This is a genomic window from Curvibacter sp. CHRR-16 (assembly GCF_018474005.1).
Taxonomy (GTDB): domain Bacteria; phylum Pseudomonadota; class Gammaproteobacteria; order Burkholderiales; family Burkholderiaceae_C; genus Allorhodoferax.
This window is the reverse complement of record NZ_JAHCSH010000001.1, coordinates 1-55,235: the sequence shown is the minus strand read 5'-3', so window position 1 is coordinate 55,235 and position 55,235 is coordinate 1. Positions and strand designations below refer to the sequence as shown.

Annotated in this window: 59 protein-coding genes, 1 other RNA gene and 2 pseudogenes (1 of these 62 running past the window's edge); 21 read left to right on the top strand and 41 right to left on the bottom strand. The window is 59.0% G+C overall.

What is annotated here, in order from left to right; all coding sequences use genetic code 11:
- The 14 genes from KIK84_RS00305 to dnaX form a co-directional block, all read right to left on the bottom strand.
- On the bottom strand, positions 1–80 hold the beginning of the coding sequence (locus KIK84_RS00305; RefSeq protein WP_214120992.1) for an acyl-CoA thioesterase. Its footprint begins 346 nt before the window's first position; only the first 80 of its 426 coding nucleotides appear in the window; the start codon lies at positions 78–80; its stop codon lies off the left edge, out of view.
- Positions 77–1,051: a lysophospholipid acyltransferase family protein gene (locus KIK84_RS16880; RefSeq protein WP_349815884.1), complete on the bottom strand. Its 975-nt coding sequence runs from the start codon at positions 1,049–1,051 to the stop codon at positions 77–79. The genes KIK84_RS00305 and KIK84_RS16880 overlap by 4 nt, the downstream gene beginning before the upstream one ends.
- The gene (locus KIK84_RS16875; RefSeq protein ID WP_349815883.1) at positions 1,048–1,812 is read right to left on the bottom strand and encodes a glycosyltransferase family 2 protein; all 765 of its coding nucleotides are present in this window, start codon (positions 1,810–1,812) and stop codon (positions 1,048–1,050) included. The genes KIK84_RS16880 and KIK84_RS16875 overlap by 4 nt, the downstream gene beginning before the upstream one ends.
- A complete protein-coding gene (locus KIK84_RS00295; protein WP_214120991.1) occupies positions 1,809–2,189 on the bottom strand; it encodes a 3-hydroxyacyl-ACP dehydratase FabZ family protein in 381 nt (126 codons plus the stop codon). Before KIK84_RS00295 ends, KIK84_RS16875 begins: the two co-directional genes overlap by 4 nt.
- On the bottom strand, positions 2,179–3,573 hold the full coding sequence (locus tag KIK84_RS00290) for an AMP-binding protein (RefSeq protein WP_214120990.1): 1,395 nt from the start codon (positions 3,571–3,573) through the stop codon (positions 2,179–2,181). The genes KIK84_RS00295 and KIK84_RS00290 overlap by 11 nt, the downstream gene beginning before the upstream one ends.
- Positions 3,570–4,157 carry a COG4648 family protein gene (locus tag KIK84_RS00285; RefSeq protein WP_214120989.1) on the bottom strand — a complete coding sequence of 196 codons (588 nt, stop codon included), beginning with the start codon at positions 4,155–4,157 and terminating at the stop codon, positions 3,570–3,572. The genes KIK84_RS00290 and KIK84_RS00285 overlap by 4 nt, the downstream gene beginning before the upstream one ends.
- 10 nt (positions 4,158–4,167) lie before the next feature.
- Positions 4,168–4,413 carry an acyl carrier protein gene (locus KIK84_RS00280; RefSeq protein WP_214120988.1) on the bottom strand — a complete coding sequence of 82 codons (246 nt, stop codon included), beginning with the start codon at positions 4,411–4,413 and terminating at the stop codon, positions 4,168–4,170.
- A 22-nt stretch (positions 4,414–4,435) separates the two neighbouring features.
- Entirely contained in the window at positions 4,436–4,711 is a 276-nt protein-coding gene (locus KIK84_RS00275) for a phosphopantetheine-binding protein (RefSeq protein ID WP_214120987.1), read from the bottom strand.
- Entirely contained in the window at positions 4,699–5,490 is a 792-nt protein-coding gene (locus KIK84_RS00270; RefSeq protein WP_349815882.1) for a lysophospholipid acyltransferase family protein, read from the bottom strand. Before KIK84_RS00270 ends, KIK84_RS00275 begins: the two co-directional genes overlap by 13 nt.
- Positions 5,487–6,218 carry a beta-ketoacyl synthase chain length factor gene (locus KIK84_RS00265; protein ID WP_214120986.1) on the bottom strand — a complete coding sequence of 244 codons (732 nt, stop codon included), beginning with the start codon at positions 6,216–6,218 and terminating at the stop codon, positions 5,487–5,489. The genes KIK84_RS00270 and KIK84_RS00265 overlap by 4 nt, the downstream gene beginning before the upstream one ends.
- A 3-nt stretch (positions 6,219–6,221) precedes the next feature.
- Positions 6,222–6,611 carry an MAPEG family protein gene (locus KIK84_RS00260; protein ID WP_214120985.1) on the bottom strand — a complete coding sequence of 130 codons (390 nt, stop codon included), beginning with the start codon at positions 6,609–6,611 and terminating at the stop codon, positions 6,222–6,224.
- Between the two features lie 47 nt (positions 6,612–6,658).
- Positions 6,659–7,249 (bottom strand): recombination mediator RecR, encoded by a 591-nt coding sequence (recR, locus tag KIK84_RS00255; RefSeq protein ID WP_214120984.1) that lies wholly within the window; start codon positions 7,247–7,249, stop codon positions 6,659–6,661.
- A 35-nt stretch (positions 7,250–7,284) separates the two neighbouring features.
- Entirely contained in the window at positions 7,285–7,614 is a 330-nt protein-coding gene (locus KIK84_RS00250; RefSeq protein ID WP_214120983.1) for a YbaB/EbfC family nucleoid-associated protein, read from the bottom strand.
- A 68-nt stretch (positions 7,615–7,682) separates the two neighbouring features.
- Positions 7,683–9,710, bottom strand: coding sequence for a DNA polymerase III subunit gamma/tau (dnaX, locus tag KIK84_RS00245; protein ID WP_214120982.1), 2,028 nt, complete (start codon positions 9,708–9,710; stop codon positions 7,683–7,685).
- Between the two features lie 33 nt (positions 9,711–9,743).
- Between dnaX and ffs the strand changes: the two genes are divergently transcribed.
- The 3 genes from ffs to KIK84_RS00230 all read left to right on the top strand — a co-directional run bounded on the left by ffs (position 9,744) and on the right by KIK84_RS00230 (position 11,648).
- Positions 9,744–9,840, top strand: an RNA gene (ffs, locus tag KIK84_RS00240) — signal recognition particle sRNA small type.
- 24 nt (positions 9,841–9,864) lie between these two features.
- Entirely contained in the window at positions 9,865–10,080 is a 216-nt protein-coding gene (locus tag KIK84_RS00235) for a hypothetical protein (RefSeq protein WP_214120981.1), read from the top strand.
- Between the two features lie 404 nt (positions 10,081–10,484).
- Positions 10,485–11,648 (top strand): hypothetical protein, encoded by a 1,164-nt coding sequence (locus KIK84_RS00230; protein ID WP_214120980.1) that lies wholly within the window; start codon positions 10,485–10,487, stop codon positions 11,646–11,648.
- Positions 11,649–11,689: 41 nt separating this feature from the next.
- Here KIK84_RS00230 and KIK84_RS00225 read toward each other — a convergent pair whose 3' ends face one another.
- From KIK84_RS00225 to KIK84_RS00215, 3 genes are read right to left on the bottom strand one after another with little or no spacing between them, the layout of a single operon-like run.
- Entirely contained in the window at positions 11,690–12,559 is an 870-nt protein-coding gene (locus KIK84_RS00225) for an EamA family transporter (protein WP_214120979.1), read from the bottom strand.
- Positions 12,560–12,587: 28 nt separating this feature from the next.
- On the bottom strand, positions 12,588–12,836 hold the full coding sequence (locus KIK84_RS00220) for a hypothetical protein (protein WP_214120978.1): 249 nt from the start codon (positions 12,834–12,836) through the stop codon (positions 12,588–12,590).
- 38 nt (positions 12,837–12,874) lie between these two features.
- Positions 12,875–14,218: a TIGR03862 family flavoprotein gene (locus KIK84_RS00215; protein ID WP_214120977.1), complete on the bottom strand. Its 1,344-nt coding sequence runs from the start codon at positions 14,216–14,218 to the stop codon at positions 12,875–12,877.
- A 183-nt stretch (positions 14,219–14,401) separates the two neighbouring features.
- Here KIK84_RS00215 and KIK84_RS00210 point away from each other — a divergent pair, with 183 nt between their 5' ends.
- A complete protein-coding gene (locus tag KIK84_RS00210) occupies positions 14,402–15,427 on the top strand; it encodes a TraB/GumN family protein (protein WP_214120976.1) in 1,026 nt (341 codons plus the stop codon).
- Between the two features lie 5 nt (positions 15,428–15,432).
- Positions 15,433–16,491, top strand: coding sequence for a TraB/GumN family protein (locus KIK84_RS00205; protein ID WP_214120975.1), 1,059 nt, complete (start codon positions 15,433–15,435; stop codon positions 16,489–16,491).
- 24 nt (positions 16,492–16,515) lie between these two features.
- Here the strand turns inward: KIK84_RS00205 and KIK84_RS00200 are convergent, their stop codons facing one another.
- Both KIK84_RS00200 and KIK84_RS16870 read right to left on the bottom strand, forming a co-directional pair.
- Positions 16,516–20,067, bottom strand: a complete 3,552-nt coding sequence (locus KIK84_RS00200; RefSeq protein ID WP_214120974.1) for a UvrD-helicase domain-containing protein — start codon at positions 20,065–20,067, stop codon at positions 16,516–16,518.
- Positions 20,064–22,979, bottom strand: a complete 2,916-nt coding sequence (locus KIK84_RS16870; RefSeq protein ID WP_214120973.1) for a PD-(D/E)XK nuclease family protein — start codon at positions 22,977–22,979, stop codon at positions 20,064–20,066. Before KIK84_RS16870 ends, KIK84_RS00200 begins: the two co-directional genes overlap by 4 nt.
- Before the next feature lie 47 nt (positions 22,980–23,026).
- Between KIK84_RS16870 and trxA the strand changes: the two genes are divergently transcribed.
- From trxA to KIK84_RS00175, 4 genes are all read left to right on the top strand, one after another.
- On the top strand, positions 23,027–23,362 hold the full coding sequence (trxA, locus tag KIK84_RS00190) for a thioredoxin TrxA (RefSeq protein ID WP_214120972.1): 336 nt from the start codon (positions 23,027–23,029) through the stop codon (positions 23,360–23,362).
- Positions 23,363–23,576: 214 nt separating this feature from the next.
- Entirely contained in the window at positions 23,577–24,839 is a 1,263-nt protein-coding gene (gene rho, locus KIK84_RS00185) for a transcription termination factor Rho (protein WP_214120971.1), read from the top strand.
- A 74-nt stretch (positions 24,840–24,913) separates the two neighbouring features.
- On the top strand, positions 24,914–25,168 hold the full coding sequence (locus tag KIK84_RS00180; RefSeq protein ID WP_214120969.1) for a type B 50S ribosomal protein L31: 255 nt from the start codon (positions 24,914–24,916) through the stop codon (positions 25,166–25,168).
- Positions 25,169–25,267: 99 nt separating this feature from the next.
- Positions 25,268–26,953, top strand: a complete 1,686-nt coding sequence (locus tag KIK84_RS00175) for a hypothetical protein (protein ID WP_214120967.1) — start codon at positions 25,268–25,270, stop codon at positions 26,951–26,953.
- On the opposite strand, the gene phoR is transcribed toward KIK84_RS00175, so the two are convergent.
- Genes phoR through pstS form a run of 7 tightly spaced genes read right to left on the bottom strand, consistent with a single transcriptional unit; the run spans position 26,933 to position 33,448 of the window.
- Complete coding sequence (gene phoR, locus KIK84_RS00170) at positions 26,933–28,324, bottom strand: phosphate regulon sensor histidine kinase PhoR (RefSeq protein WP_214120965.1); 1,392 nt, start codon at positions 28,322–28,324, stop codon at positions 26,933–26,935. The genes KIK84_RS00175 and phoR overlap by 21 nt on opposite strands.
- Complete coding sequence (gene phoB / locus KIK84_RS00165; RefSeq protein ID WP_214120963.1) at positions 28,321–29,037, bottom strand: phosphate regulon transcriptional regulator PhoB; 717 nt, start codon at positions 29,035–29,037, stop codon at positions 28,321–28,323. Before phoB ends, phoR begins: the two co-directional genes overlap by 4 nt.
- Positions 29,034–29,735: a phosphate signaling complex protein PhoU gene (gene phoU, locus KIK84_RS00160; protein ID WP_214120961.1), complete on the bottom strand. Its 702-nt coding sequence runs from the start codon at positions 29,733–29,735 to the stop codon at positions 29,034–29,036. The genes phoB and phoU overlap by 4 nt, the downstream gene beginning before the upstream one ends.
- Before the next feature lie 18 nt (positions 29,736–29,753).
- Entirely contained in the window at positions 29,754–30,536 is a 783-nt protein-coding gene (pstB, locus tag KIK84_RS00155; protein WP_214120959.1) for a phosphate ABC transporter ATP-binding protein PstB, read from the bottom strand.
- A gap of 12 nt (positions 30,537–30,548) precedes the next feature.
- Positions 30,549–31,412, bottom strand: coding sequence for a phosphate ABC transporter permease PstA (gene pstA, locus KIK84_RS00150; RefSeq protein ID WP_502757533.1), 864 nt, complete (start codon positions 31,410–31,412; stop codon positions 30,549–30,551).
- 29 nt (positions 31,413–31,441) lie between these two features.
- Positions 31,442–32,410 carry a phosphate ABC transporter permease subunit PstC gene (gene pstC / locus KIK84_RS00145; RefSeq protein WP_214120955.1) on the bottom strand — a complete coding sequence of 323 codons (969 nt, stop codon included), beginning with the start codon at positions 32,408–32,410 and terminating at the stop codon, positions 31,442–31,444.
- A 3-nt stretch (positions 32,411–32,413) separates the two neighbouring features.
- Complete coding sequence (gene pstS, locus KIK84_RS00140; RefSeq protein ID WP_214120953.1) at positions 32,414–33,448, bottom strand: phosphate ABC transporter substrate-binding protein PstS; 1,035 nt, start codon at positions 33,446–33,448, stop codon at positions 32,414–32,416.
- 137 nt (positions 33,449–33,585) lie between these two features.
- Between pstS and KIK84_RS00135 the strand changes: the two genes are divergently transcribed.
- From KIK84_RS00135 to KIK84_RS00110, 6 genes are all read left to right on the top strand, one after another.
- Positions 33,586–34,710, top strand: a complete 1,125-nt coding sequence (locus KIK84_RS00135; protein ID WP_214120951.1) for an ABC transporter substrate-binding protein — start codon at positions 33,586–33,588, stop codon at positions 34,708–34,710.
- A gap of 37 nt (positions 34,711–34,747) precedes the next feature.
- Positions 34,748–36,250, top strand: a complete 1,503-nt coding sequence (locus KIK84_RS00130; RefSeq protein ID WP_214120949.1) for a Ppx/GppA phosphatase family protein — start codon at positions 34,748–34,750, stop codon at positions 36,248–36,250.
- Positions 36,251–36,385: 135 nt separating this feature from the next.
- Positions 36,386–37,363 (top strand): GMP reductase, encoded by a 978-nt coding sequence (locus tag KIK84_RS00125; protein WP_214120947.1) that lies wholly within the window; start codon positions 36,386–36,388, stop codon positions 37,361–37,363.
- 14 nt (positions 37,364–37,377) lie between these two features.
- Positions 37,378–38,247 (top strand): NAD(P)-dependent oxidoreductase, encoded by an 870-nt coding sequence (locus KIK84_RS00120; protein ID WP_214120945.1) that lies wholly within the window; start codon positions 37,378–37,380, stop codon positions 38,245–38,247.
- Positions 38,248–38,379: 132 nt separating this feature from the next.
- Positions 38,380–38,808 carry a hypothetical protein gene (locus tag KIK84_RS00115; protein WP_214120943.1) on the top strand — a complete coding sequence of 143 codons (429 nt, stop codon included), beginning with the start codon at positions 38,380–38,382 and terminating at the stop codon, positions 38,806–38,808.
- A gap of 89 nt (positions 38,809–38,897) precedes the next feature.
- Positions 38,898–39,491, top strand: coding sequence for a hypothetical protein (locus KIK84_RS00110; protein WP_214120941.1), 594 nt, complete (start codon positions 38,898–38,900; stop codon positions 39,489–39,491).
- A 254-nt stretch (positions 39,492–39,745) separates the two neighbouring features.
- Here KIK84_RS00110 and KIK84_RS00105 read toward each other — a convergent pair whose 3' ends face one another.
- The 3 genes and pseudogenes from KIK84_RS00105 to KIK84_RS00095 form a co-directional block, all read right to left on the bottom strand.
- Positions 39,746–40,000 (bottom strand): Txe/YoeB family addiction module toxin, encoded by a 255-nt coding sequence (locus KIK84_RS00105; RefSeq protein WP_214120939.1) that lies wholly within the window; start codon positions 39,998–40,000, stop codon positions 39,746–39,748.
- Entirely contained in the window at positions 39,997–40,248 is a 252-nt protein-coding gene (locus KIK84_RS00100; RefSeq protein WP_214120937.1) for a type II toxin-antitoxin system Phd/YefM family antitoxin, read from the bottom strand. Before KIK84_RS00100 ends, KIK84_RS00105 begins: the two co-directional genes overlap by 4 nt.
- A gap of 123 nt (positions 40,249–40,371) precedes the next feature.
- A pseudogene (locus tag KIK84_RS00095) lies at positions 40,372–40,491 on the bottom strand (VapC toxin family PIN domain ribonuclease); the annotation flags it as partial.
- 78 nt (positions 40,492–40,569) lie between these two features.
- Between KIK84_RS00095 and KIK84_RS00090 the strand changes: the two are divergent.
- Entirely contained in the window at positions 40,570–41,451 is an 882-nt protein-coding gene (locus KIK84_RS00090; protein ID WP_214120935.1) for an MBL fold metallo-hydrolase, read from the top strand.
- 7 nt (positions 41,452–41,458) lie between these two features.
- On the top strand, positions 41,459–43,177 hold the full coding sequence (locus KIK84_RS00085) for a SulP family inorganic anion transporter (protein WP_214120933.1): 1,719 nt from the start codon (positions 41,459–41,461) through the stop codon (positions 43,175–43,177).
- 35 nt (positions 43,178–43,212) lie between these two features.
- On the opposite strand, the gene KIK84_RS00080 is transcribed toward KIK84_RS00085, so the two are convergent.
- Together KIK84_RS00080 and orn are read right to left on the bottom strand one after the other, a co-directional pair.
- A complete protein-coding gene (locus KIK84_RS00080) occupies positions 43,213–44,970 on the bottom strand; it encodes a DEAD/DEAH box helicase (protein ID WP_214120931.1) in 1,758 nt (585 codons plus the stop codon).
- Positions 44,971–45,240: 270 nt separating this feature from the next.
- Positions 45,241–45,858, bottom strand: a complete 618-nt coding sequence (gene orn, locus KIK84_RS00075; protein WP_214120930.1) for an oligoribonuclease — start codon at positions 45,856–45,858, stop codon at positions 45,241–45,243.
- A 43-nt stretch (positions 45,859–45,901) separates the two neighbouring features.
- Here orn and KIK84_RS00070 point away from each other — a divergent pair, with 43 nt between their 5' ends.
- The gene (locus KIK84_RS00070; protein WP_214120928.1) at positions 45,902–47,215 is read left to right on the top strand and encodes a M48 family metallopeptidase; all 1,314 of its coding nucleotides are present in this window, start codon (positions 45,902–45,904) and stop codon (positions 47,213–47,215) included.
- Entirely contained in the window at positions 47,212–48,222 is a 1,011-nt protein-coding gene (gene rsgA / locus KIK84_RS00065) for a ribosome small subunit-dependent GTPase A (protein WP_214120926.1), read from the top strand. The genes KIK84_RS00070 and rsgA overlap by 4 nt, the downstream gene beginning before the upstream one ends.
- A gap of 6 nt (positions 48,223–48,228) precedes the next feature.
- Here rsgA and KIK84_RS00060 read toward each other — a convergent pair whose 3' ends face one another.
- From KIK84_RS00060 to rpsP, 6 genes are all read right to left on the bottom strand, one after another.
- The gene (locus KIK84_RS00060; protein ID WP_214120924.1) at positions 48,229–49,155 is read right to left on the bottom strand and encodes a CobD/CbiB family protein; all 927 of its coding nucleotides are present in this window, start codon (positions 49,153–49,155) and stop codon (positions 48,229–48,231) included.
- A 7-nt stretch (positions 49,156–49,162) separates the two neighbouring features.
- Positions 49,163–49,855, bottom strand: coding sequence for a CoA pyrophosphatase (locus KIK84_RS00055; RefSeq protein ID WP_214120922.1), 693 nt, complete (start codon positions 49,853–49,855; stop codon positions 49,163–49,165).
- Between the two features lie 106 nt (positions 49,856–49,961).
- Positions 49,962–50,336 carry a 50S ribosomal protein L19 gene (rplS, locus tag KIK84_RS00050; RefSeq protein ID WP_214120920.1) on the bottom strand — a complete coding sequence of 125 codons (375 nt, stop codon included), beginning with the start codon at positions 50,334–50,336 and terminating at the stop codon, positions 49,962–49,964.
- Between the two features lie 83 nt (positions 50,337–50,419).
- On the bottom strand, positions 50,420–51,187 hold the full coding sequence (gene trmD, locus KIK84_RS00045) for a tRNA (guanosine(37)-N1)-methyltransferase TrmD (protein WP_214120918.1): 768 nt from the start codon (positions 51,185–51,187) through the stop codon (positions 50,420–50,422).
- A 24-nt stretch (positions 51,188–51,211) separates the two neighbouring features.
- Positions 51,212–51,778 carry a ribosome maturation factor RimM gene (gene rimM / locus KIK84_RS00040; RefSeq protein ID WP_214120916.1) on the bottom strand — a complete coding sequence of 189 codons (567 nt, stop codon included), beginning with the start codon at positions 51,776–51,778 and terminating at the stop codon, positions 51,212–51,214.
- A gap of 70 nt (positions 51,779–51,848) precedes the next feature.
- On the bottom strand, positions 51,849–52,100 hold the full coding sequence (rpsP, locus tag KIK84_RS00035) for a 30S ribosomal protein S16 (RefSeq protein WP_214120914.1): 252 nt from the start codon (positions 52,098–52,100) through the stop codon (positions 51,849–51,851).
- A gap of 110 nt (positions 52,101–52,210) precedes the next feature.
- On the opposite strand from rpsP, the gene KIK84_RS00030 reads away from it, so the two are divergent.
- Positions 52,211–52,729 (top strand): GNAT family N-acetyltransferase, encoded by a 519-nt coding sequence (locus KIK84_RS00030; RefSeq protein ID WP_214120912.1) that lies wholly within the window; start codon positions 52,211–52,213, stop codon positions 52,727–52,729.
- A gap of 12 nt (positions 52,730–52,741) precedes the next feature.
- Here the strand turns inward: KIK84_RS00030 and KIK84_RS00025 are convergent, their stop codons facing one another.
- The 4 genes and pseudogenes from KIK84_RS00025 to KIK84_RS16960 all read right to left on the bottom strand — a co-directional run.
- Positions 52,742–53,752, bottom strand: coding sequence for an inorganic phosphate transporter (locus KIK84_RS00025; protein WP_214120910.1), 1,011 nt, complete (start codon positions 53,750–53,752; stop codon positions 52,742–52,744).
- A 23-nt stretch (positions 53,753–53,775) separates the two neighbouring features.
- Positions 53,776–54,423 carry a DUF47 domain-containing protein gene (locus tag KIK84_RS00020; protein ID WP_214120908.1) on the bottom strand — a complete coding sequence of 216 codons (648 nt, stop codon included), beginning with the start codon at positions 54,421–54,423 and terminating at the stop codon, positions 53,776–53,778.
- Positions 54,424–54,470: 47 nt separating this feature from the next.
- A complete protein-coding gene (locus KIK84_RS00015; protein ID WP_214120907.1) occupies positions 54,471–54,839 on the bottom strand; it encodes a DMT family protein in 369 nt (122 codons plus the stop codon).
- Positions 54,840–54,959: 120 nt separating this feature from the next.
- Positions 54,960–55,046: pseudogene (locus KIK84_RS16960) on the bottom strand (hypothetical protein); the annotation flags it as partial.
- A 17-nt stretch (positions 55,047–55,063) separates the two neighbouring features.
- On the opposite strand from KIK84_RS16960, the gene KIK84_RS00005 reads away from it, so the two are divergent.
- Positions 55,064–55,235 (top strand): transposase (locus tag KIK84_RS00005; protein ID WP_214121548.1); only part of this gene is annotated, 172 nt, incomplete at its 3' end.

The following is a 55,235-nucleotide window of genomic DNA, read 5'->3' as shown; positions in this document are numbered from 1 at the left end:
TGGCCATGCCAGACCACGTCCATCACGTCGATGTCGTGAAACGGTACTTCCAGCTCTACCTCGGCAAACAGTTGCGTCATGGGGTCCGCCAAAAATCAAAAAAGTTGAACCATTGCTGGGGGTACTGCAAGGCGTAGTGGCCCAGCCTATCGGCATAGCGCTGCACCCACTGCGCCAGCGCCTGATCGCGGCCAGCACGCGGCAACTGCACCTGCTGGGCAAAAGGCTCCAGCACCACGCGCACGCTGGCCCCTTCGCGCAAGCCAAAGAACAAATACACCGGGCACTCCAGCAAATGGGCCAGCACCATAGGCCCTTGGGCAAAGGCGGCAGTCTGGCCCAAAAACTGGGCTTTCACCACACGGCCGTTGTCAAACGGTGGGGTGCGGTCACCCACAATGACTACCAGCTCGCCCTGTTCTATTTTTTGCCGCAACAAGATGGCTGTGTCTGCGCCCATGGAGCGCACTTGCAGCAGGTTCAGGGCAAAGCCCTCGTGGGCACCCTCCAGCATGGCGTTAAAGCGCACCGCGTGCTCGGTGAACACCACGGCGTTGACCACTACCTTGTGCTCGCGCGTGGCTATAGCCCGCAGCATTTCCAAGTTGCCCAAGTGTGCGCCGATCAGCAGCGCGCCTTGGCCCTGCGCTGTCTGCGCCAGCAGGCGCTGCCAGAGTGCCGGATCGGCCAGCACCACTTCGCTGGCTGGCACTCCGTCGCGCCAGGCGCGCAGCTTGTCCACGCCACTGCGGGCAAAGGCCAGCATGTGCTGGTAGCTGCGCCAGCCAGCACGGCAGCGCGCGGCCCAGCCCCGTTGCACGGTATGGCCTTGCATGGCATCCACCCGTTGCCAAAACTGCAGCGACGCTTGGCGTGGCACGCGGGCCGTGCACCAAAAGTACAGCACCACCGGGTAGAGCACCGCCATGGTGGCGCGCACACCCAGCATACGTTGGCACAGCATCAGCAGGCGCAGACCCAGCGCACTGCCGCGCTCGGCCATGCGAGCCCAGTGCGGGCTGCTGGGGCTGTGGTCAGCGGCAGGCTTCATGCTCCCACGGCCCCTTTGCTGCATTTACGCCAAAGCAATAGCGGCAGGCGCAGCAGCATGCCCGCTACCAAACGGGTGTGCATGCAGCTAATGCGCCAGTTGTCTTGCAGCATGCGAAAGTGCGACACACCATCGGGCGGATACGTCACCCGTGTGAGCAGGTTGCGCACAGGCAAACCGCGCCATGCCAAGCGCACCACGATGGCGGTATCAAAGTCCATGCGCGTGGGAATGCGCTGCTTGGCCAGCAGCGCGCAGGTAGGCATCAGTGGGTAGAGGCGGTAGCCGCACATGGAGTCGGCAATGGCGAAAGACAGCGTTTCCACCCAGACCCAAAAATGCGTGATGTAGCGCCCATACAAGCGGCCTTTGGGAATGGATTGGTCGTAAATCGGCTGGCCGCACACCACCGCCTGCGGTTCGGCCTGCGAAGTAGCGACAAAGCGTGGCACATCGGCGCAGTCGTGCTGGCCGTCCGCATCGATCTGCAGCGCATGCGTAAAGCCTGCCGCAAATGCGTGCTGCATGCCATGCATGACCGCTGCGCCCTTGCCTTGGTTGTGCGGCAGGTGCAGCACGGTGAGTTGGGCGCTCTGGGCATGCTGGGCTTGCAAGCCCTCCAGCACCGCGCAGGTGGCCGCGTTGCTGCCATCGTTGACGATGATGATGGGCAAGCCATGCACCAGCAAACGCTGCACCGTGCCGCCTATGCTGGCACCGTGGTTGTAGATGGGGATGACGATACAGCCACGCCAGCTCATGCAACACCCCACAACAAACGCCCGCTGGAGTACACCTTGTCGGCGCTGCTGTAGGCAAAGGCCAGTTTGTGCTGGGCTGCGTGCCAGTCCAAGCGCAGCTCCAACACCATGGGAGGCAGTACAGGGCTGAGAAATTTGATGCTGTCCATGCTGCGAAAGTGTTTGGTAGGCAAGTTCCAAAAATGGCGCGCCAAACGCACAGCCCAATCGATCTGCACTACCCCCGGCAACACCGGAAAGCCCGGAAAGTGGCCACGAAAATGCTCCAGCGACGGATCCACCGGCACCGACAGACGCACCGCCACCAGCGCGCCATCGGGTTGTTCTATGCGCTCGGTCAGCGTCCATTGGGGCAAGAGCAAGGTTTCAGGATTCATGGTCAAACAAGGCCAGTAAGGCTGCAGGGGGGATTTTGCCGCGCTCGTTGTACGGTAGCTGGTCTACAAAACGCCAACGACGAGGCAGCAGAACGCGGTCAAAGTACTGGTCCAAATAGGCGCGCAAGGCTTGGCGCAAGACCAGCGTTGCCAAGGTGGGGGACTCCCACTGCAGGACGGCCCCCAGCACCGGGCGTGTACCGGCCGTGGCAGGGAGTAAAACCACTGCAGCAGCCCGTACACCGGGGTATTGCGCCAGTTTGGCTTCCATATCGGGCAAGGACAGTCGCTTCTCCTCTAACTTGATGGTGCGATCCAAGCGCCCTTTGAGCACAAACCGCTGGTCGGGCAGCAACTCCACCGCATCGTCCATGCGGTAAGGGTGTGGGCCTTCTACCAAGGGGGAATGGAGCAGCAAAGCACCCTCGGCATCGACCTGCACCTGCATGCCCGGCAGGGGGTTCCACGCTTGGGGATGGTGGGCGTCATTGACATCCTGCAGGGCTTGGCGGCGCCAAGCAATGGCCCCAGTTTCGCTGCTGCCATACACCTCCAGTGGTGCTTGACCCCAGCCTTGGGCAAGGGTGGCAGCCACAGATGCTGGCAATGCCCCACCCGCAGAGAGCACATGGGTCAGCAACGGCTGCAAGGCGGCAATGGGCATCAAGTCTGGCCAGCGCGAGAGCTGGGCTGGGCTGGAGATGAGCACGCTAGGCCCCCACACCGCTAGGCGCTGCAGCAGCATTTGCGGGTCGGTGCAAGTCACGCCATCGGTGGGTACGCCCGCGGCCAAGGGCCATAGCACGCGAAAGCTCAAACCATACAAATGCTGGTGCGGGGCCGTGCCCACCACCGATTTGCCAAGCAGGCCTCCACTGAGCGTGTCCGTTGGCCCATCGCCCCACAAGGCATGGAATATGCCCACCTCCGTGCTGAGCTGGGCCAAGGTTTTGACGATGGCTTTGGGGCTGCCTGTGCTGCCCGATGTGTAGAGCGTGACGGACAACTGCTCTGCACCCAGCGGCTGCCACGCAGGAATAGGCGCGTGCACATCCGCGGCCCATGCCTCTGCTGAAGGGTCTAACGGACTAAGGGCATCAAACTGCCCTGCCAGCGACTGCACTGTGCCAGGCAAGGCATTGGGGGGTATGAGCACCTGTTTGCCTGCGTGCAACAAGGCCATGAACTGGGCACTAAAAGGCAGCAAACGGGGCTCTACCAGCAACCAACGTTGTGCAGGACTCTGTGTGTACACGGCATACCAATAGGCCACATGGGCTTGCCAATCACGCCAGCACCAGTAGCGCTGGCCATCGTGCCCCACCACAGCATCGGGGTCGCGGCCTTGCGCCAGCAAAGCCTGCAAAGGGATGTATGCACTCACGCCCGCTCCTTGAGCTCAGCGCGTGCAATGTATCGGCGGCGGTACAACCACTCGCCCGCAAAGAGCAGGCCCATCAGCACATAGGAAATACCACCGTTGTAAATAGCCCAAATGGCGCGATCCGCCTGCAACGCCGTCCACAACGAAACCGCCGCATTGCACGCCATGAAACCGCACCACACCCGTGTCACCGCACGGGTGTAGGCAATGGCTTGGGTTGGCAGATCAGGCTCAGACAGGCGAGCGATGCGCTCGACCATGCTTTGCGGCGTATACAACGAGCGGGCAAACACCGCCAACAAGCTCAGCGTGACAGCACAGGGGTATAGGCGCACCCACAACTCGCTGCCGCTCCAGCTGGCCCACAGGGCGTGCGCCACCAAGGCAGCAAACACCACCTTGTCCACCACCCCCAGGGTGCGCAGCAAGTGCATGGTGTTGGCCCAGCGCCGCAAAAGCAGCATGCCCAGCAACAGCAAAGCCACCATGCGGGGTGAACCCCAGTAGAGGCCGCCCAAAATCACCAAGGGGTAGGCCAAGGTGAGCAGTCCGTTGAAAAAGACGCGCACCGTTTGAATGGGCATGCGCAAAGGCTTACGCTACCAGCAAACCTTGCACGGTTTGCACTACATCGGCCACCGTGCGAACGGTTTTGAAATCTTCGGGCTTGATGCGCTTGCCCGTCAGTTCTTGCACCTTGATAGCCAAGTCAATGGCATCGATGCTGTCCAGATCCAATTCCTCGAACAAGTGGGTTTTCAACTCCACCCGCTCAGGGGCGATCTCGAAAGTCTGGAACAGGATGTCGCGCAGCTTGCTCAGAATTTCATCTTTTGTCATGGGTATCCCTGCTCTATCCAACTTATTTTTGTGCCTGCTGCTTTACAACCAAATCCGCTAAAGTCGACACGTTTTGAAAATATTGCCGATTATCGGCGCTATTGGCCTCCAATTGGATACCGTACTTCTTGCGCAAGGCCACCCCAAGCTCCAAGGCATCGATGGAGTCCAGCTGCAGCCCCTCGGCGCCGAACAAAGCAGCGTCGTCGGCTATGTCATCGACAGAAAAGTCTTCCAAATGAAGGGCATCGATGATGAGCTGCTTGATTTCTTGCTTGAGTGTGTCTACAGATTGCATACGTGGTGGAGTTTTTCGGTGAACATTTTTTCCATCGCTTGCGTCAAATGGCGCGCTTGTAAGGTGGGGGCTTCATCGGGGGAAAAATGCCCACGCAGATCCCATGGATCGAGCACCTCCAAACGCAGATGGAAGCGTTTGGGCGGAATCTTGTACCACTTCTGCCCCTTGGTCAAAGTAGAAGGCTGGCAGGTAATCAGCACCGGGATAAGCGGTTTGTTGTGCTTGATGGCCACATAGGCTGCCCCGCGCTGAAAGTGCAAGGCTTGCCCCGGCTTGCTGCGAGTACCTTCGGGAAAGAGCACCACCGGATGGGGTTGCTGCAGTTGTTGCACACAGTCATCAATCAATTGAGCGGTATCGGCATTGCTGATGTAGTCAGCAGCCCGCACCACGCCTCCCATAAAGGGGTTATCCCACAGGGCTTTTTTAACCACGCAGCCAGCATCGGGAATGAGTGATATGAGGGCTACCACATCCAGCAAGGAGGGATGGTTGGCCACCACCAAATAAGAACCCACCTGCTGCAAACGCTCGCCATGGATGATTTCTAGGCGCATCAAGCCCAAGGCCTGCATCAGCCGCAAGAAACGTCCAAAGGTCACGCTGACCCACCAGCGCACCCGCGCTTTGCGCACACTGGCATTGCGGGTACTGAGGCTTACCACGGGAAACACCAGCACACTCAAAACCAAAGCCCCCAGACCAAACACCACAAAACCCAGCCCGGTGGCCAACAAACGCCACCAGTAATAGTCCTCACGCACAGAATCGCTCACACCCGCTCCCAAGACCAACCGCAAGGGTGTTGCCCAGTGACAGTCCCGTTGTGCAAAGCAGCAGCCCACGCAAACGATGCCGGCTCACAGGAAACGGCTGCACAGCCCGGATCGCCGCCGCTGCCGTCCCAATAGCTGCGCCAGTTGATCCCCCCCTCTTGTGGCTGGGCATGCAGCAAAGCGGCCACAGCATGCAGAACAGGTGGATCAGCCAGCGTGCCATAGACAGACGGCACCGGTTCGTCGGCATACACAAACAGCACCGGACACTGCGCTTGTTGCGCTTGCAATGATGCTTCTAGCCAGCCCATAGCCCAAGTGTGCATACCTGCCGACACCGCGCTGATGGGCAACTGCACATTGCGCGCAATGGAATACAAGCCCGCCGTAGCGTTGAGCACGGCCAAGCTAAACCCCGTGGGAGAAACCTGTTCGCCCACGCTCATTTGGTTGAGCAGTTCGGTGGTTCGTGTGAGTTCGCCATGGCGCGAGGCGTACACGATGTGCAACTGGGTGCACGCCTGTGCACACGCATGCATGACATGCAAGCTGGCTTTGGCCAGTGGGCTCAAACGCCGCCGCTGCAGTGGCTCCACAAAATCGAGCACCCAGGGTACATCGTGCCCCGGCACACTGGGTATCCCCCAAGACGCCCAGCGACTGATATAGCTAGTCCACGTGCACGCGCTGCGTGCGCTCTGCTCAACTGGCAGCGTCTGCAAGCCCATGGTTTAACGGTAGCCGATGAACAAAATCGCGATATTGGTGAAAAAACCCAAAGCCCAAATGGCCGAGCGCACCGTGCCCATACCACCCACATAGGCCATGATGTAGAGCACTCGCAAGAAGATGTAGACAAAAGCCAACACGTCGATGCGCGATTGCACCGCATCGAGCTGGTGCGCAATGACCACCGCGCCGATGAAGAATGGCAAGCTCTCAAAACTATTGGCCTGCGCTCCGTTGGCACGGGCGCGCCAGTCGGTCAAGCTGCCCAAAAAAGCACGCGGGTTGTTGTTGTCGTAAGTACCGCCGGACTTGGCCAAGACCGCACACACAATGGGCAAAATTGCCGCGATCAGCACGCACCAGTAAGCCAAGGTGAAATGGACTGTATTCATGGAATGCTCTCTTTCTTGCCCAACGAGGAAGGGGGGTGATAAAAAAATTAACGCCTATCGACCAGCGCATGGGCAATGGTACCCAGATCGACATACTCCAGCTCACTGCCTATGGGCACACCCCGGGCCAAGCGTGTGGGGGTCATACCACGGGCCTTGAGGGCTTGGGCAATCACGTGCGCCGTCACTTCGCCTTCGGCGGTGAAATTGGTCGCCAAAATCACTTCTTTCACCACCCCATCGGTGGCACGCTCCAAGAGGCGTTGCAAACCCAAATCGTTGGGCCCCACTCCATCGAGTGGGCTGATCTTGCCCATGAGCACAAAGTACAGACCCCGATAGGCCCCCGTGCGCTCCATGGCCAACTGGTCGGCTGGGGTTTCCACCACACAGAGCTGGCTGTGGTTGCGGCTTTCATCCAAACAGGTCGGACACACCGGATCTTGCGTGAAGGTGTAGCAGCGCTCGCAGTGGCGCACTTCATCACAGGCTTGGGTCAGCGCCTGCGCCAGCAGCTGGGCACCACTGCGGTCATGTTGCAGCAAGTGAAAAGCCATGCGCTGGGCCGACTTGGCTCCCACGCCGGGCAAGCGGCGCAGGGCTTGTATGAGCGCATCCAGCGCGTGGTGTTGGCTCACCGGTGTCCCTGCCGTTGCACAGTGCTCAGCAATGCTTAGAAAGGAAACTTCATGCCACCGGGCAGGGGCATGCCAGCGGTGATCTTGGCCATTTTTTCGCTCGAAGTTTCTTCGGCTTTGCGCACAGCCGCGTTGAAGGCCGCGGCCACCAAGTCTTCCAGCATGTCTTTGTCATCGGCAAACAAACTGGGGTCGATGGTGATGCGCTTGACATCGTGCTTGCAGGTCATGACCACCTTGACCAAGCCCGCGCCCGATTCACCAGTCACTTCGATGTTGCCCAGCTCGTCTTGGGCCTTTTTCATGTTCTCTTGCATCGCCTGGGCTTGCTTCATCAGGCCTGCGAGTTGTCCTTTGTTAAACATGGTGTTCCTTGTTGGCTAAAAGCCCTGCCGTAGCAAGGCGGGTTGTTGGGGGAGACGGTTTGGGCAAACTACTGCGACAGCGGCTTGAGCGTACCGGGCACAACCCGCGCTCCGAACTGCTGCACCATGGTTTGCACAAACGGATGGTCGTGGATTATCCGCTCTGCCGCCTGTTGTTTTTCGGCCGAAGCAGCGTTCATGCGGCGCTGGGGGCAATCGGTCACACGGCCCACTTCCACCACCAAGCGCACAGCATGGCCTGCAGCAGTCAAGATAGTGGCCAAACGCTCACGTGCATTGGCGTTGTCCAACGACTGGTTCTCGACACGCAACTGCCATTGGCCTTCGTCGCGCGCAACCAACTGGGCACCAATGGCCAACTGGCGTGTGAAGGCGGTAATGCTTTGCTCGGCGTCCAACTTGCTCACGACATCAAACCAGAAGTCGCCTTCCGGCGTGGGCGTGAAGCTGGTGTTGGCGTGCGCAGGTTTGTCCAAATGCCCCGCTGCATCGGCCAGTTCGCGCACTGGCATTGCTACAATTTTTGTAGCTGCAACAGCTTGCTGCATGGGCTCTACAGGCCGATTGACCACTAAATTCGGCACATCATCAGCCAACTCCGCTTCGTCTGCATCGGGCACATAGGGAGCGTCGTAGCTCTCGTTTTCAGCATCGGGGTAGAGGTCTGTCGGCTCATCCTCCCACGGCAGTGGGGATTTGGCGGCAGGCGGTGGGGCGGCATCGCGCACGGGCAATCGCTGGCCAGGCGGGTTGTCCACAGGCACGGGGGCCGCCACTGGAGCTGCAGGTAGCACCGTCCGCACGGGAGATGCGGACGCAGCACTAGGCGTTGTGGGTTGGACAGGTGCCACCTGCAACACGGGCGCAACTGGCACCGCCACTGGGGTTGGACTTGGTGTTGGCGCTGCTGCAACAGGGGGCTTGGCTACAGCGCGCTCTGTGCGTTCAGTGCGCGTTGGAGTTTTTTTTTCAGCCCCGGGTTTGAACGTCAAGAACCGCAGCATCACCATGGAGAGCGCCGCGTACTCGTCGGGGGCCAGCCCTAGGTCGGCACGGCCATGCAGGCACATGCTGTAGAGCAACTGGGTTTCGTCTGGCGGCAGCATCTCGGCCAAGCGGGCTATCTCGGCGCTGTCAGGGTCGCTGTCGTCTTGCGGCATGTCGGGCACGGCTTGCAACACGGCCATGCGCTGCAGGCAGTTGGCCATGTCTTCCAGCGTAGAGGCCGCGCTCAAGCCCTGCTCGCGCAGGGTGGTGCAGGTGTCCACGGCCGTTTTGCCATCGTTCTCGGCCAGCGCTTGCAGCAGGCGAAACACGTAACCACGATCCACGCTGCCCAGCATTTGGCGCACATTGGCTTCTTGCAACAGGCCACCACCGAAGGCGATGGCTTGGTCGGTCAGCGACAGCGCATCGCGCATGGAGCCGCGTGCGGCACGCGACAGCAAGCGCAAAGCAGGTGCGTCAGCCTCGATGGCCTCCACCTCCAGCACGCGCTGCAAGTGGGAGTAGACCGTTTCGGGCGCCATGGGGCGCAGATTGAACTGCAGGCAGCGGCTCAGCACCGTCACGGGCACTTTTTGCGGGTCGGTCGTGGCCAGCACAAACTTGAGGTATTCGGGCGGCTCTTCCAGCGTCTTGAGCATGGCGTTGAACGCCGTGTTGGTCAGCATGTGCACTTCGTCGATCATGAAGACCTTGAAGCGCCCCTGCACTGGCTTGTACACCGCCTGCTCCAGCAGGGTTTGCACTTCGTCCACGCCGCGGTTGGAAGCGGCATCCAGCTCGGTGTAGTCCACAAAACGACCGCTGTCGATGTCGCGGCAGGCCTGGCACACGCCACAGGGCTCGGCGGTGATGCCGCCCTGCCCGTCTGCACCTTGGCAGTTGAGCGACTTGGCCAAGATGCGCGATACCGTGGTCTTGCCCACACCGCGCGTACCAGTGAACAAGTAGGCATGGTGCAGGCGCTGGCTGGTCAGCGCATTGCTCAGGGCTTGCACCACATGCTCTTGCCCCACCATTTCAGTGAAGTTGCGCGGACGGTATTTGCGGGCCAGAACCAGATAAGACATGGGGCGCGATTCTACGCGGCTACAATAGCGGCTGACGGGCCTTCCCGCATGGTGAAGCGGCCAACCGGGTCAGGTGGGGAACCAAGCAGCCCTAACTGTGGAGTCAGTGCCGGGGTCAAGGCTCGTCAACCTCTTCTACTTCCCCCTTCTTTCTATGAAACAAGCCCTCCCCCAGCGGCTTGTGAAGCCGCGCAACCCTTTTGTTGCGGCTGCCTTGCAGCGCAAAGCCGGCTCTCACACCAAGCCCCACAAATCGCAACGCCAGCACGACAAAGTGCAACTGAAAAAACTGCAAGGGCACGACCCTTTTCAGAGTGCATGGATCAACAGCCACAATGACAAAACGGCTTTTGCTCCATGCGCTTTGTAAAATTAACGTTATCACTCGTTAGAGTGATGTAATTACCTTTCATAAAAATAACAATTCTCACAGGTTGTTAGCAAACAATCTTTGGGGAATGTCATCTTCTAGAAAGGGACTCTATGCGCAACATAACGTTAAAAAGAAGTGAAAAAACGATTCTTTCAAGAATCCGTTTTACTTCCATCGCGTCTTATTGGGCTATCGGACTGGCATTGACTTCCGCCTGCACAACCGCCAATGCGGCACAGCCACTATGCCCTATCGTTGGTTGGGCAGAGGGTCTGCACCAGTACCAAAACTCCGGGGCGCAAGTCCCCACACAAGAGCCCCAAACTGACTGCCAGTTTCACCAATGGTCGTGGGAGGCCTTTGTATGGGCCACCGCCAAAGTGGGCGATAACCTGCGCTTCATGACACTTCCTACGCTGAGCGACTTGCTCAAACCACAAGGCTACACAGAGGGCGTTCGCGCCTTGGTGCTTGGCACGCGCGGGGTGATGGCGCATGGGGCAGGCAGCAAGGACGAAGAAAGCGCTGGTGCCATCGTGCAGGCCGATGGCAACATGTTGGTAGCACCCAACGGGTATCCCGTCTTGGCTTCGGTACACATGAATGCCTCGTATTTCAAAACGGCGCAAAGGAATCTGGTTTGGACCAAGGGCTACCAGACCAACCCCAACCGCGATGACTACTTTGACACCGGCGCTTTTGTGGTCAAAGCCACTTGGCTTCGCTTGGCAGAAGGGGAAATGCCACCGCTGGGGGCCTACACCACCACAGCCCAAGTTCCTATTCTGGCGATAGATAAGCGGGGCAAAAACGTCTCGCCGGTAGAAGGCAAGTTTGTCAGCGCCAAAGTAGCGCTGCTGGGCTTGCATGTTGTGGGTACCACGGTGAATCACCCCGAGTTTTTATGGGCCACCTTTGAACACAAGCTCAACAGCCCACGGTTTGACGACAACACCTTCGATATCAACAAACCACCGAATCCCAAAAACTACACGCTGTACAGAGCGGGCACTCCTATGAGTGCGACCAACATCGCCAACAACACCGCCCCTCCCATACTGCGCTTTAACGAGCAAACGCAACGATTCACGCCAAGCACCAACGCAGTGCTTTACAACAAAACAGGGGGAGAAAATCACTCTCCTGCTGGCCCCAGCAATATTGCCAATTTGAATGAATCAGCCCAGACTTTTTTGAGCAATAGCGGGTTCAAAGATCTCGCTAGCTATGACCTGATTGGCACGGTATGGCTGAAACCCAATTTCTACACAGGCAAAAACCTCAGCAAATTCGACCAACTGCAAACCCGAGCGGTAGGCTCAGTGAATTTGGCCAACAGCACAGCCGAGACATTTCAGCAGGCCGCCAGCAATCAAAAAAGGACCGAATGGAAAAACTGCTTCTCATGCCACAACACAACCGTGTATGCGCCGGGAAAACCACCGCTGAATCCTCGCCGTGTAGCCATCAGCCATGTGCTGGAGGTCGGAACGCCGTATGCAGTGATGAATAGCATCCCCATCCACAACAGTGCGGCAGAGGATGACACAGCTCCCAAGCAGTAAGCACTGCAGCCATGCGTCCGGAATATCCGGACGCTTTGGTCTCAGTGGGCTGTTGCACCCAGCAACAACACGCCACCAATGGTGGTGAGACACCCCACCAGCCGCCACAGACCAACCGGCTCACGCAGCACCAGCATGCCCAAGAGCGCGCCCATCATCATGCTCATTTCGCGGGCGGGAGCGACAAAGCTAAGCGGCGCGCCTTGCTTCAAAGCCAGCAGCACCAAGATGTAGGCCATGGGGCACAGCGCGCCCACGACGGCGGCCAACAGCCAGTAGCCGCGCATGCGCTCTAGCACCTCAGCGCGGTTACGCAGCACCCAAGGCAGCAGGGCCACCAAGCGCAACAGGCAGGCGCACCAATCCAGCACCACGGGCACTATGCCCAGCACTTTCACGGCATAGGCGTCCACCACGGTGTAGCCCGCAATGGTCACGCCCGTCATGCCGCCCCACTGCAGGCCTTTGTAGGCCGCAGGCTGGCGGAACTTGGCCATGCTGCCCTGCGTGGTGATGAGCACAATGCCCGCCACAATGGCCAGCAGTCCCCCCGCCTTGCTCCAGCTAGCCGACTCACCCAGCAGCACAAAAGCGCCTACGGTGGACATCAATGGCCCGGTGCCGCGCGCTACGGGGTAAACCACAGACAAATCCGCCACTTGGTAGCCGCGCTGCAACAGCAGCGTGTAGGCCAGCTGCAGCACACCGCTGACGGCGATGCAGGCCACGATAGGCCCACTCCACTGCGACTGACCCTGCCACAGCAAATAAACCACCCACGGCGCGTACAGCACCAATGAAAAAGCGGTGTACGCAAACACAAACGCCGCCCCAGCCGAGGCGGCGCGTTTGGCCAGCAAATTCCACGTCGCGTGGATGAGTGCGGCCAGAACGACCAGCGCTAGCGCCACAGACCGATGGGAGTGCGAGCAGCGATTACTACTCTTGCTCCAGCACGAACTCCACTGCTTCGCTCTCTACAGCGTCCAGCAGCTCGTCCAAAATGGCTTCGTTGCCCTCGCTGGTCCAGGTGTCCTCGGGGTCGGTGGCCAGCAGCGGCTCAAAGGTCATGTCCAGAAACTGGCCATCGGGCAAAGCCACCACCACGGTGCCTTCAGAGGTGGTGTGCAGCTTCCAGTCATTGGGAACGCGCAACTGCAGTTGCATGGTGACGGTGAGGTGTTGCATGGCAGGTTTCCTTGGGTAAAAAAATCGATCGGCGCGACTCAGTGGGCGTCGCGCAGGTAAGCCAGTATGCCTTGCCCAGCGGCCACGCCGCTGGCACAGCAGGCTTGCAGCAAGTAGCCACCGGTGGGGGCTTCCCAATCCAGCATCTCTCCGGCACAAAACACGCCGGGCATGTCTTCCAGCATCAGCTGCGACGTCAACACCTCAAACAGCACGCCGCCTGCGGTGCTGATGGCCTCGTCCAGCGGGCGCGCCGCCGCTAGGCGCACAGGCACGGCCTGCAGGGCGGCGGCCAGTGCAGCGTCGTTGTGCAGCACATCACGCGGCAGGCATTCGTGCAGCAGGGTGAGCTTGGTCGCGTCCAGCGGCAAGCGGCTCTTGAGATGGGCCGACAGCGAACGGCTGCCACGCGGATGGCACACCGCTTGGCGCACGCGCTCGGGCGTCCAATCGGGCAAGAGGTTGAGGTAAAAGGTGGCACTGCCATCGCGCTCAATGGCGTCGCGCAGTGGGGCGCTGCAGGCATAGACCAAGCTGCCCTCCACCCCGGAAGCGGTGGCGACAAACTCGCCCTTGCGCTGCCATACCTCGGCACCTGTCGCATCGCGCAGGCTGATGGCCACCGACTTGAATGGCTGGCCCGCGCATTTGTCCACAAAGTGCTGGCTCCAACCGCCTGCCACATCAAACCCGCAGTTGCTAGGGCGCAAATGGGCCACAGCCACACCGCGCTGGGCCAGCAGGCTGACCCACTGCCCATCTGAGCCCAAGCGCGCCCAACTGCCGCCACCCAAGGCCAGCAGCGTGGCTTGGGCGGGCACGACCACCGTGCGGCTCTCCGTGCTGCCGGGCTCGGTATGGGTGAACAGCAAGCGCTGCCAACCACGCTGTTCCCCGGCTCCATGCGCGTTCTGCCAGCCCTGCCAGCCCTGCCAGCGGTGGCGCAGGTGGAACTGCACCGGCACGGCGTGGGGGTTCTCATCCGTTTGCGGGTGGCGCAAGCGGTGCAGCCAGGCGCGCAAGAGCGGCGCGGCTTTCATGTCGGTAGGAAACACGCGGCCCGAAGTGCCCACGAACGTCTCCACCCCCAGCGCCTGCGCCCAGTGGCGCATGGCATGGTTGTCAAACCCTGCCAGCAGCGCCTCGATGGCCTGGCGGCGTGCACCGTAGCGGCCTGCAAAAGCATCAGCCCCTTCGGAGTGGGTCAGGTTCAGGCCACCGCGCCCGGCCAGCAAAAACTTGCGGCCCACGCTGGGCATGGCGTCAAACACCTGCACCGCCACACCCGCTTGCGACAGCACCTGCGCCGCCATCAAGCCAGCCGGCCCACCACCCACAACGGCCACCTGCACCGGGGCGCGCTCTTCAATCACATCAGCCATGGAATTTTTTTCTTGAGGAATGGGGGGATTGTCGGGGATGGCGCGCGCGCAGCAGCAGACCCAACCAACAAAAGAGACTGAGTACGCTGCGACAGCGACCAAGGGAAAACCCACTCACGTCAAAGACGGTTTCCACCACCTTTATGCGTAAACTTTAAAAGTTAAATCAACGAGTCTCTTAGTATGAAAATTTCACAAAAAATACGTTGCTGCGCCAGTGCCTTGCTTGTAATTGTCGCGTTGAACAGCCATGCGAACAGCACCAACCAGGAAGCGATATCGCACTATCTACAACAAAACCAGCTCACCCCTATTCAAAAAGGAGGCTTACTCTACAAAGCCATCAAAGGGGATAAGTCACTCTATATTTTTGGAGCCAATGCATTGGCTCCAGTGAACAAAGATGAAATACCTTTCACGGAGAAAGTACTCAACGCCATTGGGAGTAGCGACTACTACGCCAGCGAGAATGGTGATTACTTTACCAAGGGTCTCAATGCCCTTGACATGATAAGACTACAAAAAATTTTTGAAAACAAAAAAGACAACGATTATTTGATAAATTTTGATGAAATAACACAAATACAACTCATCAGCTTTTCAGTATTTATCAAAAAGGAATTATTGCCACTATTAAAAGACATTTATAACAGCGAGAATGAAGAAAAACTTAAAAAAAATGTATTGCAACACAATGCAATTTACTGGCTTGTACTAGACCTCAATGCAAAGTGCATTGTAAAATATCCGCCAAAAATCGCAAAAAGCACTGACTCATCATTGCTAGAAATTGGCAAATACACCAATAAAAAAACAACAGCCATTCTGCACCCTGTTGATGAAATACAAAAAATAAACTCTTCGCTCGATGAAAAAAACACCATTGCAGCATTGACTGAAAAATTACACATGGACTTGGACAAAAATTACAAAATCCAAGTTGACTGCAACGAATGGATTGATGGGGATGAAGCAAGCATAGATGTGCACAGCAAATCATTGACAAACCACAGCAACGAAAGTTTAAAAAAATACTATCAATTATCCATTCACAACAGAAACAAAACTTTTTTTGAAAAAATTCAAACCATTTCAAATTCCAATGACGGAACAGGATTTTTCTCTATCCCAAGCATTCACCTCTTTGGTGATTTAGGCATTCTTCAGCTATTGAAAGATAATCAGTATTCCATCGAGAAAATTCAGTAAAAGTCATGCACACCAATCAACACACAGTCCAGAATCATTTTCATTGGCATTTGTGGATGGGGGCGTTACTGGCATTTTTTCTTTTGTGCACGAACAGTTTTGCTCAGAACGACAAAGAAAAAGCGATAGCAAGCTACCTGCAGTCGAATAAGTTAGAACTGCCGCAGCGTGGAGGACAATTGTACAAAGCCACACTGAATGGGCAATCCTTATATTTATTTGGCCTCACGCATACGGTGACAGTGGATGAAAATAAATCACCATTCACCCGAGAAGTTTTAAGTGCCGTAGCAGATAGCAATTTTTACTATTCTGAAAATGGAATGATAGATTACACTGGCCGAAATTTCACTGATACATTGAGATTTCAAAAATTAATCAAAAACAGCCAAAAAAACTATACGGACACTTTCTCAGAAGAAGAAAAATTCATCTTCGCCATCAATATCGCCATACACAGACCCAAGGAATCTCCATCTATAAACGAAATATTGCACAACAACAAAACTAACGAAGCCATCGCAATAGGGGAAAAATACAATCCTGTATATTGGCTAACGACCCTATACGACCTTCAATGCATCTCAATTTCACAATCAAATATCGAAAGCAAAAAAATCAAAAAAAGAACTGAAGTCGAACTGATAAAAATATTAAAATCATTCAATACCGACATTCATGCATTAGAAGACAAAACAGAGTTTATTCAAAAAACCAACAAAGAAACTCCATTCAAAACACTGGCGGCTGCTTTACAGGAAAGCATTCAAATGCAACTCAGTGAGCAATCCGATTGTTTAGAAATTTGGGAAAGCACCGATGAAAATGAATTAAATAAATATTTATCAGATCGCTTTTTCAACAAAAAATACAATAACTACAACATCTTCAGCTCTCAACTTCTTACCCAAAGAAACTTGGATTTCGCAGAAAAAATAAATAATCCTCCAGCGGATAAGATAGGCGTAGGTTTTTACGCTGTCGGTTCTGGACACCTATTTGGTGAGCAGGGGCTTATAAAGCTCCTGCAAGCCAAGGGATATAAGCTGGAAAAGTTGCAATAAGCATTGGCCGTATCAACACGGCACTCAGGCTGGCAACTCCACCACCTCCCCCACTGGCGTGAGGAAAGCCGCGTGCACCACCGCGCTGGGGTGCAGGGCGGCGATGGCTTGGCGGTAGGTCTGTAGCTGCGCGCACAGCGCCGAGTCGTCCAGCGGGTTGGCGGTGGACTTGTAGTCCAGCACCCACCACGGGCCTTGCTGGGTGCGCACCAGCCTGTCCAGGTAGCGCATGCCGCCGCCCGCACTGCTCAGGGCCTGCTGGGGCAAGCCCACGGGCACTTCATTGGCGCTCCAGGCAATGTGCTGGCTGTCCCACGCCCACGCGCCCTGTCCGCTGGCGATGCGGCTGGCACGCTGCAGGGCCAACTGCAGGGCTTCGGGTTCTAGCTGGTAGCAAAGGGCCAACTGCTGCCAACGCGCAGCCCCCCACTGGCTGGGCGGCTGCTGGGCCAAGGCTGAAGCAGACCAGCCGCCTGCCCGCACAGGCAACCACTGCAGCAAGCGGTGCATGGCTTGGCCTATGCGGGATTCGAGCGATTCGAGCGATTCGAGCGCATCGTCCTCGGTGGGATTTGCTATCAAATTAATAGCTGCTCCAGCTTTATCCATGCGCTGTAGAGCCGTTTTTTCTGGGTAAAACCCACGCAGACTGATAAGGCCCTGGGGAGAAACAGGCAAGGCATCGGCAGCCTGCGGGTCTGCGTCATCTGCGGCATTTGCAATGTCCGCTGGCGCTGCAGCTTGCCCAGCCTCTGGCAGCAAGCCCTGTGCGCCGGGGGCTTGCTCGGTATGGGGCAGCAGGCGCTGCCACCAACTGGTGCTGCTACCACGGTGCGGCTGCACGCTGGAGATGACCAGCGCGTGCTCGGCCCGCGTCAGCGCCACGTACAGGGTGTTGAGTTCTTCGCGGGCGCGCTCGGCTTGCTCGCGCTCCAAGGCGGCAACCACGTCCAGCGGCGGGCGCGATTCGCTGGCGACAAAGGCAAAGCGCTCGGGCACTGGGCTTTGGGCGGGCCAGTCCACCAGCACGCCCATGCTGTCGGCTTTTTGGGCTTCGCTGTCGGTGTCGAGCATCAGCACCAGCGGGGCTTCCAGCCCCTTGGCACCGTGGATGGTGAGCAACTGCACGGCGCTGGGATAGCCATCGGCCCCCATGGCCGCCACGCGGCGCGGTGCGTCCACCAAACCAGCGCGCAAGGCGCGCACCAGCTGGTAGGTGGTGAGAAAGCGTGCGCCTTCCAGCTGCAAAGCGGCGTGCAGCACGGCGCGCACATGCACGGCCACGCGCTCGCGCAGCGCGCTGGGGCTGGCCGCCACCATGCGGGCCAGCACATCGCCGTCGTCGTACATGCGGTGGAGGGCATCGTGCGGCGGCAAGCTGCGCAACCAGTCTTGCCAGCGCTGCAGTTTGGTGGCCGCCTCTTGCAAAGCGGCAGACAAGGGTTGGGGCGCATCACCACGGTCAGGGGCCACACTGGCCAGCAGCACCTCCAGCCACGCTGGGCTGCCCCCTTGTTGGCGTGCGGCGGCCACGGCCACAGCGAGCTGCACCAGATCGTCATCGCTGCAACCCAGCAGTGGGGACTTGAGCGCGCGCGCCAGCGACAAATCGTGCCGGGGCGAGATGAGTGCATCGAGCAGCGCCACCACGTCTTGCACCTCGGCAAAGCTGCCCAGGTCGGCGTTTTCAGGCTGTTCGGCGGGCAAGCCCAGCGCGGCCAGTTCTTGTTCCATCAGGCTCAGACGTTCGCGTTTGCGCGAGAGCACCATCACACTGCCGGGGCTGTGGCCCGTGCTGCGCAGGTAGTGCTGCAGCCAGCGGGCGGCTTGGCGGCACTCCAGCGTTTTGCGGGTTTCTTCGGGCGTGTGGCGGGCTTGCGTGAGGCTGTCGCGCCACTGCAGGGCCAAGCCATTGGCACCATCGCCGCCCTCGTCTGCGTCCGCTTCTGGGCTGTCAGCATCCCCTGCCCCTTTGGCAGGCCGCTCCAGCCTGGGCAGGTGCCACAGCTGCCCCACCGCTTGCGACGCGGTGGTGTGCGCCCGGTAGCCTTGGTAAGCGCCCTGCTCTTGCGCAGCCAGCATGGTGGCGTTGACCACGGCCAGCACAGCCGGGGCGTTGCGCCGGGTGTGGTCGCAGCTCAGGTGGTCGCCCCCCAGCGCTTGGCGCACAAAGGCTTGCGCCGCCACAAACACCTGCGGCTCGGCGCGGCGGAAGCGGTAAATGCTTTGCTTGGGGTCGCCCACGATGAACACGCTGGGCGCGTGGCCCGCGCCGCCATAGGACTCCAACCAGCGCGAGAGGATTTGCCACTGCAGCGGGTTGGTGTCCTGAAACTCGTCGATGAACAGATGCCGCACCTGCGCATCCAGCCGCTCTTGCACCCAAGCGCCCAGCACCGGGTCGCCCATGAGGGTGAGTGCAGCCAGCTCCAAGTCACCCATGTCCACCCAGCCCTGCTCGCGCTTCACAGCGGCAAAGTCTTGCAGCAGCAAGCGGGTCAGGCGCGTCAGGCGCTGCTGGTGCTGCCAGCAGGCGTGGTGCTGGCGCGCTTGCTCGCAGCGCTGCAGCAGCTCTTGCACCAGCAACACGCTGCTCAGGTCGGCGTTTTTCTCGCTCAGTTTGCGGGGTGAGCCTGTGCCGGTCATCAGCGCATCCCACACGCTGTCTTTGCCAGTCCAGCGTTGATCAGTCAGGGCTTTTTCCAGCGCGCTGGCGGCTTTCACACAGGTCTTGCCACTGCACGCGCCCAAGGCCTTGGCAGCAGCCCATAGCTGCTCTTGCACCACGGCTTGCTGCAGGCGCTGCACTGGGTCGTCAAAGCCCGCAAAGTCGGGCATGGCCTGTGCCAAGGGGGCGACGGATTCCAGCACGCGCCCCGCTTGGTCGGCCAGCGCGAACTCGGTGCGCTTGGCAAGGGCCGCTTCCAGCGCTTTGTGGGTTTGGTGGCGGCCGTGTTCGGCCACGCTGGCCAAATAGTCTTGCAGCGGCGCGGACTCGCCGGGCAGGTGTTCGTTGGCCTGCAGCCGCTCCAAAAAGCGCCGCCACACCAGCGCCACGGCTTGGCTGTCGTCTTCCAGCAGCTCGTAGGGCGTGGGCAGCTTGAGCGCTTGCAGCACGGCCAGCGGCGCACTGCCCAGCAAAGCGGCAAACCAGCTGTGGAAAGTGCGTATCTGCGGCTGGCGCCCTTGCTGCAGCAAGTGGGCTTGCAGGCCGCGTGCTGCTTGCAGTTGGGCGGTGCTGGGCTGGGCTATGCCGCGCAACTGCAGTTGCACGCGCAGCGCATCGTCGTCCAAGCTGGCCCACTGGGTGAGCCACTCTTGCAAGCGCTGGCGCATTTCGCCAGCGGCCTTTTTGGTGAAGGTGATGGCCAGTATGTCTTGCGGCCGCGCACCGTCCAGCAGCGCGCGCAGCATGCGCGAGACCAGCATCCACGTTTTGCCCGCGCCCGCGCAGGCCTCCACCGTCACGCTGCGGCGCGGGTCACAGGCCACGGCATAAAAGCGCTCGGACGCCACACGCTGCCCGTTGTGTTCATAGGCCAACGCGGGGGAATGGTTCACCGGGGCTTGGCTCATGCCGGGCTCCAAAAGTCTTTGCGGCACAGGCCGCGCACGCGGCACACCTCGCAGGCACTGCCCTCGCCCAGCGCGGGCATAGGGTGGCCTGCGGCGATGCGGCCCAAGTCGCTGGCGATACCGGCCAGCAGGGCTTGGTAAGCCGCTTGCAGCGCGGGTTGTTCGTGCAGCTTGACGCCTTCGCGCTCGTTCAGGTTGAGGTAACCAGCGCGGGGGGGTGTATCGCTGGGGTGGACGGTGGCGGGCGTATGCAGGGCGGCGTAAAACGGCAGCTGGGTGTCTTCCAGCGGGTCTTTCACGCGGTCACGGGTTTTCTGCGGGGCCTCGGTTTTGTAGTCCAGCAGCAGATAGCCCCCGCGGCTGTCTTGGTCCACGCGGTCCAGGCGGCCTATGAGGTGGACCGACAGAGTGGACGCGGATGCTGGCGCTGGTACGTCGACCTGCAACTGGCGGCGCTGGTCCAGCTCGCCTTGCAGGTACACATGGTCTTGTTGGTGCGGCAGCCACCAGTCCAGATAGGCCTCGCGCAGCAGCGGCCAGCCCGCCCGGTAGGGCAAAAACTCGGCCGCGCTCCATTGCTGGCCTTGCAACTCGGCTTCGCAAGCAGCGTCTAGCAGAGCGCACAGGTGGTCGCGATCCGCCGCGCTGTACACCTTGGGGGCGTGTGGGGCGGCGTCGCCCAAACCACCCTGTAAGCCATCTCGTAAGCCATCGTGAAAGCGTTGCAGCACGGCGTGCAGCCACTGGCCGTAGTCGCGCTTGCCCACTTCGCCATCGAGCTCTTCCAGCTCCTGCAAGCCCAACTGGCGCTGGGCAAAGTAGCGGTAGGGGCAGGTGCGCAGGTCGTCATAGGCGCTGGCCGACAGACTCCACTCGGCGCGCTGCAGCAGGGCTTGTCCGCTGGGCTGCGGGCTTGCCACAGGCGTGGGCTGCAGCCAGCGTTGTTGCAGGCCATCGTCAGTCTCGGCATGGGCGGCATAGGCGGCCCACTGCGGCAAGCCTTGCACCAGCGGGCTGGCTTGCAGGGATTCGCCAGATTCTTCGGCGCTGCGCCAGAGCACGTCGCACACAGGGCCGAGCAAGGCGTTTTGCCACGACTGGGCCAACTGCACCTGCAACTGCTCACGCGAGGGCAGGCCCAGCGCCGCGCGCTGGCTGCGGGTAAAGCCACCGGGCACGTCGGGCGATGGATTCAGGCGCACGGCATCGCAACCACTGAGCACCACCGCCGCAAACGGGCGGCCCAGCAACTGGCTCATGGGCAATATGGCCACTTGCTCTTGCAGGGGGTATGGCGGCTGGTAGCTGGCACCTTCCAACGCTTGGTTGACCCAGCGCTGGAAGTCGTGGGCCTCCAGCGTGCGCTGCGCCCACAGGGCTTGCTGCAGCAGGCTAGTCCATGCGTGCGGCTCTTCTGGCTGCAGGCGCAGCACGGCCAGCACCTGCGTGCCCACCGGGTCTTGCTGCAAGGCGTCCCACAGACCACAGGCTTGCAAGGCTTGCTGCAGCAGGCCTAGCCACTGCGCCAGCGTGTGGCGGCCTGCCAACCCTTCGCGCACCGACTGGATGGACTGCCACACGGCATAGGCCTGCTGGGCTTTGGCAGCGCCCGTGGGCTGGGCCACTGCTGCGGCGAGCAAACGCTGCGCTTGGTGCCACTGGCGCACGCGCTGGCGGCGCAGCCACGTTTCTAGCGTGTTCACGTCCAACTCGGCACTGCGCCACAGCGGGGCCAGCTTGGCAAAGTTGAGCACATCGTCGCTGCTGGCGCTCCAGTGGGCGGCGCGCAGCAGCGCCATGAGGCAAGCCGCCGCATGGCTGGTGGAAAGCTTCCAGCCGTTTTCGTCGCGCATCTGCACGCCTGCGGCTTCGAGCAAGCAACGCACGCGGCGCGTCAGTGACCGGTCGGTGCTGACCCACGCCACCGGGTAGCGGTCAGCAGCAATGTGTTGCAGCAGGCACGCCGCCGTGCGCTGCGCTTCGTCTTCGGTACTGCTGCAGGCGTGCAGACGGATCTCAGCATGGCGCTGCAAGGTGGCAGGGACGGAGCTGAACAGGTCATCCTGCGCCGTCTGGGCGTTGGGGGCCAGCAAAGGCAGCAACACCGAGCAACCGGGGCGCACGCGGTTGCAATGCTGGTGCAAGGCTTGGGCCAAGGGGTCGGGGGCAATGCCTTGCACCCAGACCACGGCATCCCACTCGGCCAGCCAGTCAGCGTCCCACAAGCAATCGGTGGCATAGCCCGAAAGCGCCGCCCACTCCACCGCCAAGTGGGCCACGGCCAATTCCCAGCGCAGGTGGGGCGAGTCCATCAACTCCACCACCTTGACCGACTGGCGGGCCTGCTGCGCCCAGGCGGCGCGCCCCTCGGGGCCGGCAGCAGCGGCCAAGGGTGCCAACTGCTGCACGGCCTGCACCAAGGCGCTGGCCATGTGCTCGTCACCGGGCAGCTGGGCGCGGGCCAGCAGGGCTTGGGCACTCAGGTGATCGAGTGCGGCATCAAAGCGGATGTCCAGCACCGATCCATCCACGCGCGCCAAACCTTGGCTCTGTATCCAGTTGGAGGTGGTTTCAAACCGAGGGCAAAACACAGCCTCACTGGCCGCTCCTGCCGCGCTGCTGGCCGTTTGCAGCCACAAGCGTTGGGCCAGTGGCAATAGCTGGGCAAAGGGCAATAGCACCACAGTTTTGGCCGGGTGGGCTTGCAAAACCTGCAAGGTGTGGCTCAAGCGCGCGAGCAACCCGGTTTGGGGCGCCACCCAGACTTGCACGACCGGGTGGCTGTGCGGGTAAGCAAATGCGCGTTGCCGTGCTGGGGGACGGCCCGCAGCCCCGGGGCTGCTCGGGTCATGCATATTGGCTATAACGCTGATAGGTGTTTCCGTCAGAGGGGAAGGCTTGCTTTCTGTCACAATGCCACCACTTTACCTGCATAGACAATCCCCGCAAGGAAACTTTCATGGCCAGCGAACTCATCAAACACGTCACCGATACCTCCTTCGAAACTGACGTCTTGAAACATCCCCACGCGGTGTTGGTGGACTACTGGGCTGAATGGTGCGGCCCCTGCCGCATGATCGCCCCCATCTTGGACGAATTAGCGCCTGTCTACGACGGCAAGCTGCAAATCGCCAAGATGAACGTGGACGAAAACCGCGACATTCCCGCCAAGTTTGGCATCCGTGGCATCCCCACGCTGATGCTGTTCCAAGACGGGCAACTCAAGGCCACCAAAGTGGGGGCTTTGAGCAAGGCGCAATTGACTGCATTCATCGATCAAGCACTGACTGCCTGATCTAGCGCAACCGACAGCGCGCACGGGGCTTGACGTGCTGTCGGTTTTTGCTGTCATAATCGCGCCCTGCAAGTACAAAGAGACGCCTGCCCTATAAGCGGCACCCCATAGCGATAACGCCCTTGCAGCGTTGTCCACACAACCCCCAAATTACTTTCATACCAGCGGCACTCTGCCGTGATTTGGTCATAACCCGAGCGGGAACATTGCCACCATGCACCTGAACGAACTCAAGGCACTGCACGTGTCTGAATTGCTCAAGCAAGCTGAAGAACTAGAAATCGAAAACACCGGCCGCATGCGCAAGCAGGAGCTGATGTTTGCCATCATCAAAAAGCGCGCCCGTACCGGCGAGCAAATCATTGCCGATGGCGTGCTGGAAATCCTGCCCGATGGTTTTGGCTTCTTGCGCAGCCCCGACACCAGCTTCACGGCCAGCACCGACGACATCTACATCAGCCCCAGCCAAGTGCGCCGCTTCAATTTGCACACGGGTGACATGATCGAAGGCGAAGTGCGCACCCCCAAAGACGGCGAGCGCTACTTTGCCCTGAATAAGCTGGACAAGGTCAACGGTGGCCCACCAGAAGGCAACAAGCACAAGGTGATGTTCGAAAACTTGACGCCCCTGTTCCCCAAAGAACAGATGCGTTTGGAGCGCGAGATCCGCGGTGAAGAAAATATCACCAGCCGCATCATCGACCTGATCGCCCCCATCGGCAAAGGCCAACGCGCCCTGCTGGTCGCTCCACCCAAGAGCGGCAAGACCATGCTGATGCAGCACATCGCCCACGCGATTTCCGCCAACTACCCCGACAGCCACATGATGGTGTTGCTGGTGGACGAGCGCCCCGAAGAAGTGACCGAAATGCAGCGCACCGTCAACGCCGAGGTGATTGCATCCACCTTTGACGAACCCGCCGCCCGCCACGTGCACGTCGCCGAGATGGTGATCGAGCGCGCCAAGCGCTTGGTCGAGCTGAAAAAAGACGTGGTCATCCTGCTGGACTCGATCACCCGCTTGGCCCGTGCTTACAACAACGTGGTGCCCTCCTCCGGCAAAGTGCTGACCGGTGGTGTGGATGCCAACGCCCTGCAGCGCCCCAAGCGCTTCTTGGGCGCGGCGCGCAATGTGGAAGAAGGCGGTTCGCTGACCATCATCGCCACCGCACTGGTGGACACCGGCAGCCGCATGGACGAAGTGATCTTTGAAGAATTCAAAGGCACCGGCAACTGCGAAATCCACTTGGACCGCCGCTTGTACGAAAAGCGTGTGTTCCCCGCTATCCAGCTCAACCGCTCAGGCACGCGCCGGGAAGAGTTGCTGCTGCAACCCGAAATTCTGCAAAAGACCCGCATCCTGCGCCAGTTCCTCTACAACATGGACGAAATCGAATCCATGGAGATGGTGCTCAAGCAAATGAAGGCCACGAAGAACAACAACGAATTCTTCGACATGATGCGCCGTGGTGGCTAAGTTATAATCGACTGTTTTTCGCGGCAAGTACGCCAGATGGGCTGGCGCGGCTGTTGCAACTGATGGAGTAAACAATGAAAGAAGGCATTCACCCTAACTACCGCGAAGTGTTGTTCGTGGATCTGTCCAACGGCTTCAAGTTCGTGACCCGTTCTTGTGTGAACACCAAGGAAACCGACACCTTCAACGGTAAGGAATATCCCTTGTTCAAACTGGATACTTCCAGCGAATCCCACCCCTTCTACACAGGCACCCAAAAGTCCGTGGACAACATGGGTGGCCGCGTGGAAAAATTCCGCAACAAGTTCGGCAAGGTTCTGGTCAAGTAAGAATCGCACGCAAAGCCCATGGCTTTGTGACCAAGCAGCCCGGTTCGCCGTGCTGCTTTTTTTTCGACATCAAGAACCCCACAACCACACCGCTGCACAGTGAAACAACCCAATCCCGCCATCGTTGCCCAAGCCGCCGTTCGTCGCCTGCCACGCTGGGCATTGTGGGGCTTGACCTTGGTGTACGCCTTGGCAGGCTTTTGGGGCCGCGATCCTTGGCGCAGTGCCGACATGACCACGCTCGGTGTGATTCAAGCCCTGATACAGCGCCACAGCGACTGGTGGCACCCCGCACTGCCAGGAGCTGCCATCGACAACGCCGTGCTGTTGCCATACTGGGTGGGTGCTTGGTTCTTGCAGCACACCCCTGTGGGCTGGGATCTGGCTGGCTTTGTGCGTCTGCCTTTCATCGTGCTCTTGGGCTTGGCTTTCGCATGCACATGGTACGGATGCTATTACCTGGCGCGCCACCCACAAGCCCAACCCGTGGCCTTTGCCTTTGGCGGCGAAGCCAAACCCAACGACTTTGCCCGAGCCTTGGCCGATGGGGCTTTGCTGGCACTCATGGCATCCTTGGGTTTGGCCCAGATTGGGCATGAAACCACCCCTGCGCTGTTCCAACTGGGGGGCGTAAGCCTGCTGTTTTATGGGTTGAGCAGTCGCCCCTATCACCCGGTAGTGGCCCACACAGCCTTGGCTGTGGGCAGTGCCGTGCTAGCCCTATCGGGAGCACCGCTGATGGCAGTGGCCTACCTAGCTGCAGAACTGGTGATACCGCGCCACTTGCCTACTGAAGAATGGCCACACCGCCACGTGCGACGCTGGGGTGTACTGCCGTACGTGGCCATGGTTTTGCTGCTGAGTACGGCGCTGGATTTGTGGCGCTGGCGCATGGAAGCCCCCAATCTGCATTGGGGCGGTATCAGTGGAACAGCCCAACTGCTGGTGTGGTTCACATGGCCAGCATGGCCCTTGGCACTGTGGGGCGTGTGGCGCTGGCGCAAGCACGTGCTCAGCCGTGAATTCCCCCGCCACATGGCGCTGCCACTGTGGTTTGTGGTGGTATCCGTGCTGTGCATGCTGTTCAACCCCGACCCAGACCGCACCCTATTCTTGGCATTGCCCAGCATGGCTGCCTTGGCCGCATTTGCGCTGCCCACGCTCAAGCGGCAAGTCAGTGCACTGGTGGACTGGTTCACCTTGGTGTTTTTTTCGGCTTGTGGCTTCACCATTTGGGTGGTGTGGCTGGCATTGCAAACCGGTTTCCCTGCCCAACCTGCAGCCAACGTAGCACGTCTGGCACCGGGTTTTGAACACCGCTTTCTGATACCAGCGTTGATAGTGGCCATACTGGCTACGCTGGCGTGGGTGTACTTGGTGCAATGGCGGGTGGGTCGCCACCGTGCGGCCATTTGGAAAAGCTTGGTGTTGCCAGCCACTGGGGCGGTGCTGTGCTGGACGCTGCTGATGAGTTTATGGCTGCCACTGCTGGACTATGCACAAAGCTACCGGGTATGGGCACAACGCATCGTGATTGCGGCAAGCAGCCCATTGACCTGCCTGCGCACCCAAGGCTTGGATGCAGCCCACAGCGCTGCCCTGCATTGGTACATGCCCGAGGTCATGAGCCGCGGCGAGAGCCAATGCAATTGGCTGCTGGTGGAAGCTGAACCCGGCGCTCCCTCGCCACGGGGCATAGACTGGGATCAATGGCGAGTGCGCCAACTGGTGCAGCACCCTGTAGGCAATGCCGACGATGTATGGCTACTGGAGCGCCGCCGCTGAGGTGGTGCGCAAATCGGAAAAGTCCGAACTGGGTGGCAAGGGGTTGCGTACCCGCTGCGCTGGAAACAGCAAGCTAAAGACCGAACCTTGCCCCACCACACTGTCGATTCGCAGCTCTGCCCCGTGCCGCTGCGCCACGTGCTTGACAATGGCCAAGCCCAAACCAGTACCACCAGAATCACGCGAGCGGCTACGATCAACACGGTAAAAGCGCTCGGTCAAGCGCGGAATATGCTCGGGCGCAATACCTGGGCCTTCGTCTTGCACGCACAGCAAGCCACTGCCGTCATCCAGACGTTGCCAGCGCACGGTAATGGTTTTTTCCACCGGGGTGTAACGCACGGCGTTGCCAATCAGGTTGTAAATCGCACTGTGCAGCTCGCTCTCCACGCCTGCCAGTTCAGTCGCAGGGCCGCAATCAAACACCAAGGGATGGGGCTTGCCCCAGAGCACGCGGCCCAATTCGGCCGCTTCTTGTTCGCACAGTTGCAACACGGCATCCACACGCATCCATTGCTGCATACCGGGCACGGGGCTGCCTTCTAAGCGTGAAAGCACCAGCAAATCACTCACCAAGGTTTGCATACGCTGGGCCTGCTGGGCCATCAGCCCCAAGTAGTGCTGCTGCTCGTTTGGCTCCAGAGGCAGGCTTTGCAAGGTCTCCACAAAGCCCGACAACACGGTCAATGGAGTGCGTATTTCGTGCGATACATTGGCCACGAAATCGCGCCGCATGGCCTCTGCCTGCTCCAAAGCAGTGATATCGCGCGATAGCAGCAAGCTGCGCCCTTCGCCGTAGGGATGCATGTGCACCGACAAACGCACAGGCTTACTGGGTGTACTGACACGGCCTGTCAACACCACCTCATGATCGAATTCACGGCTGGCGCTGTAGGCGGTGTACACCGGGTCGCGCACCAGATTGACCAAATGCTGCAGCAAATCACGCTGCGGCACCAAACCAAAGTGATTGGCCGCCATTTGGTTAAACCACTCGATACGACCTTGCGCATCAAGCAACACCACGCCATTGGGCGAGGCCTGCATAGCAGCCAGAAAGTCCTGTAGCCGCGCATCGCTGGTTTGCAACTCGCGCTCACGCTCACGCATAAGGCGTCGCACACGGTCACCTGCTTCACCCCATACACCGGCCTGTGCTGGTGGCATATCGAGTGCCCCACGGCGCAACCAGCGCAGCAAGCGCGTGGCCTTCCACACATCCAGCAATAACCACCATACACCGGCCATGACCACGGCCAGCACCATCCACGCCCAGTGACCAGTACCGACCAAGAAATAGACGGTTCCTGCTGCCACCAGTTGCCACAGCAGCAGCGTGAGCAAACGCCCTGCCAAGATGCGCAGGGTCATGATGCGCGAACGCTCACCGCAGCGGTGGGTTGGGCAGTCAAGCGATAACCCGCACCGCGCACGGTTTCCACCAAGGCACCTGCCGCACCCAAGGCCTCGCGCAAACGTTTGACGTGTACATCCACCGTGCGTTCTTCGATATACACGTGGTCGCCCCACACCTTGTCGAGCAATTGGGCTCGGCTGTGCACCCGCTCAGGATGGCCCATGAGGTAGTGCAAGAGCTTGAATTCTGTAGGGCCCAACTTGATAGGCTGCTCGCCAAAGGCCACGCGATGCGTGGACGGATCAAGCTTGAGACCAGCGATGGACAAAGGATCGCCTGCCGTATCGGGGGTGCGGCGGCGCAACACCGCGCGCACGCGTGCGAGCAACTCCTTGGTCGAGAACGGTTTGACCAAGTAATCGTCGGCACCTGCATCCAAACCGGCGACGCGATCAGCCTCATCCCCACGCGCTGTGAGCATGATGATGGGTACATCTTTGGTTCGGCTGTCGGCGCGCCAGCGCTTGGCCAGTGTCAGGCCACTTTCGCCGGGCAACATCCAGTCGAGCAAGATGAGGTCGGGCACATCGTCCTCCACCTCGCGCTCGGCCGTGGCACTGTCCAGCGCCCAGCGGGTTTTGAAACCGTTGTGGCGCAGGTTCACGGCAATCAATTCGGCAATGGCTGATTCGTCCTCGACGATCAGCACAGCAGGCATGGTTCTCATCGGATCAGGGATTCAATCTTGTCCATGGCTTGGTGGCGAATGTCTTCACCCTTGACCACATACACAATGAATTCAGCAATGTTCTTGGAGTGATCGCCAATGCGTTCAATCGCTTTGGCCAAAAACAGCAAGTCCAAGCTGGGCGAAATCAGGCGCGGGTCTTCCATCATGTAGGTAATGAGCTTGCGCACAAAACCATCGAACTCTTGGTCGATCAAATCGTCTTCCTTGAGGATGGTGACCGCTGCATTCACATCCAAGCGGGCAAACGCATCCAACGCTTTGTTGAGCAAGCCCGAGGCCAAATCCGAGGCCACACGCAGTTCCAGCGTGGGCAAGTTGCGCGAATTGCCACTGTCGATGATGGAGCGCACCATGCGGGCAATCTTGGCGGCTTCATCGCCCACACGCTCCAGATTGGCCGTGGTCTTGGAAATGGCCATGAGCAAGCGCAAATCGCGCGCGGTGGGTTGACGGCGACCAATGATGCTGGTCAGGTCTTCGTCAATCTCGATCTCCATCGCGTTGACCTTTTCTTCGCGCGCCATCACTTGACTGGCCAAGTCGCCACTGAAGTGCGACAAGGCCGCAATGGCATCCCGAATTTGCGATTCGACCAAGCCGCCCATCTCCATCAGCAGAGTGGAAACGGTGTTGAGTTCGCTGTCGAACTGGGTAGATAGGTGTTTATCTGGCATTTTCAACTCCCCCTGTGCTTAGCCAAAGCGGCCGGTGATGTAGTCTTCAGTCTCTTTGCGGCTGGGCTTGAAGAACATTTGCTCGGTGGCACCAAACTCCACCAAGTCGCCCAGATACATGTAGGCGGTGTAGTCACTGCAGCGGGCAGCCTGCTGCATGTTGTGCGTGACGATGACCACGGTGTAGTCGTTTTTCAACTCCACAATCAGCTCTTCCACCTTGGCGGTAGAAATCGGATCCAGCGCCGAGCAAGGCTCGTCCAGCAACAGCACCTCGGGTTTGATGGCAATACCGCGCGCAATGCACAAGCGCTGCTGCTGGCCGCCAGACAAGCCAGAGCCGCTTTGGTGCAGTTTGTCTTTCACTTCAGGCCACAGCGCCGCCTTGCGCAGCGCCCACTCCACACGCTCTTCCATGTCGGTGGCGTTGAGGTTCTCGAACAACTTCACGCCAAAGGCAATGTTGTCAAAGATGGACATCGGAAACGGCGTGGGCTTTTGGAACACCATGCCCACACGAGCGCGCAAGAGGGCTACGTCTTCTTTGCTGGTCAGCAGGTTTTCACCGTCCAACAGCACTTGGCCTTCGGCGCGTTGCTCGGGGTAGAGCTCGTACATGCGGTTGAACACGCGCAGCAGCGTGGACTTGCCGCAGCCCGAGGGGCCAATGAATGCCGTGACGCGCTTTTCCGGGATTTCCATGTTGATGCCCTTGAGGGCGTGGAACTTGCCGTAGTAAAAGTTCAGATCCTTGACCGTCAACTTGGCTTGGGTAGGGTTGGAAGCAGTGTTGTGCAACATAGCGTATGGAGGTTATTTGTTACGGGTCAGCAAACGGGCCAAGATGTTCAAACCCAACACCGTCAGGGTGATGAGGAACACACCCGCCCAAGCAAGGTGCTGCCAGTTTTCATAGGGGCTCATGGCGAACTTGAAGATGGTCACCGGCAAGCTGGCCATGGGTTCGCTCAGGCTGGTGGTCCAGAACTGGTTGCTCAGCGCTGTAAAGAGCAGCGGCGCGGTTTCACCGGCAATACGGGCCACAGCCAGCAAGATGCCAGTAATGACACCGGCACGCGCCGACTTGAGGGTGATGCTCATGATCACCTTCCACTTGGGTGTACCCAGCGCATAGGCAGCTTCGCGCAAACCAGCAGGCACCAGTTGCAGCATGTTTTCGGTGGTGCGAATCACCACCGGAATCACGAGCAGCGCCAGCGCCACAATGCCGGCATAAGCCGAGAAGCTCTTGAACTGTGCCACCACCACGGAGTACACAAACAAGCCCACCACGATAGAGGGGGCCGAGAGCAAGATGTCGTTCACAAAGCGCACCGACGAAGCCAGCCAGCTCTTGCTGTCGTACTCGGCCAAGTAGATGCCTGCCAATATGCCCAACGGTGCCCCCACGCAGGTAGCCAAGGACACCATGATGAAGGAGCCGTAAATGGCGTTGAGCAAACCGCCTTCCTCGTTCGGGGGCGGTGTCATTTGGCTCATGGTGGCCCAGGTGAGACCGGCCAAGCCTTGGCGCAGGGTTTCCCAGAGAATCCAAAACAGCCACACCAAACCAAACGCCACGGCCAGCAAGGACAGCACAATGGCCAAGCGGTTGATGAACTTGCGTTGCTGATAGCGACGCGCGCGGATTTCGGTCAAAGAAGCAGACGCGGTCATGGAAGATGTCTTAGAGGTAGTCGCGGTGCTCATGACTTGGCTCCTTCGGCTTTACGCAGGCGTGCCAGCAAGAGCTTGGACAGAGACAAAATCACAAAGGTGATGAAGAACAGCACCAGCCCCAAATACATGAGGGCCGCTTGGTGCATGCCTTGGCCCGCTTCGGCAAATTCATTGGCCAGCGCCGACGTGATGCTGTTGGCCGCTTGGAAGATGCTCAGCGAATCGAGCTGGTTGAAGTTACCAATCACAAAGGTCACCGCCATGGTCTCGCCAATGGCGCGGCCCAAGCCCAGCATGATGCCGCCGATCACCCCGGTCTTGGTGTAGGGCAGCACCACCTTGGCCACCACTTCCCAAGTCGTCGCACCCAAGCCGTAAGCGGACTCTTTGAGCATGGGCGGGGTGACTTCAAACACATCGCGCATGACCGATGCAATGAAGGGAATGATCATGATGGCCAGAATCACACCGGCAGAGAAAATACCGATCCCGACCGGAGGGCCGGAAAAGAAAGCGCCCACATACGGCACGCCTGCGGTGAGCTTTTGCAGTGGCTGCTGCACATAAGTGGCCAGCAATGGGCCAAACACCAGCAAACCCCACATACCGTACACGATGGACGGAATGGCGGCCAGCAATTCAATGGCGGTACCCAATGGGCGTTTGAGCCAATTGGGAGAGAGTTCGGTCAGAAACAAGGCAATGCCAAAACTCACCGGCACTGCAATCAACAAGGCAATGAAGGAGGTGGCCAAGGTGCCATACACCATGACCAGCCCCCCAAAATCTTCCTGCACGGGATCCCACACCGTGCGCCCCAGAAAACCCAGACCATAGCGCGCAATGGCAGGCCATGCGCTGATAGTCAAGGTCACCAAAATGGCCAGCAACAGGCCTAAGGTCAACCACGCTGCGCCTTGGGCGGACCAAGCAAACAGCCTGTCCCCCCATGGACCTGCGCGACGACGCGAAACACCGGCAGATAGATTCTTCATGGCTTATTTATAAGCGACAGGCTTGCCTGCTTGGTCGGTCACTTGGCCCCAAGCCTTTTGGATAGCACCCACCACAGGTGCGGGCATGGGCACGTAGTCCAAGTCAGCAGCAGTCTTGCCACCATTGGTGTAGGCCCAGTTGAAGAACTTGAGCACTTGGCTGCCGTTCTCGGGCTTGTCTTGCTTCATGTGCACCAAGATGAAAGTAGCCGAAGTGATGGGCCAAGAATCCTTGCCAGGCTGGTTGGTCAGGATTTGGTAGAAAGTCTTGTTCCAGTCAGCACCTGCGGCAGCGGCCTTGAAGGTGTCGTCATCTGGCAGGGGATAGCTGCCAGCGGCGTTTTGCACCAAGGCGTAACTCAGCTTGTTTTGCTTGGCGTAGGCGTATTCCACATAGCCAATGGAGTTGGGCAAACGGCTCACGAAAGCGGCCACGCCTTCGTTGCCCTTGCCACCAGCGCCCACGGGCCAGTTCACGGCAGTGCCTTCACCCACTTTGGCCTTCCACTCGGCATTCACTTTGCTCAGGTAGTTGGTGAAGATGAAGGAAGTACCGGAACCATCAGCGCGGCGCACAGGGGCAATGGCTGCATCAGGCAGGTTCAGGCTGGGGTTCAGGGCCTTGATGGCAGCGTCGTTCCACTTGGTGATCTTGCCCAAGTAGATATCGCCCAGCACTTGGCCTGTCAGCTTGAGCTGGCCGGGTTGGATACCTTGCACGTTGACCACGGGCACCACGCCACCCATCACGGTGGGGAATTGGATTTGGCCCTTGGCCTTGAGTTCTTCGTCCTTCAGGGGCATGTCCGATGCGCCGAAGTCCACAGTCTTGGCATCGATTTGCTTGATACCGCCACCCGAACCGATGGACTGGTAGTTGACCTTCACGCCAGTGACCTTGTTGTAGTCAGACGCCCACTTGGCATAGATAGGCGCTGGGAACGAGGCACCCGCACCAGTGATTTCTTGGGCCGAAGCCGACAGACCTACGGAAGCCAGCACAGCAGCCAGCATTGACAGACGCAAGGTAGTTTTCATAGCCATCCTTCGATTGGTTGAGGAAATTCTCTGGCTGGACTTTAAGAAGGTTTTATGACTTTTGTGTGACAAACCCTTCACACCTCTGTCATGGCGGCCCTTTAGGCTAACGAACTCCCCCTCGTTCCCACTTGTGTATGCACCGCCTGCCAATACCCACCCTCAACCGCCGCCAACTTTTAGGCAGTGCCGCTTTGGGCTTGGGTGCATGGAGCCTGCCAAGCAGCGCACAAACTAGCCGCAGCATCCCCATCATCCAAGTGCTGGACACGAGCCCCAGCCAAGTAGATTTGAGCAAAGACTTCGTGGTAGGAGCCCGTGCTGCATGGCAAGAATGCAACCGCCAAGGTGGCATAAATGGACGAACCATCACGCACACCGTCCTCGAATACGACGGCAGCCCCGATAGCCTGAACTGGGTACTGCAAACCATCCAAGCCACACGCAACTGCACAGCCGTGGTGGGCACAGTCGGCAGTCGGCTCGCTGCTGCACTAGGGCTGCGCTTGGCTACCGAGATTCCCGATATGCCCCACATTGCCCCTTGGTTGCAGCGCAGTAGCGAGGACATGCCCACCACCTTTGGCATCTTTGCCACATGGCAAGAGCAAATCCATTTTGCACTGCGCAGCCTCTCCAGCGTAGGCGTGCAAACATTGGGCGTGGTGTATGCCAGCAGCAGCGACCAGCAAAGCAACCAAGCCGATGTGCAAGCCATGGGTGAACGCTTGGGCGTGCAATTGCAACATCTGGCCCCCCGCACCAACCTGCAAGAACTGGCCCAGCAGCTGACCGAAAGCAGTCCACGCATCTTGGTATTTTTAGGCGGTAGCCCTGAACTAGCCCAATGGGCCCAAGGTTTAGAGCAACAAAATCGCCAACGCTACGTGGTGGCCTTATCTGACGTGAATTTGCTGTTATTGCAGCAAATGGGGGTATCCCGCAAAACCCCGGTTATTGCCACCCAAAGCGTCCCCCTGCCCAACGCCCCCATGCCACTGGTACGCAACTACCGCGACATCCTGAGCAAGTTGTACGACGAACCAGCCAGCCCACACAGCTTGGCGGGCTACACCTCGGCCCGCTTTGCCCTAGAAGCCCTGCGCAATGCCAGCAGCCCACAACGCAGCAGCGTGCTGCAGTGGCTCAACCGCCGCACCCCAGTGGACTTGGGCGGATTGCAGGTGCAAGCCTCCAACCAACGCAAGCAGGTGTTCGTGACGCAAACCATGCTCGACAGCAAAGGTCGGCTGATTGGCTAAACTCCCCCCCTTTACACCCACCCACAGCTTTTCGTCCATGCAAAATCCCAAGCGTCTGGCCGCCGTCGATCTAGGCTCCAACAGTTTTCGCCTAGAAATTGGTCGGGTAGACCACGGTTCTTTTCTGCGCACCGAATACCTCAAAGAAACCGTGCGCCAAGGCGCTGGCTTGGACGAGGAACGCAACCTCACCACCGATGCCATGCAAGCGGGCTGGGACTGCCTGGCCCGTTTTGGCGAACGTTTAGCAGACTTTGCCCCCGAAGAAGTGCGTGCAGTCGCCACCCAAACCCTGCGCGAAGCGCGCAACCGCGACGTGTTTTTGGAACGCGCCAACGCCATATTGGGTTTCCCCATTGACGTGATTTCGGGCCAAGAAGAGGCCCGCCTGATTTACCAAGGCGTAGCGCACCTGCTGCCCGAGACCGACGAGAAGCGCTTGGTCATCGATATTGGCGGGCGCTCCACCGAGTTGATATTGGGCCACGGCCACCAAACCTTGGCCATGGAGTCCTACCGCGTGGGCAGCATTGCGTGGTCCAAGCGTTTTTTTGCCGATGGTGTGCTGAACAAAAAAGCCTTTGAGATAGCCGAAATTGCCGCCAAGGCTGTGCTGGACGAGGCCTTTGGCACCTACCAAGCCAGCCAGTGGCAAACCGCCTACGGCTCAGCCGGCACGGTCGGTGCCGTGGGCGATGTGCTGCAGGCCAACGGCTTTGCAGCAGGCACCATCACCCAAGAGGGCTTGGACTGGCTGCTGGAGCGCCTACTCAGTGCCCAACACGCTGACAAAGTGAAACTGCCTGGTCTGCGCGAAGACCGCAAAGCCATTATTGGCGGCGGTTTGAGCGTGATTCGTGCCCTCTTTAGCCTGCTGGGCATTCGCAGCCTGCGCAAGGCAGACGGCGGCTTGCGCCACGGCCTCATTTGCGACTTGCTCGACGCCGAACACCCCTTTGGCGACCTGCGCCAACACAGCGTAGACCGTTTGGCCCGCAAGTTCGAGGTGGACAGCACCCACGGCGAGCGCGTAGGCCGCGTGGCTACCCAACTGCTGCGCGAGCTACTGCCCACCTACCCCGCCATCAGCACAGAAAAACACCCAGCTTTGGTGCAAAAGCTGCAATGGGCCGCCCAACTGCACGAGCTGGGCGGCTTTATCTCGCACGACGACCACCACAAGCACGGTGCCTACATCTTGGATCACGTGGACGCAGCGGGCTTTAGCCTGTCTGAAATGCACCGCCTGAGCCTCTTGGTGCTGGGCCACCGCGGCAAGCTGCGCAAGCTGGAAGCCGCCTTGGGCCAAGTGGATTTGGTGTTGCAGCTCGTGTGCTTGCGCTTGGCCGTCATCCTGTGCCATGCACGCCAAGAGCCTGCCATGCAAGCACTGCACCTGAGCGCACAACCTAAGAGCCAAACCATCCACCTGCAATGCCCAGCGGACTGGGCGCGCAACTACCCACAATCGGCCCATTTGCTGCGTGAAGAAATACTGGCATGGCAAAAAACCGGCTGGATGCTGACCGTAAACCTGTAATAAGCAAAACCATATAGCCACCCCCACCCTATCTGCCTAGAATCAATCACCGGGCCCAAGCATTGGCAGCCCGGTTTTTTTTGACCGGTCCAATCCAAGCGCCCTTTTTGGAAATCCCTTTAGGAGCTTGGAATCATGGAAATTTTTGACTACGACAACATCCTGCTGCTGCCACGCAAATGCCGTGTAGAAAGCCGCAGCGAATGCGATGCCAGCGTGCAACTGGGCGCACACACCTTCCGCCTGCCCGTAGTGCCCGCCAACATGAAAACCGTGGTGGACGAACACATCTGCCAATGGCTGGCCGCCAACGGTTACTTCTACGTCATGCACCGCTTTGACTTGGACAACGTGGCCTTTACCCAAGCCATGCAGGCCAAGGGGCTGTTTGCCTCCATCTCGCTGGGCGTCAAAGCGCCCGACTACGCCACCGTAGACACCCTGGCAGCCCAAGGCATTACGCCCGAATACATCACCATCGACATCGCCCACGGCCATGCCGACAGCGTGAAAAACATGATCGCCCACATCAAAGCCAAGCTACCAGGCAGCTTTGTGATTGCCGGCAACGTGGCCACGCCCGAAGCCGTGATCGACCTGGAAAACTGGGGCGCAGACGCCACCAAGGTGGGCGTGGGCCCCGGCAAGGTGTGCATCACCAAACTCAAAACCGGCTTTGGCACCGGCGGCTGGCAGCTCAGCGCGCTCAAGTGGTGCGCGCGGGTGGCGACCAAGCCCATCATTGCCGATGGCGGTATCCGCAGCCACGGAGACATTGCCAAAAGCATCCGCTTTGGTGCCAGCATGGTCATGATCGGCTCGCTCTTTGCCGGCCACGAAGAAAGCCCTGGCCAAACCGTGGAAGTGGACGGCCAGCTGTACAAGGAGTACTACGGCTCGGCCAGCGACTTCAACAAAGGCGAGTACAAGCACGTAGAGGGCAAGCGCATTCTGGAGCCCATCAAAGGCAAGCTGGCCGACACGCTGGTGGAGATGGAGCAAGACGTGCAAAGCTCCATCAGCTACGCGGGCGGCAAAAAGCTCATGGACATCCGCAAGGTGAACTACGTGATTTTGGGCGGCGACAATGCCGGGGAACATTTGCTGATGTAAGAAAGAAGCCCTGCATGTCCGAATCTGCACGAATTGCCTTCCTTGGAATCGGCTCCATGGGCCACCCCATGTGCTGTAGGCTGCTACAGGCAGGGCATGCAGTTCATGTCTGGAATCGCACGGCGACCAAAGCCCAAGCACTGGCCACCCACGGTGCAGTGGTGCACGAAAGCGCAGCCGATGCGCTGGCGCAGGCTGACATAGCCATCACCATGCTGGAAAACGGCGCAGTGGTACACGACGTGCTACTGGCCACCGAAGCCGCCCGCGCCCTGCCCGCCGGGGCGCTGGTCATAGACATGTCGTCCATCCAGCCCGTGCAGGCGCAAGCCCACGCCCAGCAACTGCAAGCGTGGGGCCTGCGCGCGCTGGACGCACCCGTGTCCGGCGGCACCATAGGGGCCGAACAAGGCACGCTGGCCATCATGGTGGGGGGCGACGCGGCGGACTTTGACAGCGCCCATCCCGTGCTGGCCGCACTGGGGCGCAGCACCCACGTGGGGCCGCATGGCTCGGGCCAACTGGCCAAACTGGCTAACCAAATGATTGTGGGCGGCACCATAGGCCTGGTGGCCGAAGCCCTGCTGCTGTGCCAGCGCGGCGGGGCCGACATGGGCAAGGTGCGCCAAGCCATCAGCGGCGGCTTTGCCGACAGCCGCGTGCTGCAGGTACACGGCCAGCGCATGGTGGACGGCGACTTCGCCCCCCGCGCCCGCATGACCGTGCAACTCAAAGACCTGCGCAACGCCCTGAGCACCGCGCAAAGCCTGCAGTTCGACACCCCCATCACCACCCTGCTGGAGCAGCTCTACGCCCAAGCCATAGACCACGGACTGGCCGATTTGGACCACGCGGGGTTGTTTGTGGAGTTGGATAAGGGGTAGGGCCGTCTTGGCCGTAGAGGGGCTATAGTGCGCTGCAAATCACATGCATACCGCCGAAACAGCAAAAATATATCGGTGCGTCCCAGACGTATCAACCGTGGTTTGCCGTCTACATTACGTTAACCATCCATCATGACCGAAGACGAACGCTGGGCGCATATCGTCGCTCTCGACGATGAACTTCTCAAAGGTGGTGTCGTTCTCTCGGAATGGTGCACTTTCATCGTCCGAGACGTAGACATGGCATTCGCAGGCGGGGCACATTTAGCCGCAGTACTTACTGCCGTTTCGGGCATCGAGACGTATCTCCGGTCAGAGTATTCCGTGACCAGAAAGGAACGCTTGGTGGAGCTAACTAACCGAGCAGGAATTGATGCTAATTTAAAAGCTGATCTTCACGTCCTGCGGAAATATCGAAATAAATGGGTACATGTCGATAGTCCTTGGGAAGATGAAGAGCTGATTGAGCATCCCGAAATGGTTGAAGGTGAGCTTGAAGAAATGGCGTTCTTCGCTGTGCGTGCGTTACGCAGAACAATTTATGAAAACCAGTGGGTCTAGCTGCCAATGGCTAACCCATCATTCAACACGGACTGGCGCGATAAAGCCGTGCAGCGCCGGTGACCTTCACGTTATGCACAGAAATAACCATGTCCGACGAACAACATAAAAAATTGATTGCAGCCGCTGAGTTCTTCAATGAATCAGCGAGAAAGCTCTTAGCAACAGAGCGCGGACTTCATGCAGAGACGTTAATTTCGTCGGTCGCCCGAATGGCCGGTTCGCTCATGTATCGGAGTTTTGGTTTTGACGAGAAGATTGCACCGGGAACGTCAGTACTATCAGATCAGGCGAACACACACGGCCCAAAGTTGATGAATCTAATGTTCGTGACGCTACAGCAGTTGGGGCAACAAGTAGGCGAAGGAAATATCAATCGCGACTACTACTCCCGGAAATTTTCACAACTGACGTTCCAGCAGGCTCACGAACAACTCGCCGCATTCTTTCTGCAATATTGCAAGGCAGCTCAAATTTCATTTCACGATGCTGCACTTGGAGCGGCCATTGCAACAGGCATCCTTATTAACGATTGCCGTGAGGTATTGGACGTAGAAAAAGGTGCCGCAATTGCGATCTACGGGTTTATTGAGGGCACAAAGACGGCTCCGTATCCAATAGGTCAGACGGCATCGCAATCGCCATCCACCCGAGCGAAGAAGCCTTGGTACAAGCTATGGTAGTCGGCGTTGGTGCCGAATAGCAGTCTCATCGGCATAACATGGCAGTCGCTAGGGACGGCCACAAGCTGCGCTTGTGGGTACCCTTCGCGTCAAACGTTGAGGCTGCGAAAAATCCATTGATCTCATTGGCGACTACAGAAAGCGCCTTACCTGGAAAGCAACTGCATCCATGCAAATCACCAGCGGAGCCGAGCCATCAAACAGCAAAAGGATTGAGCACTTCCATCCCCTGCACTTTCTCGGTGGCTACCCCGTCAGTAGTGATAGCCGAGCTGCACGATCCAAAGGGCATCATCGGCCACCTTGTAAACCATGCGGTGCTCATCCGTAATACGCCGCGACCAATACCCGGCCAAGGCATGCTTTAACGGCTCTGGCTTGCCCACTCCAGCAAAAGGCTCGCGGGTGGTTTCTTTGATGAGCTTGTTGATTCGATCCACCATCCGGCGATCTTGTTTTTGCCAAAACAGATAGTCTTCCCACGCCTCGTCGGAAAAAATCAATCTCATTCGGCCAAATCCCGTGCTTGTCCCTGGCCTGATTCAAGCTGCTCGATCGACTTGAAAAGCCGCTTAGCGTTTGCGGGGCTTCGCAGCAGGTAGGCGGTTTCTTCCAGCGCTTGAAAATCCTCCAGCGAGAGAATCACCACCGATTGCTGGCCGTTGCGCGTGATGATCACTGGCTCATGGTCGTTGCAAACACGATCCATGGTTCCAGCCAAGTTGGCGCGGGCGTGCGTGTAAGTGATTGCGTCCATAACGGCCTCCATACATGTACAGAAAATTGTACACACACAACCTGCCCCCTCCAACACCTGCCCTTTCAGCCTTTTTTCTTCAGCGGATGCATTGCTTTTCGCTTGCACAGCGCAGCAGAGCCATCAAACAGCAAACGGATTGAGCACCTCCACCCCCAGCGCGTAGAAGTCACTCACGTTTCTGGTCGCCACGGTCAAGCCATGCACTTTCGCGGTGGCGGCGATCATGGCGTCTTCGTGCAGCATTTCACGATGAATGACTCTTATACTGCCCATAGTATATGAAGAGCCAGTACATAATGCGTGCAGCGGAGGACAGGTATGCAGATAGAAGGTTTTTTCGACCCGACGACTGGAACCATCAGCTACGTGGTCTATGACCCGAAAACTAGGCAATGTGCGCTGATCGATAGCGTGCTCGATTACGACCCCAAGTCGGGCCGTACCAGTACGCAGCAGGCCGACAAGCTCATTGCCCGTGTGCGCGAGTTGCAAGCCACAGTGCAGTGGATTTTGGAAACCCATGTGCATGCCGACCATCTGAGCGCTGCCGCCTACTTAAAAGCCCAATTGGGCGGGCAAGTGGCCATTGGCCATCACATCACCCAGGTGCAAGACGTGTTTGGCACCCTCTTCCATGCCGATGCCCGCTTTGCCCGAGATGGCAGCCAATTCGACCGCCTACTGCAAGACGGTGACATCTTGCCTATAGGCCAGCTGCAGCTGCAAGCGCTGCACACGCCTGGCCACACCCCCGCCTGCATGAGCTATGTGGTGCAGCGCAGCGATGCCCAAGCAGACGATGACATGGCTGTATTCGTGGGGGACACGCTCTTCATGCCGGACTACGGCACGGCTCGCTGCGATTTTCCCGGTGGAAGCGCGCAGACGCTGTACCAATCCATCCAGCGCTTGCTTGCCCTGCCTGCCCACACCAAGCTGTACATGTGCCACGACTACCAGCCCGGTGGACGGGCGCTGCAGTACATCAGCACGGTGGCTGAACAGTTGGCGCACAACATCCATGTGCAACACGGCATCAGCCAAGACGAGTTTGTGGCCCAACGCGAGCAGCGTGACAAAGAGCTGGCCATGCCCGTGTTGCTGCTGCCATCGGTGCAGGTGAATATGCGCGCAGGCCACTTTCCCGAGCCTGATGACAATGGTGTGAGCTACCTCAAAATTCCGCTCAACCAACTGTGACTACTGCATGCGCCAGCCCGCTTTGCCCCAACCCTTGATCCAACTGCTGCAACGCTGGCCTGCGCTGAAATGGGCGCGCCATTACTCGCGCGCCACACTATCGCACGATGTGCTGGCCGCCTGCATCGTGACGGTTATGCTCATTCCACAAAGTCTGGCCTTTGCTCTGCTGGCAGGCTTACCGCCGCAAATGGGGCTGTACGCGAGTGTGGCGCCCTTGCTGGTGTATGGCTTATTGGGCAGCAGCAGCGTGCTGGCCGTGGGGCCAGTGGCCTTGATTTCCATGATGACAGCCACCGCCATCAGCCCTTTGGCTCCTGCAGGATCGGCGCTGTATATCAGCGCGGCATTGACGCTGGCTCTGCTGCGCGGTGTGGTGCTGTGCGGCATGGGTTGGCTGCGGCTGGGTTTTTTGGCCAACTTCCTGAGCCGCCCGGTGATGACGGGGTTTATCAATGCCTCTGCCGTGCTGATAGCCGTGCAGCAATGGCCTGCCTTGGCAGGCTTGAGTAGCCCACATGCCAGTTGGCATGCATGGCTGGCCATACACCCTGCCACCTTGGCTTTGGGGGTGCTGTGCTGTGCACTTCTGTGGGCTATACGGCGGTTTGCCGCCCCGCTGGGACGGGCAGCAGGGCTGTCTGCGCACAATACCCTGCTGCTGGTACGCACCAGCCCAGCGGTGCTACTGGCATTGGTCACGGTGGCTGCGGCTGTGTGGCAGTGGGAGCAGTTGGGCATTGGGCTATTGGGCGCAGTACCTGCAGGACTGCCGCCACTGACACTGCCCAGCTTGGATCCAGCGCTGTGGCAAACCTTGGCTTTGCCTGCCCTGCTCATTAGCCTAGTGGGTTTTGCGGAATCGGTCTCTGTGGGACAGACCTTGGGGGCAAAGCGGCGTGAGCGGATTGACCCCAATCAAGAGCTATGGGCTTTGGGCGGCAGCAATGTGGCTGCGGCGTTTACAGGTGGCATGCCTGTCACCGGGGGTTTTGCACGCTCGGTCATCAACAACGATGCTGGGGCCAGCACTCCAGCAGCGGGGATTTTCACGGCAGTGGGGGTACTGGCGGCGACGCTGTGGCTCACACCCGCCTTGGCATATCTGCCGCGTGCGGCGTTGGCTGCCACCATCATCGTGGCTGTGCTCAATCTGGTGGATTTGAATGCCTTGCGCAGCACCTGGCGCTTTTCTCGCGGCGAAGCTGTGGCGCAGTGGGGCACCATGCTGGCCACTTGGACTCTGGGGGTGCAGTGGGGCTTGCTCTTGGGGGTGCTGGGGTCAATTGGCCTGCATTTGTTGCGCACCTGCCGCCCGCATATTGCCGAAGTGGGTTTGGTGCCGGGCACCGAACACTTTCGCAATGTGCTGCGCCATCGCGTGCAGACGGTACCGGAGTTGCTGAGTTTGCGTGTGGATGAAAGCTTGTACTTTGCCAACGCCAACGCGCTGGAAGACCGTATCAACCAAGAGGTGGCACAACGGCCTGCACTGCGCCACGTGTTGCTGCAGTGCTCGGCCATCAACAGCCTAGACAGCAGCACTGTGCACAGTCTGCACAGCATTGCGCTGCGCCTGCGCGATGCCGGCATTGGCCTGCACCTGACGGAAGTGAAAGGCCCGGTGATGGACCAGCTACAGCGCAGCGACTTGTTAAAACACCTGCCGGGGCAGGTGTTTTTGACGCACTACGACGGTGTGCGATCCGTACAAGCGCTGCTGTAGCAACCAGCGCCCTGAACAGGGCGCTCTAGCGTTACTCAATAGCGCTTTTTGCCTTGGCTGGCGTAACCACCACGGCCTTGGGGAGCGTGACCGCCACCAAAACCACCACGACCTGTGCGCTCACCACGATCAGCACCAGCGGGTGCACGGTCAAATGGCTTGGCACCAAAACCACGGACTTGGCCGTAGCTGTCACGTTCGCGGCGGGGGGCTTCATCGCGGAAACCACCACGGCCTTCTTCACGGAAACCGCCACGGTTGTCCTCGCGTGGGCCAGCACGGAAGTTATCGCGGCCTGCGCCGAAACCACCACGGCCACCACCGCCACCGAATTTGCGATCGCCGCGCTCACCGCCACGACCGCCGCCAAAACCACGGGCCTCGGGCATGCGGGTTTTGGGTTCCAGACCGGGAATGGTCTCAGCCTTCATGGGCTGGCGGTTATAGGCTTCGATATCGGCAATGCGGCGGCGATCGCGGAATTCCGCAAACGTCACGGCCAAACCGTCGCGACCAGCACGGCCAGTACGGCCAATGCGGTGGGTGAAGTCTTCGGCCTTCATGGGCAAGCCAAAGTTGAACACGTGGGTGATAGTGGGCACGTCAATACCACGGGCAGCCACATCGGTCGCTACCAGAATTTGCACGCGACCATCGCGCAGCGCCATCAGACGGCGGTTGCGCAGGCCTTGGCTCAGGGCACCGTGCAAGGCAGCAGCGTTGAAACCGGCTTCTTGCAAGTCAGCGGCCAAGCCGTCGCACTCGATTTGGGTGCTGGCAAACACAATGGCTTGGTTGATGGTGGTGTCACGCAGCCAATGGTCCAGCAATTGGCGTTTGTGCTGGGCGTGGTCGGCCCAGAACAGCACTTGCTTGATGTTGTTGTGCTTGACTTGGGGGGTGTCGATGGTCACGCGCTGGGGTTTGCGCATCACACGCTCGGCCAGTTGCTGGATGCGCGGTGCGAAGGTGGCGCTGAACATCATGGTCTGGTGGCGGTTGATGGTGATTTGGTTGATTTCAGCCAAGTCGTCGGCAAAACCGAGGTCGAGCATGCGGTCGGCTTCGTCCACCACCAAGAACTTCACTTTGTCCAGCTTGAGCTGCATGGAGCGCTGCAAGTCCAGCAAACGACCGGGAGTGGCCACCACCAAGTTGGCGTTTTGCAGTTTGGCAATTTGCAGTTGGTAAGGCATACCACCCACCACGTTGGCCACGCGCAAACCGCGGCAATGCTTGACCAAGTCGATGGCGTCGTGCGCCACCTGCTGGGCCAATTCACGGGTAGGGCACAACACCAAAGCACCGGGTTGAGCGGGCTTGAAATGGCGGGCATCCATGGGGTTCTTGCGCTTGGCGCGCTTGGGCGGGGCTTCGCCACGGGCTGCGGCTTCGGCCACGGCACGTTCGTAGGCTTCGCGCTCTTGGGCTTCTTGTTCAGCCATTTGCTGAATCAGGGTGTGCAGCACAGGCAACAAGAAAGCAGCTGTCTTGCCGCTACCAGTTTGGCTGGAGACCATCAGGTCCACAAATTCGTTGGCCTTGGCGTTGTCACCAGCAGAGGGCAATGCCATAGGAATGGCTTTGATCTGTACAGCGGTAGGCTCGGTAAAACCCAAGTCGGCGACAGCACGCACCAATTCGTTGGCCAAGCCCAAATTCACAAAGCCTTGGGGCAATGCAGGCGCAGCGGGTGTTGCGGGAGTTGTTTCAGCAGCGATAGAAGTTGCAGCCAAAACGGAAGTATCTGCAGCGGCGTCAGAGCCCTGCACGAGGAGTGTCGTATCAGTCATGTAAAAGCGTGCCCCCATGCGAATAGGAGCATGTTCTGTGGGTGGTTTAACAACATCAACCACCACACACAACCTGCCACTGGCTCCTGAAAGGAGTTCGGGGGAAAACAGGTGGGCTTATCAGCGAATCTGTGCGAAGCCTAAAAAAGGTCGCCAGCCGCTACCCAGAGGGTGAAGGGAGATGCACAAGTGCTGCACCGTTTTCAGTGCAGACTTCGATTATGGCACGGTTAGGGGTTTTCCCGCAAGCCCCAACATGCCATAGCTGTTTTAGAGCTTGAGGAAATGCTCGCGGTAGTGGGCCAGCTCATCGATGGACTCGTGCACATCGGCCAAGGCGGTGTGGCTTTGCTTCTTTTTGAAACTACTCACCACTTCGGGCTTCCAGCGTTTACCCAGTTCTTTGAGCGTGCTCACATCCAAATTGCGGTAGTGAAAGAACTCTTCCAGCTTGGGCATGTACTTGACCAAGAAGCGGCGGTCTTGGCCTATGGTGTTGCCGCACATGGGCGATGTTCTAGCAGGCACGTACTGCTGCAAAAAGTCGAGCAATATCTGCTCGGCCTGTGCTTCGGTCACGGTGGAGGCCTTTACCTTGTCGATCAAGCCACTCTTGCCATGGGTGCCTTTGTTCCACGCATCCATTTTGTCCAGTTGTTCGTCGCTTTGGTGGATAACCAGCACGGGGCCTTCAGTGCGGTGGCCCAAGTGGGGATCGGTGACGATGACAGCAATCTCCAGCAAGCGGTCTTGTTCGGGCTCTAGGCCTGTCATTTCGCAGTCCAACCAGACCAAGTTGTGCTCGGATTTGAGCAAAACCTCGCTGCTTGATGCGGCGTCATTCACAGGGGTGGGCGATGGAGAAGAGGATGGGGTGGGCGTAGTCATGTGCTTATTGTGAACCATTGCTTGGCTACACTCTGGCGCCATGATGGAAAACACGCCCCCTGTACTCGCCGCCAACGCCATGACGATGGTGTTTGCCCTGCTGCTCATTGCCAGCGTTGTTCTAAAAAGCTGGCTATCGAGCCGCCAAGTGCGCCACGTAGCGCGGCACCGCAACACGGTGCCTGCCGCCTTTGCAGCCCAAATGCCACTGGAGGCGCACCAAAAAGCGGCCGACTACACCATCGCCCAACAGCGCTTAGGGCTGCTGGAAATCACGTGGTCTAGCGCCGTGCTGTTGGGCTGGACGCTGATGGGCGGGCTCCACACACTGAACCTGCTGACCTTGCAATGGTTGCCGCCCGGTTTGTGGCAGCAACTGGTATTGCTGGTGGGTTTTGCACTGATAGGCAGTCTGCTGGACTTGCCCTTTGGCCTGTACCGTACCTTTGTGCTGGAGCAACGCTTTGGCTTTAACCGCATGACATGGAAGCTGTGGCTGCAAGATGGCATCAAAGGCCTGCTGGTGGGGGCCGTTGTGGGCCTGCCGCTGGCCGCACTGGTGCTGTGGATGATGGGTGCAGCAGGCACTTGGTGGTGGCTGTGGACTTGGGGTATCTGGACGGCGTTCAACCTGCTGATGATGGTGATTTACCCCACTTGGATTGCCCCGCTGTTCAACCGCTTTGAGCCCCTGCAAGACGAGGTTCTGCGCAAGCGCGTGACCGCCCTGATGCAGCGCTGCGGCTTCACAGCCCAAGGCTTGTACGTGATGGACAGCAGCCGCCGCAGCGCGCATGCCAATGCCTACTTCACAGGTCTTGGCCGCTCCAAGCGCGTGGTGTTTTACGACACCTTGCTCAAGCAACTGAGTGTGGACGAAGTGGAAGCGGTGCTGGCGCATGAGCTGGGCCACTTCAGCCGCAAACACATACCCAAACGCATGGTGAGCCTGTTTGCCATGAGTTTGCTGGGCTTTGCCCTCTTGGGTTGGATTTGCCAGCAAACGTGGTTCTACACCGGCTTGGGCGTGCTGCCACTACCCGGCGACCCCAACGACGCACTGGCCTTGCTGCTCTTGGGCATGGTGTTGCCACTGGCTAGCAGTTTCATCAGCCCTGTCATGGCGCAGTTCTCGCGCAAGCACGAGTTCGAAGCCGATGCCTACGCCGCCGAGCATGCGCGCAGCCAAGCGCTGGAAAGTGCCCTGCTCAAGCTCTACCAAGACAACGCCTCCACCCTCACCCCTGACCCGGTGTACGTGCGCTTTTATTACTCCCACCCACCGGCCAGTGAACGCCTAGGCCGCTTGCCGCACCGCGCGGCAGGCACGCCTGAGGCAACAGGGGCCAGCGCGTGAGCAAAGGCAAAACGCCCCACCACAAAGCAGCCGCCAGCACCCTGCAAGACGGACTGGTAGTAGCCAGCCATGGTCGCCATGTGTGGGTGGAAACACCCGCTGGCGAGCGCGTGTTGTGCCACCCGCGCGGCAAAAAAAACCAAACCGTGGTGGGCGACCGCGTGCTGTGGCAAACCACGGGCGATGAAGGCAGCATCGAGCAAGTGCAGGAACGCCGCAGCCTGCTGTACCGCCAAGACGACATCCGATCCAAATTTTTCGCCGCCAACATCGACCAAGTGCTGGTGCTGATTGCCGCCGAACCGGAGTTCTCGGAGCATCAACTGGCTCGCGCCCTCATTGCCGCAGAGGAGGCAGGTATTGGCGTGCTGATCGCACTGAACAAACAAGACTTGGCCGAACCCTTTGCACGTGCTTGGGCACGCCTGCAGCCCTACCGAGACATGGGCTACACCGTGCTGCCGCTGGCACTCAACCCAGAAACTGCCAACACAAACACAACGGTGACGCCCTCCCCTGCTGAGCAATTGGCGCAATTGCTGCAACAGCATTTGCAAGGCAAAGCCACTTTGGTGCTGGGGCCATCGGGGTCGGGCAAGAGCACTCTCATCAATGGCTTGGTGCCGGGCGCACTGGCGGCCACCAATACCATCTCGACGGCGCTCAACACCGGCAAGCACACGACCACCAGCACCAGCTGGTACTGGGTCGACGGCGTCGCCCCGCGCAGCACGGCAGTGATCGACTCACCGGGATTCCAAGAATTTGGCCTGCACCACATTGAACCCACGCGCTTGGCCCACTGCATGCCAGACCTGCGCGCCCACCTAGGTGGGTGCCGCTTTTACAACTGCACGCACTTGCACGAACCGGGTTGCAGCGTGCGCGCTGCCGTACCCGAGCTGTTAGATGACCAATCGGCCGCTAGAGCACAAGGGATAAGCTGGAGGCGCTATCAAATTTATAGCGACCTATTTGCTGAACTGTCGCAAGAACCGCGCTACTGAACAGCTCTAGCCAATCCAGCGGGCCACTGACAACACGGCCACCAACACCATCCACAGGACCACCGTGCGCCACACCAAGCCCACCACCGTCTGCAGATGGCTGGTGCGGGGCTCTAAGCCCTGCTCATTGGCAGTGCGTTCGCGTTCGCCCAGCCGGATATTTAGCGCACCAGCCGTGGCGGCTACGACCACGCCATCGTTGTCCATGGAGAACTGGGCTTCGTGCTGGCGCCAACTGGCGATGGTGTCTTCAAAATTACCCACCACCGCAAAACCCAGCGCCGTGGTGCGCGCAGGCAACCAGTCCAGCAGTTGCCAGTAGCGTGCCGCACGGCTGCGCACGGCCTCACTAATGGGGGGATGCTCGGGTTTGAGCGGACGGCTGCACAGGCCTTTGAAATACTCCGCCATGCGGTAGAGCACGGCACCTGCAGGCCCCAAGCCAATGGCCGAGCACAACACAAAGGCAATAAACACCCCAAACACATAGCGATGCGCTTGCAAGATGGAATGCTCCATGACATGGCGCACGATTTCACTGCGCGGCAGTGTGGCTGTGTCCATCTGCATCCAGCGCGCCAGCTCTTGGCGGGCGGTGTTTTCATCGCCCTCGTTCAAGGCATCGCGAATCAGCGTGAAGTGGTGGCTGAACTGGCGAAACCCCACGGTCACGTACAGCACCACCACCTCCCACACCAAACCAGCCCACCAGCCCAAGGCATAGCGCAAGCCCCAGTACACCAGCAAAGCCACGACAGCAGGCAACACCACCACGGCCAGCCACAAGAGATTGGCCTGTGCAGCACGGCCCGTGTCGAGCTGGCGCAGGCAATACGCCACCCAGCCACGGCCATTGCCATGCACCCAGTTGTGATGAGAAAGCGGGCGACCCTGCTCCAGCAGCAAAGCCGCAAGTAATGCGAGAAAGCTCATGCCGCCATCATAGTGCGCTAGGAACCATCAAAAAGCGGTACAGGTTGCGCAGCATGCCCGCTGTGGCACCCCAAATAAAGCGCTCACCACTGGCGTCCGTCCAGGGCATAGACCACCACTGCCGCTGCGTGCCTTGCCACTCCAGTGCATGGCGACGGTGGTGAGCCGGCGTCATCAAAAACGACAACGGCACTTCAAACACCGCATCCACCTCACCGGGACTGGCTTGCCACGGCTGCGCCGCAGGCTCTAACAGCGCTACCACTGGCGTGACGGCATAGCCTGTGCCGGTGAGATAGGGTGGCAACGTGCCCAATACCTCGGCGTGCGTACGAGGCAGGCCCACCTCCTCATGGGCTTCGCGCAACGCTGCCGCAATGGCGTCAGCATCATCGGCATCTACCTTGCCACCGGGAAAGGCGATTTGCCCCGCATGGCTGCGCAAGTGGGCAGTCCGTTGGGTCAGCAACACAGTGGGCTCGGATCGCAACACCAGCCCCACGAGCACGGCGGCGGGCTTTGGAGGCGTATCGACAAATGCTGGTTCTGCACGCACCTCAGGCTCCCACGCGAGCGGTTGGGCAAAGCGCGCACGCAAGGCGGCAGGTGTCAAACGCTGCTCAGGCACAGGAGGCAGATGGGCATCTACCCCTACCACGGGCACGGTACGGGGATCAAACTGGGGGCGGCTAGCTGTCATGGCAAGAGGCAGGACAATCAACAAGACAATGGGCCAATGATGGGCAACAAAAAAGCCGCCGTGGTGAAACACAGGCGGCTTTTTTGCGGATAAGAACGACCCGAAATTACTCGGCTGCAACCTTCTTGGCTGGCAGCTTTTCCTTGATACGGGCCGACTTACCGCTGCGGTCACGCAGGTAGTACAGCTTGGCACGACGCACGTCACCACGGCGCTTGACTTCGATGCTGGCGATCAGAGGGCTGTAGGTTTGGAATGTACGTTCCACGCCTTCGCCGCTGGAGATCTTGCGCACGGTGAAGCCGCTGTTCAGACCACGGTTACGCTTGGCAATGACCACGCCTTCGTAAGCCTGCACGCGCTTGCGGTTACCTTCCACCACGTTGACGTTCACCACCACGGTGTCACCGGGGGCGAATTCAGGGATGGACTTACCCAGACGAGCAATTTCTTCTTGCTCCAGAACTTGAATGATGTTCATAGTTTCCTCAGTGATCGTGCTTGCACCGGCGAAACGCCAGACGACTCCAACCTGTTCAGAGCCGCCCAAGGTCGAGCAGAGGATCAGTTAAGCCCTCCATTATAGCCTGCCTCGCGCAAAACGCACTCGTCTTGGGCGCTGAGCAAGCCTTGGGCACGGCTGTTGTGCAGCAAATCGGGGCGCTGGGCCGCAGTAGCCAGCAAAGACTGCTCACGCCGCCAGCGTGCTATGTGCTCGTGGTGACCACTGAGCAGCACCTCAGGCACTGCGCGTCCATTCCACTCTTCGGGACGTGTGTAATGGGGGCAATCGAGCAAACCATCCAAAGCCGGATTGAAACTGTCTTGGATGTGGCTGGCCTCGTCGGACAGCACTCCGGGCATGAGGCGGGTGACCGAGTCCAGCACCGCCATGGCCGGTATTTCACCGCCTGAGAGCACAAAATCACCCACGCTCACCTGCACGTCCACATAGGCATCGATAAAGCGCTGATCTACCCCCTCGTAGCGACCACAGAGCAAGATAGCGCCCCGCGCGTCCACGGCCCACGCTTGGGCAAGGGCGTGGTTCCACACATGACCTTGCGGTGAAAAGAAGACCAAGGGTGCGCCATCGTCACGCAAGGCGCGTATGTACTGCAGCGTACGCTCCAACGGCGGCGCCATCATCACCATCCCAGGCCCTCCCCCAAAGGGGCGGTCATCCACGCGGCGGTAATTGCCATCGGCGAAGTCGCGTGGATTGTGCAATTGCACCGCTACTTGCCCGCTGCTGTAGGCGCGCCGCGTCACGCCCGCTTGCAAAAACGGGGCAAACAACTCAGGAAAGAGGGTAATGATGTCAAAACGCATGGTGTGAAACGTGGCTCAACAGTCTCAGTAATCGGCCTGCCAATCGACCGTGATGCGTTTGGCTGGCAAATCGACAGCATCGACATAGGCCGACACAAACGGAATCATGCGTTCGCCCACGGTGCCGTCTTCCATCGGGTACTCCAGCACCAGCACAGCTTGCGGGCCAGTGCTAAGCAACTCGCGCACTGTGCCCATGGACTCGCCTTCGCGATTGAGCACCGCCAAACCGATCAAATCCACCCAGTAGTACTCGTCGGTGGCAGCAACGGGAAAGTCCGCACGCGCCACCCAGATGCGCACATGGCGCAACTGTTCTGCGGCAGTGCGATCGTCCACTCCATTTAGCTGCGCCACAATGCCATCCCCGTGGGGTTTGCACGCCCGCACCGGGACGCGCAAGCAGCCCTCAAAAGGCCGGGCTCCTTTTTCCGGTGGCAGCACATACCAGTAGGTGGCTTTGAGTACTGCTTGGGGATCGGCGCTGAAAGCATGCACCTTCACCCAACCTTTGATACCCCACGCTTCGCCAATGCGGCCTAGTTCTACCGCATCGTCGGGCAAAGCTGCTACCTGCCATTCATTGAACATAGTCTGACCCCTTATGCACCAACAACAAAGCCCCGACTAGCGGGGCTTTGTGCATCAGTCTGCGAAAGACTTAGGCGGCTGCCTTGGCAGCTTGCTTTACCAAGCGCTCCACAGTGGGAGACACTTGAGCGCCAACGCCAGTCCAGTAAGCCAGACGGTCTTGGGCCAAACGCAGGCCTTCAGCAGCGCCAACTGCGCTGGGGTTGTAAAAACCGATGCGCTCGATGAAACGGCCTCCCAAGCGATTGCGCTTGTCAGCAACTACGATATTGAAATAAGGGCGTGCCTTGGCACCACCACGAGAGAGTCGAATGACGACCATGATTTATCCTTTGGGTGACCGAATGAGGGAATTCAAAGTTTGAGACACGCAACTGGCCACCCGGCCAGTGACACTTTGAAAGCCCACCATTATAACCACTGAAACAGAAAATGCTGATACGCCCCTCTACTGACGCTGATGTCACTGCCATTACCGCTATTTATGCCCACCATGTACTGCATGGCACTGGCACGTTTGAAACCACACCACCCACCGTGGCCGAAATGGCGGCACGCCGCCAAGATGTACTGGGTAAAGGCCTGCCCTATTTGGTGCTTGAAATCGATGGTGCCGTACAAGGATTTGCTTACTGCAACTGGTTCAAGCCGCGCCCCGCTTACCGTTTCTCGGCTGAAGATTCGATTTATCTGGCCGCTGGCACTGGCGGCAAAGGCGCAGGGACCGTGCTGCTGCGCGAGCTGATGGCGCAAGCCGAGCGAGTCGGGGTGCGCAAGCTGATTGCGGTGATTGGGGATTCGAACAACCACGGCTCGGTGGGTGTGCACCGCCGCTGTGGCTTTGCGTCTGTAGGGGTTTTGAAAGACTGCGGCTGGAAGTTCAACCGCTGGCTGGACGTGGTGCTGATGGAGGCCTCATTAGGCCAAGGCAGCACCACGCCTGCCGAATAAGCCGCGCAGGGCTTAGAAGAGTTGCATGCTGATCCAATAAGCCACTGCGGCGACAAAGGCCGAGGCGGGAATGGTCAAAATCCACGCCCAGACGATGTTGCCTGCAACGCCCCAGCGCACTGCGCTGGCGCGTTGGGTAGAGCCTACGCCCACAATCGCCCCGGTGATGGTGTGGGTAGTCGATACCGGAACGCCAATAGCTGTGGCCAAAAACAGGGTCAAAGCGCCGCCCGTTTCGGCACAGAAACCGCCCACGGGCTTGAGCTTGGTGATTTTTTGGCCCATGGTGCGCACAATGCGCCAGCCACCAAACATGGTGCCCAAGCCAATGGCCAAGTAACACGACAACACCACCCAGCTAGGCGGCGAAGACTCGCCAGCAGCCGAGTAGCCTGTAGCCAATAGCAACATCCAAATGATGCCAATGGTCTTTTGCGCATCGTTACCACCATGCCCCAAGCTGTAAGCGCCTGCAGAGACCAACTGCAAACGGCGGAACCACTTGTCCACCTTGGAGGGACGCATGCGGCGGAAAACCCATGCTACCAGCACCATCATCAGCGAGCCCAGCACAAAACCCAGCAGCGGTGAGACGAAGATAAACAGCACGGTTTTGAGAATGCCCGCAGCGATCAGCGCCCCAGCCCCAGCCTTGGCAATCACCGCCCCCACAATGCCGCCAATAAGCGCATGCGAAGAACTGCTGGGAATGCCGTAATACCAAGTGATGACGTTCCAAGTGATGGCCCCGGCCAACGCGCCGAACACCACGTGCACATCCACCACCCCTGGCTGTGCAATGCCTTTACCCACTGTGGCAGCGACGCTCAGATGGAAGATAAAGATGGCAATAATATTGAAAAAAGCCGCAAAAGCCACCGCTTGCACGGGCTTGAGCACACCGGTAGACACGACAGTGGCAATCGAGTTGGCCGCGTCGTGAAAACCATTCATGAAGTCGAACACCAGCGCCATAGCGACTAGCACGACCACGACCCACAGGGCCGATTGCATGTGTTCCATAGTTCAGATTCCGTCTGCGGGGATCAGGAGTTTTCCAAAATGATGCCTTCGATCACGTTGGCAACGTCTTCGCACTTATCGGAAATCTTCTCCAGCAGTTCGTAAATGGCTTTGCGCTTGATGAGTTCGCGGGTGTCGATTTCCTCGCGGAACAAGCGGCTCATGGCGGTGCGCATCACACGGTCGGCGTCCGATTCGAGCTTGTCAATCTCATCGCAAGTCTTGAGCGCAGCTTCGGCACTGGCTGGCTCGGCAATGTGTTCGAGTAAGTTCACGGCATCACGCAGGCGTTCGCAACACTTGATGTTGATGTCGGTCAGGCGCTTGATTTCATCGGTCATGGTGCTGATGTCATACAGCGCCATGGTTTCGGCAGAGTCTTGGATCAAATCGGCCACATCGTCCATGGTATTGATGAGCGCATGGATTTGTTCACGGTCGATGGGCGTGATGAAGGTGGTATGAATGGCTTTGTTGCACTCGCTGGTCACCCGGTCGGCGGCGTGTTCGGCGTTATCCACCTCTTGGTTGTACTTGGCGCGGGAGTCAGGGTCGTTGTAGTGATCCACTAAATTGGAGAACGCCTTGGCCGCCTCCACGATGCGCTCAGCGTGCTGGTTGAACATGGCGAAGAAATTGCCTTCACGAGGCAGCAGTTTGGCAAATAGCACGTAAAACTCCAGTTTTTGCAATAGTAGAGAGGTTCAGCCAAGCCCCATCAGGACTGGCGAAACATGAAATAGACCGCACCCACCATGCACAGGCCCGCCCAAACAAAATCCCATTTGAAGGGCTGCTTGAGATAGACCACTGCAAACGGAACAAACACCGTCAGGGTGATGACTTCCTGAATGATCTTGAGCTGGGCCACCGTGAAACCCGCCGACTGAAAGCCTATGCGATTGGCTGGCACCTGCAGCAGGTACTCAAAGAGCGCAATCGCCCAGCTAACCAGCGCCGCCGTGTACCACGGTGCTTGAGCCAAGTTCTTCAGGTGTCCGTACCACGCAAAGGTCATGAACACATTGGATAGAACCAAGAGCAGCACCGTCTGCACTGACAGCGGGATGGTGGATAGCAACGACATGGGGGCGGATTATCCCACTGTGCGCCCTATGCCCCACCCTACCCTGCTGGCAGGTAGTAACAATCAGTTCAGGCCAGCAGCACCTTGTCGCTGTAGGCGATAACGCAATTGCGCACGGGTAATGCCCAGCAATCTGGCCGCTGCTGCTTGGTCCCCTCGACGTCCCCCCGGATTTGAGTAGCAGTTGAGCTTGGAGTCCAATCCCATGAAACAGGAGATTGGACGTGAAGAAGCGATTTACCGAAGAACAAATCATTGGCTTTCTGCGGGAAGCGGAGACGGGCCTGCCAGTGGCCGAGCTGTGCCGTAGGCACGGCTTCTCAGAGGCCAGTTATTACCTCTGGCGCAGCAAGTTTGGCGGTATGAGCGTGTCGGACGCCAAGCGCCTGAAGGAGC

What these genes read in the sequence shown, in the direction of transcription:
- KIK84_RS16880 (WP_349815884.1), bottom strand. Translation starts at nt 1,051, where the DNA reads ATGAAGCCTGCCGCTGACCACAGCCCCAGCAGCCCGCACTGGGCTCGC.
- KIK84_RS16875 (WP_349815883.1), bottom strand. Translation starts at nt 1,812, where the DNA reads ATGAGCTGGCGTGGCTGTATCGTCATCCCCATCTACAACCACGGTGCC.
- KIK84_RS00295 (WP_214120991.1), bottom strand. Translation starts at nt 2,189, where the DNA reads ATGAATCCTGAAACCTTGCTCTTGCCCCAATGGACGCTGACCGAGCGC.
- KIK84_RS00285 (WP_214120989.1), bottom strand. Translation starts at nt 4,157, where the DNA reads ATGCCCATTCAAACGGTGCGCGTCTTTTTCAACGGACTGCTCACCTTG.
- KIK84_RS00280 (WP_214120988.1), bottom strand. Translation starts at nt 4,413, where the DNA reads ATGACAAAAGATGAAATTCTGAGCAAGCTGCGCGACATCCTGTTCCAG.
- KIK84_RS00275 (WP_214120987.1), bottom strand. Translation starts at nt 4,711, where the DNA reads ATGCAATCTGTAGACACACTCAAGCAAGAAATCAAGCAGCTCATCATC.
- KIK84_RS00265 (WP_214120986.1), bottom strand. Translation starts at nt 6,218, where the DNA reads ATGGGCTTGCAGACGCTGCCAGTTGAGCAGAGCGCACGCAGCGCGTGC.
- KIK84_RS00260 (WP_214120985.1), bottom strand. Translation starts at nt 6,611, where the DNA reads ATGAATACAGTCCATTTCACCTTGGCTTACTGGTGCGTGCTGATCGCG.
- KIK84_RS00250 (WP_214120983.1), bottom strand. Translation starts at nt 7,614, where the DNA reads ATGTTTAACAAAGGACAACTCGCAGGCCTGATGAAGCAAGCCCAGGCG.
- dnaX (WP_214120982.1), bottom strand. Translation starts at nt 9,710, where the DNA reads ATGTCTTATCTGGTTCTGGCCCGCAAATACCGTCCGCGCAACTTCACT.
- KIK84_RS00235 (WP_214120981.1), top strand. Translation starts at nt 9,865, where the DNA reads ATGAAACAAGCCCTCCCCCAGCGGCTTGTGAAGCCGCGCAACCCTTTT.
- KIK84_RS00230 (WP_214120980.1), top strand. Translation starts at nt 10,485, where the DNA reads ATGACACTTCCTACGCTGAGCGACTTGCTCAAACCACAAGGCTACACA.
- KIK84_RS00220 (WP_214120978.1), bottom strand. Translation starts at nt 12,836, where the DNA reads ATGCAACACCTCACCGTCACCATGCAACTGCAGTTGCGCGTTCCCAAT.
- KIK84_RS00215 (WP_214120977.1), bottom strand. Translation starts at nt 14,218, where the DNA reads ATGGCTGATGTGATTGAAGAGCGCGCCCCGGTGCAGGTGGCCGTTGTG.
- KIK84_RS00210 (WP_214120976.1), top strand. Translation starts at nt 14,402, where the DNA reads ATGAAAATTTCACAAAAAATACGTTGCTGCGCCAGTGCCTTGCTTGTA.
- KIK84_RS00205 (WP_214120975.1), top strand. Translation starts at nt 15,433, where the DNA reads ATGCACACCAATCAACACACAGTCCAGAATCATTTTCATTGGCATTTG.
- KIK84_RS00200 (WP_214120974.1), bottom strand. Translation starts at nt 20,067, where the DNA reads ATGAGCCAAGCCCCGGTGAACCATTCCCCCGCGTTGGCCTATGAACAC.
- trxA (WP_214120972.1), top strand. Translation starts at nt 23,027, where the DNA reads ATGGCCAGCGAACTCATCAAACACGTCACCGATACCTCCTTCGAAACT.
- rho (WP_214120971.1), top strand. Translation starts at nt 23,577, where the DNA reads ATGCACCTGAACGAACTCAAGGCACTGCACGTGTCTGAATTGCTCAAG.
- KIK84_RS00180 (WP_214120969.1), top strand. Translation starts at nt 24,914, where the DNA reads ATGAAAGAAGGCATTCACCCTAACTACCGCGAAGTGTTGTTCGTGGAT.
- phoR (WP_214120965.1), bottom strand. Translation starts at nt 28,324, where the DNA reads ATGACCCTGCGCATCTTGGCAGGGCGTTTGCTCACGCTGCTGCTGTGG.
- phoB (WP_214120963.1), bottom strand. Translation starts at nt 29,037, where the DNA reads ATGAGAACCATGCCTGCTGTGCTGATCGTCGAGGACGAATCAGCCATT.
- phoU (WP_214120961.1), bottom strand. Translation starts at nt 29,735, where the DNA reads ATGCCAGATAAACACCTATCTACCCAGTTCGACAGCGAACTCAACACC.
- pstB (WP_214120959.1), bottom strand. Translation starts at nt 30,536, where the DNA reads ATGTTGCACAACACTGCTTCCAACCCTACCCAAGCCAAGTTGACGGTC.
- pstA (WP_502757533.1), bottom strand. Translation starts at nt 31,412, where the DNA reads ATGACCGCGTCTGCTTCTTTGACCGAAATCCGCGCGCGTCGCTATCAG.
- pstC (WP_214120955.1), bottom strand. Translation starts at nt 32,410, where the DNA reads ATGAAGAATCTATCTGCCGGTGTTTCGCGTCGTCGCGCAGGTCCATGG.
- pstS (WP_214120953.1), bottom strand. Translation starts at nt 33,448, where the DNA reads ATGAAAACTACCTTGCGTCTGTCAATGCTGGCTGCTGTGCTGGCTTCC.
- KIK84_RS00135 (WP_214120951.1), top strand. Translation starts at nt 33,586, where the DNA reads ATGCACCGCCTGCCAATACCCACCCTCAACCGCCGCCAACTTTTAGGC.
- KIK84_RS00130 (WP_214120949.1), top strand. Translation starts at nt 34,748, where the DNA reads ATGCAAAATCCCAAGCGTCTGGCCGCCGTCGATCTAGGCTCCAACAGT.
- KIK84_RS00125 (WP_214120947.1), top strand. Translation starts at nt 36,386, where the DNA reads ATGGAAATTTTTGACTACGACAACATCCTGCTGCTGCCACGCAAATGC.
- KIK84_RS00120 (WP_214120945.1), top strand. Translation starts at nt 37,378, where the DNA reads ATGTCCGAATCTGCACGAATTGCCTTCCTTGGAATCGGCTCCATGGGC.
- KIK84_RS00115 (WP_214120943.1), top strand. Translation starts at nt 38,380, where the DNA reads ATGACCGAAGACGAACGCTGGGCGCATATCGTCGCTCTCGACGATGAA.
- KIK84_RS00110 (WP_214120941.1), top strand. Translation starts at nt 38,898, where the DNA reads ATGTCCGACGAACAACATAAAAAATTGATTGCAGCCGCTGAGTTCTTC.
- KIK84_RS00105 (WP_214120939.1), bottom strand. Translation starts at nt 40,000, where the DNA reads ATGAGATTGATTTTTTCCGACGAGGCGTGGGAAGACTATCTGTTTTGG.
- KIK84_RS00100 (WP_214120937.1), bottom strand. Translation starts at nt 40,248, where the DNA reads ATGGACGCAATCACTTACACGCACGCCCGCGCCAACTTGGCTGGAACC.
- KIK84_RS00090 (WP_214120935.1), top strand. Translation starts at nt 40,570, where the DNA reads ATGCAGATAGAAGGTTTTTTCGACCCGACGACTGGAACCATCAGCTAC.
- KIK84_RS00085 (WP_214120933.1), top strand. Translation starts at nt 41,459, where the DNA reads ATGCGCCAGCCCGCTTTGCCCCAACCCTTGATCCAACTGCTGCAACGC.
- KIK84_RS00080 (WP_214120931.1), bottom strand. Translation starts at nt 44,970, where the DNA reads ATGACTGATACGACACTCCTCGTGCAGGGCTCTGACGCCGCTGCAGAT.
- orn (WP_214120930.1), bottom strand. Translation starts at nt 45,858, where the DNA reads ATGACTACGCCCACCCCATCCTCTTCTCCATCGCCCACCCCTGTGAAT.
- KIK84_RS00070 (WP_214120928.1), top strand. Translation starts at nt 45,902, where the DNA reads ATGGAAAACACGCCCCCTGTACTCGCCGCCAACGCCATGACGATGGTG.
- KIK84_RS00060 (WP_214120924.1), bottom strand. Translation starts at nt 49,155, where the DNA reads ATGAGCTTTCTCGCATTACTTGCGGCTTTGCTGCTGGAGCAGGGTCGC.
- KIK84_RS00055 (WP_214120922.1), bottom strand. Translation starts at nt 49,855, where the DNA reads ATGACAGCTAGCCGCCCCCAGTTTGATCCCCGTACCGTGCCCGTGGTA.
- rplS (WP_214120920.1), bottom strand. Translation starts at nt 50,336, where the DNA reads ATGAACATCATTCAAGTTCTGGAGCAAGAAGAAATTGCTCGTCTGGGT.
- trmD (WP_214120918.1), bottom strand. Translation starts at nt 51,187, where the DNA reads ATGCGTTTTGACATCATTACCCTCTTTCCTGAGTTGTTTGCCCCGTTT.
- rimM (WP_214120916.1), bottom strand. Translation starts at nt 51,778, where the DNA reads ATGTTCAATGAATGGCAGGTAGCAGCTTTGCCCGACGATGCGGTAGAA.
- rpsP (WP_214120914.1), bottom strand. Translation starts at nt 52,100, where the DNA reads ATGGTCGTCATTCGACTCTCTCGTGGTGGTGCCAAGGCACGCCCTTAT.
- KIK84_RS00030 (WP_214120912.1), top strand. Translation starts at nt 52,211, where the DNA reads ATGCTGATACGCCCCTCTACTGACGCTGATGTCACTGCCATTACCGCT.
- KIK84_RS00025 (WP_214120910.1), bottom strand. Translation starts at nt 53,752, where the DNA reads ATGGAACACATGCAATCGGCCCTGTGGGTCGTGGTCGTGCTAGTCGCT.
- KIK84_RS00015 (WP_214120907.1), bottom strand. Translation starts at nt 54,839, where the DNA reads ATGTCGTTGCTATCCACCATCCCGCTGTCAGTGCAGACGGTGCTGCTC.